General features: G+C 61.8%; 69 protein-coding genes and 1 other RNA gene (1 of these 70 only partly in view). 15 read left to right on the top strand and 55 right to left on the bottom strand.

Annotated elements, in window-relative coordinates:
- The 29 genes from HMPREF1546_RS09035 to HMPREF1546_RS08910 all read right to left on the bottom strand — a co-directional run.
- Window positions 1-150, bottom strand: partial view of a putative phage tail assembly chaperone gene (locus HMPREF1546_RS09035; RefSeq protein WP_021749804.1) — the start only. 222 nt of this gene lie to the left of the window's left edge; only the first 150 of its 372 coding nucleotides appear in the window; the start codon lies at window positions 148-150; the stop codon falls past the left edge of the window.
- A gap of 35 nt (window positions 151-185) precedes the next feature.
- Window positions 186-617 carry a hypothetical protein gene (locus tag HMPREF1546_RS09030; RefSeq protein ID WP_021749803.1) on the bottom strand — a complete coding sequence of 144 codons (432 nt, stop codon included), beginning with the start codon at window positions 615-617 and terminating at the stop codon, window positions 186-188.
- 21 nt (window positions 618-638) lie between these two features.
- Window positions 639-2,072, bottom strand: coding sequence for a DUF2586 domain-containing protein (locus HMPREF1546_RS09025; protein ID WP_021749802.1), 1,434 nt, complete (start codon window positions 2,070-2,072; stop codon window positions 639-641).
- Window positions 2,073-2,075: 3 nt separating this feature from the next.
- Window positions 2,076-2,300, bottom strand: coding sequence for a hypothetical protein (locus tag HMPREF1546_RS09020; protein ID WP_021749801.1), 225 nt, complete (start codon window positions 2,298-2,300; stop codon window positions 2,076-2,078).
- Complete coding sequence (locus HMPREF1546_RS09015) at window positions 2,290-2,811, bottom strand: hypothetical protein (protein ID WP_021749800.1); 522 nt, start codon at window positions 2,809-2,811, stop codon at window positions 2,290-2,292. The genes HMPREF1546_RS09020 and HMPREF1546_RS09015 overlap by 11 nt, the downstream gene beginning before the upstream one ends.
- A 3-nt stretch (window positions 2,812-2,814) precedes the next feature.
- Window positions 2,815-3,309 (bottom strand): phage virion morphogenesis protein, encoded by a 495-nt coding sequence (locus HMPREF1546_RS09010; protein WP_021749799.1) that lies wholly within the window; start codon window positions 3,307-3,309, stop codon window positions 2,815-2,817.
- A gap of 3 nt (window positions 3,310-3,312) precedes the next feature.
- A complete protein-coding gene (locus HMPREF1546_RS09005) occupies window positions 3,313-3,771 on the bottom strand; it encodes a gp436 family protein (RefSeq protein WP_021749798.1) in 459 nt (152 codons plus the stop codon).
- A 5-nt stretch (window positions 3,772-3,776) separates the two neighbouring features.
- Complete coding sequence (locus tag HMPREF1546_RS09000) at window positions 3,777-4,667, bottom strand: Mu-like prophage major head subunit gpT family protein (protein WP_021749797.1); 891 nt, start codon at window positions 4,665-4,667, stop codon at window positions 3,777-3,779.
- Between the two features lie 18 nt (window positions 4,668-4,685).
- The gene (locus HMPREF1546_RS08995; RefSeq protein WP_021749796.1) at window positions 4,686-5,123 is read right to left on the bottom strand and encodes a hypothetical protein; all 438 of its coding nucleotides are present in this window, start codon (window positions 5,121-5,123) and stop codon (window positions 4,686-4,688) included.
- Between the two features lie 4 nt (window positions 5,124-5,127).
- Window positions 5,128-6,168 carry a phage protease gene (locus HMPREF1546_RS08990; protein WP_021749795.1) on the bottom strand — a complete coding sequence of 347 codons (1,041 nt, stop codon included), beginning with the start codon at window positions 6,166-6,168 and terminating at the stop codon, window positions 5,128-5,130.
- 136 nt (window positions 6,169-6,304) lie between these two features.
- Window positions 6,305-7,051 (bottom strand): phage minor head protein, encoded by a 747-nt coding sequence (locus HMPREF1546_RS08985; protein WP_021749794.1) that lies wholly within the window; start codon window positions 7,049-7,051, stop codon window positions 6,305-6,307.
- The gene (locus HMPREF1546_RS08980) at window positions 7,038-8,612 is read right to left on the bottom strand and encodes a DUF935 domain-containing protein (RefSeq protein ID WP_021749793.1); all 1,575 of its coding nucleotides are present in this window, start codon (window positions 8,610-8,612) and stop codon (window positions 7,038-7,040) included. Before HMPREF1546_RS08980 ends, HMPREF1546_RS08985 begins: the two co-directional genes overlap by 14 nt.
- A complete protein-coding gene (locus HMPREF1546_RS08975) occupies window positions 8,609-9,205 on the bottom strand; it encodes a DNA methyltransferase (RefSeq protein ID WP_198016072.1) in 597 nt (198 codons plus the stop codon). Before HMPREF1546_RS08975 ends, HMPREF1546_RS08980 begins: the two co-directional genes overlap by 4 nt.
- 81 nt (window positions 9,206-9,286) lie before the next feature.
- Complete coding sequence (terL, locus tag HMPREF1546_RS08970) at window positions 9,287-11,062, bottom strand: phage terminase large subunit (RefSeq protein ID WP_021749791.1); 1,776 nt, start codon at window positions 11,060-11,062, stop codon at window positions 9,287-9,289.
- Window positions 11,049-11,621: a phage protein Gp27 family protein gene (locus tag HMPREF1546_RS08965; protein WP_021749790.1), complete on the bottom strand. Its 573-nt coding sequence runs from the start codon at window positions 11,619-11,621 to the stop codon at window positions 11,049-11,051. Before HMPREF1546_RS08965 ends, terL begins: the two co-directional genes overlap by 14 nt.
- The gene (locus HMPREF1546_RS08960) at window positions 11,614-11,937 is read right to left on the bottom strand and encodes a hypothetical protein (protein ID WP_021749789.1); all 324 of its coding nucleotides are present in this window, start codon (window positions 11,935-11,937) and stop codon (window positions 11,614-11,616) included. Before HMPREF1546_RS08960 ends, HMPREF1546_RS08965 begins: the two co-directional genes overlap by 8 nt.
- A 3-nt stretch (window positions 11,938-11,940) precedes the next feature.
- Window positions 11,941-12,255 (bottom strand): hypothetical protein, encoded by a 315-nt coding sequence (locus HMPREF1546_RS08955; protein WP_021749788.1) that lies wholly within the window; start codon window positions 12,253-12,255, stop codon window positions 11,941-11,943.
- 18 nt (window positions 12,256-12,273) lie between these two features.
- The gene (locus HMPREF1546_RS08950; RefSeq protein WP_021749787.1) at window positions 12,274-12,777 is read right to left on the bottom strand and encodes a hypothetical protein; all 504 of its coding nucleotides are present in this window, start codon (window positions 12,775-12,777) and stop codon (window positions 12,274-12,276) included.
- A gap of 110 nt (window positions 12,778-12,887) precedes the next feature.
- Entirely contained in the window at window positions 12,888-13,208 is a 321-nt protein-coding gene (locus tag HMPREF1546_RS08945; protein WP_021749786.1) for a Mor transcription activator family protein, read from the bottom strand.
- A 28-nt stretch (window positions 13,209-13,236) separates the two neighbouring features.
- Window positions 13,237-14,592 (bottom strand): N-acetylmuramoyl-L-alanine amidase, encoded by a 1,356-nt coding sequence (locus tag HMPREF1546_RS08940; RefSeq protein WP_021749785.1) that lies wholly within the window; start codon window positions 14,590-14,592, stop codon window positions 13,237-13,239.
- Window positions 14,582-14,710 carry a hypothetical protein gene (locus tag HMPREF1546_RS19615; protein ID WP_021749784.1) on the bottom strand — a complete coding sequence of 43 codons (129 nt, stop codon included), beginning with the start codon at window positions 14,708-14,710 and terminating at the stop codon, window positions 14,582-14,584. The genes HMPREF1546_RS08940 and HMPREF1546_RS19615 overlap by 11 nt, the downstream gene beginning before the upstream one ends.
- A 13-nt stretch (window positions 14,711-14,723) precedes the next feature.
- Window positions 14,724-14,873, bottom strand: a complete 150-nt coding sequence (locus HMPREF1546_RS18840) for a hypothetical protein (RefSeq protein WP_021749783.1) — start codon at window positions 14,871-14,873, stop codon at window positions 14,724-14,726.
- A gap of 5 nt (window positions 14,874-14,878) precedes the next feature.
- Window positions 14,879-15,262: a hypothetical protein gene (locus HMPREF1546_RS08935; RefSeq protein ID WP_021749782.1), complete on the bottom strand. Its 384-nt coding sequence runs from the start codon at window positions 15,260-15,262 to the stop codon at window positions 14,879-14,881.
- Window positions 15,263-15,286: 24 nt separating this feature from the next.
- Window positions 15,287-15,730 carry a regulatory protein GemA gene (locus tag HMPREF1546_RS08930; protein WP_021749781.1) on the bottom strand — a complete coding sequence of 148 codons (444 nt, stop codon included), beginning with the start codon at window positions 15,728-15,730 and terminating at the stop codon, window positions 15,287-15,289.
- A gap of 16 nt (window positions 15,731-15,746) precedes the next feature.
- A complete protein-coding gene (locus tag HMPREF1546_RS08925) occupies window positions 15,747-16,268 on the bottom strand; it encodes a host-nuclease inhibitor Gam family protein (RefSeq protein WP_036630596.1) in 522 nt (173 codons plus the stop codon).
- Window positions 16,214-16,513: a hypothetical protein gene (locus HMPREF1546_RS18835; RefSeq protein WP_021749779.1), complete on the bottom strand. Its 300-nt coding sequence runs from the start codon at window positions 16,511-16,513 to the stop codon at window positions 16,214-16,216. Before HMPREF1546_RS18835 ends, HMPREF1546_RS08925 begins: the two co-directional genes overlap by 55 nt.
- A 15-nt stretch (window positions 16,514-16,528) precedes the next feature.
- Window positions 16,529-17,485, bottom strand: coding sequence for an AAA family ATPase (locus HMPREF1546_RS08920; protein WP_021749778.1), 957 nt, complete (start codon window positions 17,483-17,485; stop codon window positions 16,529-16,531).
- Window positions 17,486-17,498: 13 nt separating this feature from the next.
- Window positions 17,499-19,550: a Mu transposase C-terminal domain-containing protein gene (locus HMPREF1546_RS08915; RefSeq protein ID WP_021749777.1), complete on the bottom strand. Its 2,052-nt coding sequence runs from the start codon at window positions 19,548-19,550 to the stop codon at window positions 17,499-17,501.
- Window positions 19,551-19,569: 19 nt separating this feature from the next.
- Entirely contained in the window at window positions 19,570-19,794 is a 225-nt protein-coding gene (locus HMPREF1546_RS08910; RefSeq protein WP_021749776.1) for a helix-turn-helix domain-containing protein, read from the bottom strand.
- 131 nt (window positions 19,795-19,925) lie between these two features.
- On the opposite strand from HMPREF1546_RS08910, the gene HMPREF1546_RS08905 reads away from it, so the two are divergent.
- Window positions 19,926-20,135, top strand: coding sequence for a hypothetical protein (locus HMPREF1546_RS08905; protein ID WP_036630591.1), 210 nt, complete (start codon window positions 19,926-19,928; stop codon window positions 20,133-20,135).
- Between the two features lie 267 nt (window positions 20,136-20,402).
- Here the strand turns inward: HMPREF1546_RS08905 and HMPREF1546_RS08895 are convergent, their stop codons facing one another.
- From HMPREF1546_RS08895 to HMPREF1546_RS08890, 4 genes are all read right to left on the bottom strand, one after another.
- Window positions 20,403-21,242, bottom strand: coding sequence for a hypothetical protein (locus HMPREF1546_RS08895; protein ID WP_021749773.1), 840 nt, complete (start codon window positions 21,240-21,242; stop codon window positions 20,403-20,405).
- Between the two features lie 21 nt (window positions 21,243-21,263).
- Window positions 21,264-21,329, bottom strand: an RNA gene (locus HMPREF1546_RS18335) — hammerhead ribozyme type II.
- A 15-nt stretch (window positions 21,330-21,344) separates the two neighbouring features.
- Complete coding sequence (locus HMPREF1546_RS19185) at window positions 21,345-21,509, bottom strand: hypothetical protein (RefSeq protein WP_198016071.1); 165 nt, start codon at window positions 21,507-21,509, stop codon at window positions 21,345-21,347.
- Between the two features lie 88 nt (window positions 21,510-21,597).
- Window positions 21,598-21,951: a hypothetical protein gene (locus tag HMPREF1546_RS08890; RefSeq protein WP_021749771.1), complete on the bottom strand. Its 354-nt coding sequence runs from the start codon at window positions 21,949-21,951 to the stop codon at window positions 21,598-21,600.
- A 655-nt stretch (window positions 21,952-22,606) separates the two neighbouring features.
- Here HMPREF1546_RS08890 and HMPREF1546_RS08880 point away from each other — a divergent pair.
- The 5 genes from HMPREF1546_RS08880 to HMPREF1546_RS18825 all read left to right on the top strand — a co-directional run bounded on the left by HMPREF1546_RS08880 (window position 22,607) and on the right by HMPREF1546_RS18825 (window position 25,699).
- Window positions 22,607-23,083, top strand: a complete 477-nt coding sequence (locus tag HMPREF1546_RS08880) for a helix-turn-helix transcriptional regulator (protein ID WP_021749768.1) — start codon at window positions 22,607-22,609, stop codon at window positions 23,081-23,083.
- Window positions 23,084-23,192: 109 nt separating this feature from the next.
- Window positions 23,193-23,366, top strand: a complete 174-nt coding sequence (locus tag HMPREF1546_RS18830) for a hypothetical protein (protein ID WP_156909659.1) — start codon at window positions 23,193-23,195, stop codon at window positions 23,364-23,366.
- 445 nt (window positions 23,367-23,811) lie between these two features.
- On the top strand, window positions 23,812-24,324 hold the full coding sequence (locus tag HMPREF1546_RS08875; protein WP_021749765.1) for an RNA polymerase sigma factor: 513 nt from the start codon (window positions 23,812-23,814) through the stop codon (window positions 24,322-24,324).
- Between the two features lie 72 nt (window positions 24,325-24,396).
- Window positions 24,397-25,266: a DUF4367 domain-containing protein gene (locus HMPREF1546_RS08870; RefSeq protein ID WP_036630585.1), complete on the top strand. Its 870-nt coding sequence runs from the start codon at window positions 24,397-24,399 to the stop codon at window positions 25,264-25,266.
- 13 nt (window positions 25,267-25,279) lie between these two features.
- Window positions 25,280-25,699, top strand: a complete 420-nt coding sequence (locus HMPREF1546_RS18825; RefSeq protein WP_021749763.1) for a hypothetical protein — start codon at window positions 25,280-25,282, stop codon at window positions 25,697-25,699.
- A 48-nt stretch (window positions 25,700-25,747) separates the two neighbouring features.
- Here the strand turns inward: HMPREF1546_RS18825 and dpaL are convergent, their stop codons facing one another.
- Window positions 25,748-26,962, bottom strand: a complete 1,215-nt coding sequence (dpaL, locus tag HMPREF1546_RS08865) for a diaminopropionate ammonia-lyase (protein WP_036630583.1) — start codon at window positions 26,960-26,962, stop codon at window positions 25,748-25,750.
- Window positions 26,963-27,180: 218 nt separating this feature from the next.
- On the opposite strand from dpaL, the gene HMPREF1546_RS08860 reads away from it, so the two are divergent.
- From HMPREF1546_RS08860 to HMPREF1546_RS08845, 4 genes are all read left to right on the top strand, one after another.
- Window positions 27,181-29,430: a cation-translocating P-type ATPase gene (locus tag HMPREF1546_RS08860; protein ID WP_021749761.1), complete on the top strand. Its 2,250-nt coding sequence runs from the start codon at window positions 27,181-27,183 to the stop codon at window positions 29,428-29,430.
- A 33-nt stretch (window positions 29,431-29,463) separates the two neighbouring features.
- A complete protein-coding gene (locus tag HMPREF1546_RS08855) occupies window positions 29,464-29,814 on the top strand; it encodes a metal-sensing transcriptional repressor (protein ID WP_021749760.1) in 351 nt (116 codons plus the stop codon).
- Window positions 29,815-29,829: 15 nt separating this feature from the next.
- Entirely contained in the window at window positions 29,830-30,024 is a 195-nt protein-coding gene (locus tag HMPREF1546_RS08850) for a heavy-metal-associated domain-containing protein (protein ID WP_021749759.1), read from the top strand.
- 347 nt (window positions 30,025-30,371) lie between these two features.
- Window positions 30,372-31,397, top strand: coding sequence for a G5 domain-containing protein (locus HMPREF1546_RS08845; protein ID WP_021749757.1), 1,026 nt, complete (start codon window positions 30,372-30,374; stop codon window positions 31,395-31,397).
- A gap of 73 nt (window positions 31,398-31,470) precedes the next feature.
- On the opposite strand, the gene HMPREF1546_RS08840 is transcribed toward HMPREF1546_RS08845, so the two are convergent.
- Window positions 31,471-32,154, bottom strand: a complete 684-nt coding sequence (locus HMPREF1546_RS08840; protein ID WP_051319996.1) for a YjjG family noncanonical pyrimidine nucleotidase — start codon at window positions 32,152-32,154, stop codon at window positions 31,471-31,473.
- A gap of 139 nt (window positions 32,155-32,293) precedes the next feature.
- Here HMPREF1546_RS08840 and rsmA point away from each other — a divergent pair, with 139 nt between their 5' ends.
- Window positions 32,294-33,160: a 16S rRNA (adenine(1518)-N(6)/adenine(1519)-N(6))-dimethyltransferase RsmA gene (rsmA, locus tag HMPREF1546_RS08835; protein WP_021751866.1), complete on the top strand. Its 867-nt coding sequence runs from the start codon at window positions 32,294-32,296 to the stop codon at window positions 33,158-33,160.
- Between the two features lie 90 nt (window positions 33,161-33,250).
- The gene (pckA, locus tag HMPREF1546_RS08830; RefSeq protein WP_021749752.1) at window positions 33,251-34,858 is read left to right on the top strand and encodes a phosphoenolpyruvate carboxykinase (ATP); all 1,608 of its coding nucleotides are present in this window, start codon (window positions 33,251-33,253) and stop codon (window positions 34,856-34,858) included.
- Window positions 34,859-34,997: 139 nt separating this feature from the next.
- Here the strand turns inward: pckA and HMPREF1546_RS08825 are convergent, their stop codons facing one another.
- The 4 genes from HMPREF1546_RS08825 to HMPREF1546_RS08810 are packed head-to-tail and all read right to left on the bottom strand — an operon-like array spanning window position 34,998 to window position 37,005.
- A complete protein-coding gene (locus HMPREF1546_RS08825) occupies window positions 34,998-35,234 on the bottom strand; it encodes a hypothetical protein (protein ID WP_021749750.1) in 237 nt (78 codons plus the stop codon).
- Between the two features lie 13 nt (window positions 35,235-35,247).
- Window positions 35,248-35,481: a hypothetical protein gene (locus tag HMPREF1546_RS08820; RefSeq protein WP_025545071.1), complete on the bottom strand. Its 234-nt coding sequence runs from the start codon at window positions 35,479-35,481 to the stop codon at window positions 35,248-35,250.
- Window positions 35,482-35,520: 39 nt separating this feature from the next.
- Window positions 35,521-35,964, bottom strand: coding sequence for a hypothetical protein (locus HMPREF1546_RS08815; RefSeq protein WP_021749748.1), 444 nt, complete (start codon window positions 35,962-35,964; stop codon window positions 35,521-35,523).
- Window positions 35,965-35,979: 15 nt separating this feature from the next.
- Complete coding sequence (locus HMPREF1546_RS08810) at window positions 35,980-37,005, bottom strand: aldo/keto reductase (RefSeq protein ID WP_021749747.1); 1,026 nt, start codon at window positions 37,003-37,005, stop codon at window positions 35,980-35,982.
- Between the two features lie 253 nt (window positions 37,006-37,258).
- On the opposite strand from HMPREF1546_RS08810, the gene HMPREF1546_RS08805 reads away from it, so the two are divergent.
- Window positions 37,259-37,633 carry a winged helix-turn-helix domain-containing protein gene (locus HMPREF1546_RS08805; protein ID WP_021749746.1) on the top strand — a complete coding sequence of 125 codons (375 nt, stop codon included), beginning with the start codon at window positions 37,259-37,261 and terminating at the stop codon, window positions 37,631-37,633.
- A 105-nt stretch (window positions 37,634-37,738) separates the two neighbouring features.
- Here the strand turns inward: HMPREF1546_RS08805 and HMPREF1546_RS08800 are convergent, their stop codons facing one another.
- The 7 genes from HMPREF1546_RS08800 to xdhA form a co-directional block, all read right to left on the bottom strand.
- Window positions 37,739-38,395 (bottom strand): AAA family ATPase, encoded by a 657-nt coding sequence (locus tag HMPREF1546_RS08800; RefSeq protein WP_021749745.1) that lies wholly within the window; start codon window positions 38,393-38,395, stop codon window positions 37,739-37,741.
- 53 nt (window positions 38,396-38,448) lie between these two features.
- On the bottom strand, window positions 38,449-38,649 hold the full coding sequence (locus tag HMPREF1546_RS08795; protein WP_021749744.1) for a hypothetical protein: 201 nt from the start codon (window positions 38,647-38,649) through the stop codon (window positions 38,449-38,451).
- Window positions 38,650-38,661: 12 nt separating this feature from the next.
- Window positions 38,662-39,150, bottom strand: a complete 489-nt coding sequence (locus HMPREF1546_RS08790; protein WP_021749743.1) for a hypothetical protein — start codon at window positions 39,148-39,150, stop codon at window positions 38,662-38,664.
- Between the two features lie 132 nt (window positions 39,151-39,282).
- On the bottom strand, window positions 39,283-39,906 hold the full coding sequence (locus HMPREF1546_RS08785; RefSeq protein WP_021749742.1) for a TetR/AcrR family transcriptional regulator: 624 nt from the start codon (window positions 39,904-39,906) through the stop codon (window positions 39,283-39,285).
- 127 nt (window positions 39,907-40,033) lie between these two features.
- Entirely contained in the window at window positions 40,034-40,543 is a 510-nt protein-coding gene (gene xdhC / locus HMPREF1546_RS08780) for a xanthine dehydrogenase subunit XdhC (protein WP_021749741.1), read from the bottom strand.
- A complete protein-coding gene (gene xdhB, locus HMPREF1546_RS08775; RefSeq protein ID WP_021749740.1) occupies window positions 40,543-41,424 on the bottom strand; it encodes a xanthine dehydrogenase subunit XdhB in 882 nt (293 codons plus the stop codon). Before xdhB ends, xdhC begins: the two co-directional genes overlap by 1 nt.
- Before the next feature lie 15 nt (window positions 41,425-41,439).
- The gene (gene xdhA, locus HMPREF1546_RS08770) at window positions 41,440-43,734 is read right to left on the bottom strand and encodes a xanthine dehydrogenase subunit XdhA (protein ID WP_021749739.1); all 2,295 of its coding nucleotides are present in this window, start codon (window positions 43,732-43,734) and stop codon (window positions 41,440-41,442) included.
- A gap of 92 nt (window positions 43,735-43,826) precedes the next feature.
- On the opposite strand from xdhA, the gene HMPREF1546_RS08765 reads away from it, so the two are divergent.
- Window positions 43,827-44,420, top strand: coding sequence for an NTP transferase domain-containing protein (locus HMPREF1546_RS08765; RefSeq protein ID WP_273482261.1), 594 nt, complete (start codon window positions 43,827-43,829; stop codon window positions 44,418-44,420).
- Window positions 44,417-44,686 carry a DUF1905 domain-containing protein gene (locus HMPREF1546_RS08760; RefSeq protein WP_021749737.1) on the top strand — a complete coding sequence of 90 codons (270 nt, stop codon included), beginning with the start codon at window positions 44,417-44,419 and terminating at the stop codon, window positions 44,684-44,686. Before HMPREF1546_RS08765 ends, HMPREF1546_RS08760 begins: the two co-directional genes overlap by 4 nt.
- A gap of 45 nt (window positions 44,687-44,731) precedes the next feature.
- On the opposite strand, the gene xdh is transcribed toward HMPREF1546_RS08760, so the two are convergent.
- The 9 genes from xdh to HMPREF1546_RS08710 form a co-directional block, all read right to left on the bottom strand.
- Window positions 44,732-47,284 carry a selenium-dependent xanthine dehydrogenase gene (xdh, locus tag HMPREF1546_RS08755; RefSeq protein WP_036630579.1) on the bottom strand — a complete coding sequence of 851 codons (2,553 nt, stop codon included), beginning with the start codon at window positions 47,282-47,284 and terminating at the stop codon, window positions 44,732-44,734.
- A 135-nt stretch (window positions 47,285-47,419) separates the two neighbouring features.
- On the bottom strand, window positions 47,420-48,067 hold the full coding sequence (locus HMPREF1546_RS08750) for a thiamine diphosphokinase (RefSeq protein ID WP_036630574.1): 648 nt from the start codon (window positions 48,065-48,067) through the stop codon (window positions 47,420-47,422).
- 165 nt (window positions 48,068-48,232) lie between these two features.
- The gene (locus tag HMPREF1546_RS08745; RefSeq protein ID WP_021749734.1) at window positions 48,233-48,415 is read right to left on the bottom strand and encodes a hypothetical protein; all 183 of its coding nucleotides are present in this window, start codon (window positions 48,413-48,415) and stop codon (window positions 48,233-48,235) included.
- Window positions 48,416-48,526: 111 nt separating this feature from the next.
- Window positions 48,527-49,147 carry a D-Ala-D-Ala carboxypeptidase family metallohydrolase gene (locus HMPREF1546_RS18330; protein WP_021749733.1) on the bottom strand — a complete coding sequence of 207 codons (621 nt, stop codon included), beginning with the start codon at window positions 49,145-49,147 and terminating at the stop codon, window positions 48,527-48,529.
- A complete protein-coding gene (locus tag HMPREF1546_RS08735) occupies window positions 49,144-49,332 on the bottom strand; it encodes a hypothetical protein (RefSeq protein WP_021749732.1) in 189 nt (62 codons plus the stop codon). Before HMPREF1546_RS08735 ends, HMPREF1546_RS18330 begins: the two co-directional genes overlap by 4 nt.
- A 1-nt stretch (window position 49,333) precedes the next feature.
- Window positions 49,334-49,669, bottom strand: coding sequence for a hypothetical protein (locus tag HMPREF1546_RS08730; RefSeq protein WP_025544507.1), 336 nt, complete (start codon window positions 49,667-49,669; stop codon window positions 49,334-49,336).
- A gap of 35 nt (window positions 49,670-49,704) precedes the next feature.
- A complete protein-coding gene (locus HMPREF1546_RS08725; protein ID WP_021749730.1) occupies window positions 49,705-50,001 on the bottom strand; it encodes a hypothetical protein in 297 nt (98 codons plus the stop codon).
- Between the two features lie 27 nt (window positions 50,002-50,028).
- A complete protein-coding gene (locus HMPREF1546_RS08720; RefSeq protein ID WP_025544504.1) occupies window positions 50,029-50,445 on the bottom strand; it encodes a hypothetical protein in 417 nt (138 codons plus the stop codon).
- A gap of 300 nt (window positions 50,446-50,745) precedes the next feature.
- The coding region (locus HMPREF1546_RS08710; protein WP_021751865.1) for a thiamine pyrophosphate-dependent enzyme at window positions 50,746-52,031 on the bottom strand (1,286 nt) is incomplete at its 5' end.

Genomic DNA, 52,031 nt, shown 5'->3' with positions numbered 1-52,031 from the left:
GAAGTAATAGCTGAATTCCAGCGCATCGCTGTCCTCATCCTCCCGGACAAAGCAGGAGACACGGAACACCTTCCCATATTTGGCCTTGAGCTTGTCCTGTTCACTCTGGGATGCTGCGGCCGCAGCGTCCGTTTTCTTGATGTCTTCCATGTATATTCCTCCGTATTTCTCAAATAACTTGTCCCTTAAATGGGTTCCACGCCGTCCTGAACGACGCCGCCGTAGATGGCGAGGTCCAGGCTCACCTTGACGCTCTTGTCGCCCTGGGTGACGCTGTTGGACCGTTTGGAGATCTGGACCATCTTCAACTCGTCGATCACGGTCTTCTCACCTTCCATGCCGTAGCTGACGACAATAGACGGGAACTGGAGCTTGAAAAAGCTGACGCCCTTGGCCTTGCAGTAGGCCAGCAGCTTGTGGTAGTCGTCGCGAAGCAGGGAGATCTTGCCCGTGCTGGAATAGTTGCCGGTGCCGAAGCCCCGGGGCTTGTTGCCCCTGCCGTAGACGGCCTCCTGATCCAGTTCATCGTCATAGCTGATCTCCTGGACCTCGATGTCCAGGCCCGGGACCTTGAAGTCCACATCAGCCCAGTCGTAGACTTTACCATTGATTGTCATGCCGCATATCCTCCCTTCCGCTTAGTCGCTGACATTGGTGCGTCCGACCTCGATCTCGATCTCCCGGATGTAGCCCCGGGACAGATAGAGGATACGGACGCGGAGGAGCCCGGTCTCCAGGAACGACTCCGCCTGCCCCTCGGGGATCGTGACCTCCGCCCTGCTGATCTCCTTCGCGGCGACCATTCTGTCCAGAGGCGCCGTCAGGAATTTCGCCCGGGCCTGTGCCTCACCGTCAAAGTCGGTCATGTCGATGTCGTCATTGAGCAGGAGCAGGGCTTCCTTCCGGACTTCCCGGATGACTTTGTTCTTCACCCGGACATCCTCCGCATACTGGAAGTCGCTCTTCTCCGGGCTGAGGACCTTGGCATGGTAGACGAAGAAGTCCTCCAGACCGGCGTAGCTCCGGAAGGTAAGGAAGCCCGCCTCGTCCAGCATCTTGATGACGGAGTCATCCAAGCCGGCGGGGAGCAGTTCCTCCAGTGTATCCGGCGAGATGCCGAAGCCGGCCTCGGGCCGGGTCTTGCCGATGCTCTCAGCCACGCCCGCCTTGGCGTACAGGCCGGAAACGATGCCCGCGAGGTTGACGATCTGAACGCTGCCGTCCAGCCGTACCAGACGGCCCCATGCAGTGCAGACCTGAATATCAGTGTTCTTGACCTTATCTCGGGCCTTCTCCAGGCCCAGCGCCCAGTCGGTGAGGTCCCCGGTGGGGTAGGCGGCCTCCATGAGGATGAAGAGGGGCTTGTGGTACTCCGTGGCAAGCTCATTGCGGACCTCGCCCATGGCTTCCCACAGATCCAGATCGCTCCCGCCCACCACATGCAGCCACTCGAACTCCTCCGGGAAGTCTTTAATCTTGCGGGCAGCCGCCAGGGCGTCGCCCTTCGTCATGGCGGGGGCCGTGGTGCTGAAGCTCCACATATCGCCCACCTGGAAGGAGCTGTCTGCCTCTTCCGACGCCGCCGCAAAGGTGATGGTGAGTCCGGTTCCGGGCAGTTCATACTTGCCCGCCACAGGCACGGTGATCTCGTCGCTGAAATTATTGCCGCCGTCGATGGAATAGGCGAAGGCCGCAGTGTTGAGAGTGCCCTGGGCGGTGATCTTCACCACCACCGCAAAGGCGTTATAGGGGCTGCCGGACGCCGTGAGCGTGCCGCCGCCCTTGCCCTCTTTCTCCACCTCCCCGACAGTGCCCGCCGTAGAGGCGGCCACAGGGAGGCAGTACACCCGGGCGGCGCCAAACTGGACGGAGTCCATGACGGAGTCGGCCAGAGGGGAGCGCCCCAGGCGTTCCTTGATGGTATCGGCAGTCATGTCGCCGGTGATGATAATGAGCTTGTCGCTGACGACAGGGGAGGGTCCGATGCGGACGCTGATCCCGGAGCCGGATTTTCCGGAGAAGCCGAGCTGCCCATCCAGGACGGTCTCCCTGACATCTCTGAGCACTGCCATCCCTCACGCCTCCTTCCGGCCCCCGGTCATGGGCGCCTTTTGATATGCCTCGACCGCAGCCAGGAAATCCGCCGCGGTCATCTGCCGCCCTCTGCGCCAGCTGTTGGCGGAGCATACGCCCACAAATACAGGGCGGCTCACGCCATAGCGGGTCCGGAGCGCCTCGATATCCTCCAGAGACGCCGCGTCGGGCGCGGCGTCCTGGAGCCTGTTGTTCTTAATTGCCATTTGCAGGCTCCTTTCCATTGTTTTTTCCGATGTCCTCCAGCCGGTAGTCCCGGGCTCTGTGGAGACCGATGTCCCTGTAGACGCCGCCCCGGAAGGTGATGTTCACCGTCACGGCGACCTCCGCCTTCAGCGGATGATCTTCCTCGGTGGACCACTCCACGCTCTCCGCAGCCAGGGGGACGAAGTTTCCATCCACTTCGATCCCCTGGTCCAGAGCAGCCAGGAATTTTTCCAGCATAGCCTCCACCTTGTCGTCCGTATACTCTCCCAGCACCACCTGAAACGTCACGTTCCGGTCGAAGAGCTTTCGGCGCTTGTGCTGCGCTCCCTCTTGGTCTTGATAGATGGTTTTGGAGCCGTTTCGCGCGATCATCTCCGTACCGGGCAGGACCGCTCCCACATGGCTTTCCATGGACCGGGAGAGGGACTTCATGGTCGTGTATGGCTTTGTTTTGAGTCCGGCCTCCTTGAGCTTTCCTACAAGGTATGCTTTCGCCTGTGTGTACAACATACGCTATTCCCCCTGCCGGCGGATGAAGTCCTCCACCGTCTCCTGCAGCTCGGTCTGGTCCTCGGCAGAAAGGCCGAGGAAGGGGCGGGCGGGGATCGTCACCTTGACCTTCTTCCGTGTGACCCAGCGGCCATCAACTTTGAAGCGGAGGTATTTCTTGTTTTTGGCCTTGATGACTCGGTTTTTGACTCCGTACTGGTGGGTGGAGGCGTGCTTGACGTTGGTGCCCACCGCGAAGCCGGTGGCGTCGGATCTGACCTGGATGCTGTTGCGCAGCTGTCCGGAGTCCACCAGCGTCCTGCCGCCTTCGGCAAGGGCCCGCTTGGATGTGGGCCAGCGTCTGCCGTCCGGCCCCTTGCCCGTCCGGAAACGCTCCAGGGTGGACGCGCGCACGCCCTGGCCCAGGGCCGCGTTAAGGCTCTTCCGGTCCATCTCCGCGAGGCCCCGGATCTTGTTCAGGGCCGCCCGAGTATCGCCCTCCAGCCGGATATTTACCATGGATCACATCCCCTTCATCGTATCCCGGCTGAAGAGCCGGCGGTTGGAGTGCATGGAGAAGCCGGCGGCCGCCGCTGCCTGGGGGTCGCTGGCTTCAGTTCCGAGGCTGACTTTGCCCTCCGCGACCAGCGTGAGGAACTTGATGGCGGCGTTGTAGCGGGTGAGATAGTTGCCCTCCCGTCCCGCTTCGTCCAATCCGGCGCGGGACATAAGGTTATAGAGGGCGATGTCCTTGGAGAACTTGTTGATGACCTTTGGAACTGGGGCGAGGGGGACGGCGTACCTCTTGGCAAGGTAGCCGTCGATCTCCCCGTCCGCGTCCGCAATGGCCTCGTCGATGAGCGGGCCGATCCCAGCCTCCCGCTCCTCCGGGTCTTCAATGAAGTCTGTATCTGTGAGGATTTGACTCACAGCATCCTCTTTCAGCATGGCCCGGACCTCGCTGCGTGTGCAGTAGCTCATACCGGTCAATCGCCGGCGGTCCCGTCGCTGCCGTAGGCCATCTGCCAGAAGCCGAAGCCCGCGTTCCCCCGGGAGTCCGCTCCGTAAAGGAAGGTCTTGCTCAGGAATACATTGTCGTCGGTCTCGTTGGTCTTGCTCACGAACTTGACCTTCTTGCGCTGCTGGTAGATCAGAGGCTTGATCGGAAGGGTGGTACACAGCAGGAACCAGGCCGTGTCGCTGCCGGCCAGCTGCGGCACCACCAGGGGCTTCGCGGTGCCCTTCATCGTGTTGCGGGTGCCATTGATGAAGTCGGCCTCTGTGATGTCCAACGCGGCTTTCTCCAGGGCGGGCGGGACCACCAGCCTGTTCGGGATCAGAGCCAGAGCCTCGCCCTTGCTGTTGGTCAGGCTCATCATACCGGAACGGGCCGCGATATAGGCGTCCAGGCTCAGCTTCGCGGTCCCCTTGTTGGAGACCTTGCTCTTGCCGATCATGTGCTCGCTGGAGAAAAACGCCTTGCCGTCGAAGCATTTCTCATTGAAGCCATTCTTCAGAAGGCTGAAGACCAGCTTGTCCGGGTGCATGGCAGCGGACTGCCCCAGCATCTCGATAGAGGGGTTAAACAGGCCGATCTTGTCGTCCTCAATGGCGTTGCGGTCGATGCCGATGGTCAGCTCGAAATCCTTGTTCTTGATGGTATAGTCCGACGCGCTGAGGTTCTGGACCTCACGGTCGCCGATCCACTCCCTCATGCCGGGGATGTCGCCGAGCCACGCATAGGTCTCAGCGTCCGTGGTGGAAGGGGTGACGGTAGCCACCTCGGTGTACAGGGGATTTACAGTGGTCAGCGCCCTGTTGAACAGGGTGTTGAAGCCCACATAGATGCCCCGCAGGTTCTGGGGATTCACAATCATGGTTTTTGTCCTCCTTTTTTAGGCTTCGGCGGCGATGGCCTGAATGCCGCGTCCGATCTCCACGGCGACGCCCGCGTCGTCCACCCGGATCACCAGTCCGGCCACGCTGGCGCCGGTGGCGGTGGCGGTGACGGTCTGGTCGTCCGCGATGTAGCAGGGCTTCAGGACATGGGCGGCGGTGAGCTTCCCGGCGTCCGTGGCGTTGTCAAAAACGAACACGCCCCGAGAGACCCGGATCGTGGCCGCGCCGTCCGCTCCGGTGTTCGCCACGGTTTCCTCGGCCCGGCCGGCCGCGATGAGTGTGGCAGCCTTGGAGCCGGGGACGGCGTAGCCGCTGGCGTCCAGGGCCACGAGTGCGCCCTGATAGATGGTGGTGCTCCCTTTGACAGGGAGGACGAGGTGACGCGCCCCGTTGCTGATCTCGGTGGTGTCCCTCGCTGCTGTGAGTGCTGCCATGGTCTTACGCCTCCTCTTTCATGCCGTACTTCTTGACGTCTTCTTCGTTGATGCCCAGCTGCTTGCACACGAGACGGGTCGCCTCGTCGATGCCGCCCGCGGGCGTATCCGGGCCATCCGGGATGATCTGGTCCATGGGGACCACCTGCGGGGCCTTCTCCACAAAATCCGAGAAGCCCCTGGGATTGCTCAGGGCGTAGCTGGTGGCCCACTCCTTCTGCGCCGGGGTGATCTTGCCCGCCTTCAGGGCCTGGGTGACCGCCTCGTCCGCGTCCCGCTGGGCGGCGGCCTTCTCCAGCTTCTCCACCTTCTCCCGCAGGTTCACGCCGTCGACGATCCCGCCCTTCAGCTCCATGATCTTCGCGGTGACGTCGCTGGTGGCCGCGCCGGACTTCAGGCCCAGCAGCTCACAGACGGCCTTGTTCGCCACGGTCTCCTCGCTGCCGGGAGGCGGTTCCTTGCCGTCCTCCTTCAGCTTCTTCAGCTCCGCCAGTGCGGCGGTCAGCGCCTGGGTGATCTGTTCCTCCGTGGCATCCTCGGGCAGGCCCAGCAGCTTTGCCAGTTCTTTCGGGTCCATAGTGTTTTGTCCTCCTTCGTGATTATTGTAAGTGCTGGAATTGACAATGGGGTCCATGTGGTCGATTGCGGGGGTGTTGGTGAGGGCCAGCGAGTGCAGGCCCGTCGCCTTGTTGTCCGCCTTGCGGACGGTGATGACCGGGGAGAGGTAGCGGTACTCCCGGTTCTTCAGGTACGCTGCCGCCCGGTCCGTCCACTCCACCTTTGCGACGATATGGCCGTCCTGAATGGAGAGGTCTTTGACCCAGCCGGCAGCCGGGGCCTGGACGCCATCCAGCGTCTGGTGCTCGTAGTCCACCACCACATCCACGCCATGCCGGGCGATCTCCGCCTTCATGAGCCGCAGGCTCTCCTCATCCACATCGAATTCGCCCTTCTGGCTGGTGACATGTCCCAGGGGCAGGATCCGGATGACCTCCGGGACCCCCTGGACCTCCACCTCGCCCCCTTTCAGGGTGATGATCTCCATTTTTTGCGTGTCTCCTTTCCGAGGCAGAGCCCCAAGACCGCCGTTAACGCCGTGCGCACGGCGTTAGAAGCCGTTTTGCGGGGGGCCCCCGTGAAATGACCCTCCCCCCTCCGCCGGAGGGGCGTCAGCGGCCTTTTTACGTCTTTTTCCCAGGCCCGCTTTTTTCCCGCTCCCGGAACGCCTTCGCCAGGGGCTCGGGATACCCCTTCAGGTCCGGCTTCCACGGGGTCTTTGCCGGGTTGCTGGCAAACTGGGGGTCCGGCATGATATTTACAAAGCGCCCGTCTCGCAGCATACTGGAGGCGGGAGCCCTGGTCTCCACGCGAAGGCCCAGCCGCTCCACCTGCCGCCGGCTCAGGCTCCGCACCGTACAGCGGCACTTGAAGCCGTTGGGCGGGAACCATGTATCCCAGACCGGGGAATCCGCCGGGAAGACCCGGCCATCCATGGCGAGGTGAGAGGGGCGCGTCCGGGAGTCGTTGACCGCGTCATACTGCCAGTATGGGCGCAGCTTCATGACCTCCGGATCTGTCATTTGCTTGTAGTGGCCCACATTGTAGGCCGTCTGGATATTGGTGCGGAAGATGTTCTCCGCCTGATACGGAGTGACGCCCTCGTAGCCCTCCCGCTCCAGGAAGCTGTTCATGTTGGCGCGGAACTCCGCCAGGGTGTTTCCCTGCTCCAGAGCCGCCAGCAGCTCCTCGTAGAACCTGCGGAGGATCTGCAGCTTGGAGTAGCCGCTCACGGTGAAGGCCAGGACGCGGTAGTCGTAGGCGATGGAGTAGAACACCTTCGCTGTTACGGGGATGCGCCGGCGGAAATACTCCACCGCTTCCTCAAACGTCATGTCGCCGCCGTTCAGGACGGCTTCAATCTCGTTCATGCTCCAGTGACCTCCCCTCCAGGTCCGCCAGGGTCATGACCTTCTGCAGCAGGTCCTCCACCTCAGACACGTCCATGGAGGCGTACAGCTCCGCCACGGCGTCCTCGTCCTCCAGGGTGTCCCGGAGCTGCTCCAGGCTCTCCGCCTGTTCCAGCAGCGCCAGCACCGGAGCGAACGCCTTGCGCCAGCTTTTGGCCCCGCGCCTGAGTGCCGCGGCCGTCACCCGGTCGATGTGTTCCTGGGTACCCGGCCCGCCGCCTTTCAGCGCCACATAGCGCCGGGGCTGCGCCTTGAAGGGGAGTGCCGGACCTGCTGCCTGCTGGGCGTAGCTGGGGGTGGCGATGGCCTCGCCGTCCTCCGGCTCCGGGATGCTGAACTTCTTGTAAAGGTAGGAGAGGGGGACCGGCAGGCCGGTCTTCTCCACCAATGTCCCCACCACGTTCGCCGTCTGCATGAGGTCTTCGTCCTCCTCACAGTCAAAGCGGATCCGAGGGATTCGCTTCTCCTCTCCGAAATTGAAGAGGACCAGGGGCCGGATGAGATCCCGCCGGAGCGTGGCTGCCAGGGCCTTGCAGTCCGCCACGGTCAGATCGTGCCGGACCTCGTTGTGGGTCTTGCTCTGGGCGTAGCTGCCGCCGCCCGAGTCCGAGGTCAGGGTCTGTCCCAGGATGGCCTTGCTGATCTGCTCGTCGCAGTAGCGGGCCAGCCGTTCGTACAGGTCCGTACTGGAGGTCTTCTCCGTGGTCACAAACTCGATGGAGGCGCCTTCCGGGATGATGCCCGCGGCGTCCGCGCCCAGCTGGATCAGCGCCTGCATGAGCGCGCGCTTCTCCTCGTCGCTGCTGCCGGGCGCGTACTTGCCCAGCCGGAAGGGGAGGCCGTACACCTCCGCGAAGCTGATCCAGTCCTTGATGTCGTAGTTCTTAAACAAGTACATCCAAGCCACGACCCGGAGGATTCCGGCGCGGGCCGGATGTCCTGATCTCGCCTTGTACTTGTGGATAATGAACTTGTTTTTCGGGAGCAGGATGCCGGAGGGCGTCTCGTCCGTCCTGCAGCGGAAGGAGTCGTCCACGCCGTCCCAGAAGAAACGCTTCTGGTGGCGGTTTTTGATCTCCCGGACCACGACCCGGCCGCCGTCATATCCCCACAGGATCTCCGAGACGGCGATCCCTTTTCCGATGGCGTCCAGCAGGTCCGTCTCGATGTCCTCCATGCCTTCGATCCCGTTGAGCTGCGCCTCCACAAACTCCGCGATCTCCTTGTCCCGCGGCTCGTCGCCGAAGGCGGTGATCTCGAAGTCCAGGCCCGTGACCGCGTTCTTCCGGGTTTGGAGCTGGCTGAACAGGTGGGGGTCGTGCTCCTCCATCTCCTCGAACAGCTCCATCTGCCGCATGACGTCGCCCGTGTCGGCCTCCCGGAAGATCTCCGCCAGACGGACCGGGGTCAGCCCGTTGGATGGGTATTCGCTGTATTTGTCCTGGACCCGGGCGACTGTCAGCTCCCGCGTCTCCGGCCTGGGGAGCGGCGGGGCCTGCGCCCGGCGCTTGCTTCTGCTCATGTGACTGCCTCCTCAATGCGCCTCTGCGCGGTCTGGTAGTAGTCATCATCCAGTTCGATCCCGATAAACCGCCGCCCGGTTTTCTTGGCAGCGACCAGAGTGGAGCCGGACCCGGCGAAGGGGTCGAGAATAAGATCGCCGGGCTTGGTGACGGCGGTGATGAGGTTTGCCAGAAGTCCCACGGGTTTCTCGGTTGGATGGCATTTCTGGCCGCCGCCGAGCTTCTGAAAGGTGATGAGGTCTTTCGGCCTGTAACCTGGGAAACTGTATTTTCCCTTTACTGCGAAAATGATGTTCTCATGAGATGGAGCAAACTGACTTTTGCAGTCTCCGACCCCGGTGTAGATTTTGTCCCAGATGACCTCACTTTTGACTTGAAAACCAGCCAGCCTCATGGCGTCGATAAAGGTCTGTTCAACATCCCAGCGAGTAAAGCAAACCAGGGAGCCACGACCGGACTCTCCCGGCTTCAGAACGCGGAAGGCATCATAGAGAAACCAAATAAAGGGAGCCTTATCATTCTTGATCGTCTTTCGCGTCCTCCATGCTTCAAAATTGATCCCGTAGGGCGGATCCGTGATAATGGCATCCACACTTTCGGGCTCCATCTGGCGGAGAACTGTGAGACTGTCACCGTGGATAAGTTTGTTTTCGTACTGAATCAAAAGTCCTCCTTAATAGGCTCCCGCCTTGAAGTCCGCTTCCCGGTGGAGCACGGTGGTGTATTCCACCTCGCCGCCGCCCTGAATATCGAGGGCAAGCTGGAGGGCCATCTGCAGGCCGTCCGGCGCGTCATCATTCCGGGCCATGGGATATTCCTTCATCTGCTGAAGGAGAGCCTTGTGCTTCTTGCTGAATTTGATATAGCCGTTTTTGACAAACGGCTGGAGGGAGCGGATGCGGGCGTCCTTGTTCTGTGTGGAGTTGATCTCCACGATGGGGAGGTATTCCCCGGACTTGGCCGCTTTCTGCCGCATGACCTCCGCGAAGTAAGCCTGAAACTGCACCGTCTCCACGCCGAAGCGGTAGTAGGGGCGGTGGAACTCTCGCTTGAGCCTCCGGTTGGCTTCCAGCACGTCCTCGATGATCTGGTCCGGATGGCGCTGGGCCACGTCCGCGATGACCACATAGACGACGCCGGTGATCCGGTCTTTTGCCAGAGCGAAGATGCTGCTGGTGTCCGCCCGCTTGTTCTTGCCCAAACTGGGATCGTTGGCCCCCACGAACAGGAAGCGCGGGTCCGCAAAGTTGGGCGGGGTCTTTCCCTCATCGTCCCAGTAGTCGAACCACTCCTCCTGAAACGTGCAGGTGGATGGGTCGATGGGGTTGTTCTGGATCTCTGAGTTGAATGCCGCGGGGCCGATATTGACCCGTTTGCACATAAGGGCGTAGTAGTCGTTCTTCGCCTCCCACAGCACCGCCGTCCCCTCCAGCATGTCCGCCCGGTTGGCCTCAAAGAAGGCCCGGGCGGTCTGCTCATGTTCCGGATCGGCGAGGTTGGTGTACAGCTGTTCCCAGGCGTCCCACAAGTCTGTGTTCACGGCCCAGGAGAGCACGCCCTGGTACTTCACGCTCTTGTATTCCGCTTTGCGGCACACATTCGCCAGCAGGGAGTCAAAGTGCAGCAGCGTCCCGATGTAGACGATATCCGTGTAGGTGTCGCCGCACTCGCTCACAGCCTTGTCGTACCAGTTGAGGAGCTTTGTCCGCTGCTCCTTGGTGGCGACGTTCTCGTCGTTCTCAAGGTCATCGCAGACGATGAGGTCCGGCCTCCACTGCTTATGCCGCCGGCCGCGGATCTTTTTTCCTGAGCCGATGGCCTCGATCTTGGTCCCATTGGCAAGCAGCGCAACAGAGGATTTCCAGACGTTGCCGATCAGCTCGCCGAAGTCCTCCCGCAGGGCCGCGTTTTCCTCCAATTCGTCCTTGATGTCTGTGAGGAAGCCTTCCGCCTGCTCTGAGGAGTCCGACAGAATGATGATGTAATGCTTGTAGCCGTACAGAGCCGCGTGCAGGTCATCCTTGAAGGTGAAGGTCGTGGATTTTGCGTGCCCGCGCGGGGCCTCGATTGCACGCCTGCACCCTTTGGCCCGGCTGATCTCTTTGGCGTGCTCCGTGGGGTTCATTCCCTTCATGACGCCCTGAAGCCAGATATCGTCCAGATCCGCGTGAAAGGCCGGAGCCGGTGTTGTGAAGTAATGGCCCAGGTAGGCCCGGCCGAAGTATTCCAGATCAAACGCCCCCAGCATCCGCCGGAGGCCCTTGGGTCCCGTCAGGGATGCCCCTGCCTCGTACTCCTTCAGGAGCTGTGCGCGTTTGTCCGGGAAATTGCCGGTCCGGACAACGTATTTGAGAAAAAGGGTCCGCTGCTGCTCCCGGTCTGCCAGCGCCGCGCGGTCGCTCTCATCATCCAGCTTGTCGATGAGACTGCCGAAGTCAATCGCCGCCATCCGCCACCACCCTCTCTCTGGCCTTTGCCAGCACGTCCCGGAGCTGGGCGGCGAGGTCCGGATACTGCTTCACCTTCTCCAGAAGCTCTGTCTCCATCTGGTCGAAGGCCAGCTCCGCCTTCCGCTTCATCTCCTGCCGGACCCGCTGCTCGTATGTGGCGTTCCGGGCCAGGGAGGCGATGAGCCGCCCGGCCTTGTCCAGCGGCATCTCCTGGAAGTCGTCCTCCGCCGTGCTCACGCGCTGCATGAGGCCGTCCATCAGGACCATGCTCGCCGCCTTCGTATAGTCGAGATCGGGGTGCGTCGCCACCGCCTGGGCGATGACCTGGGTCCGCTGCAGGGTCTCCGCCACCCGCTGCGCCGCCTGGGTGCTACGGATCGCGTAGCGCCCGATGGCGCTCTTGCTGATCTCATAGCCCTCCTCCTTCAGCCACGTGGAGAGCTCTTCGTAGGTGTTGGCCGTGTCGGTGAGCTTCAGGTCGAGCCGCCCCTTGATATCATCCGGGAGGCGGTCGATGGTGGAGTTCACCCGTGTCCGGCGCCGTTCTGTCTTAGACATCGACGCCCGGATCCTCGATGGTGCCCTCCACCAGATCCACGCCCTTTTTCGTCAGTTGGACGACGCCGTCCTTCCGGTAGACGTTATAGGCGTTGACGCGCTTGCCGCTGAATTCGATGTAACCGCCGTCCGCCAGATAGTCCAGATACTTGGAAATATCCGGCGAAAAGATCATCCCGTCCGCGACGAGCGCGTTGGTGAGCTGCCGTACCAGGAGCGCGTTCTGGTTGCCTCGCGCCAGGGCCCGGATGATGTAGCCCCGGATCGCCTTGTTTTTGGCGACCTCCTGCTCGGTGATGTCGTCCAGGATTGCCATGTATTATCCTCCCTTCTTCTCGGCCAGACTGCCGATGATTTTGTCCAGCTTCCCGTCCACGTTGTTCATGCTCCGGATGAAGTCCTCCCGCAGCACGTACACCAGGGGCAGGTCGCTCTTGAGGTCGCTGATCTGCTGGGTCAGCTCCTTGTAGTTGGCGGCGTGCCGCTTGTCCACCTCCGCCAGCTTTTGGGCGTTCCGCTCATCCGCCTTGCGGAAGTCGTTGAGCGTCTGCTTCACAAAGTAGGTCAGCGCCCCCACCACCAGCGTACACAGCAGGGAGGCCGCCGCGCCGATCAGCGCGGTGATCTGAGCCATTTCCACGACGGCCCCTCCTTACTGCGTTCCGCCCGCGGCCGGCAGCTCCACACCCTCCGCCAGCTCTCCGGAGAGGGTGATATACGGGTCCGCCTGCTTCACCTTCAGCACCGCGTTCTCAATGCACTTCGTCAAGTAGGCGTCAAAGCTGCCCAGGTTGTCGGTGATGACCTGCTGCGCCTGCGGGCTGATTGCCGCCTTCACCTCGTCAAAGACCTGCTTGCCCAGCGCCGCCAGCTCCTCCGGCTTCGCCTTCCCGCTTTTGACCGCGTCCCGCAGCGCCTTTGCCGTGGTCTGCTCCACCGCGCCCACCGAAACCGTCGCAAGGTTCACAACGTCGTCCAGCGCGTCCTCCAGCACCTTCCGGCCCGCCTCGTCCTTGATCTGCGCCGTCTGCTCCTTCAGCTTCGCGGCGCCCAGGCGGATGAAATACACCCCGTAAGCGCCGGCCAGCGCGATCACGGCCAGCACCACGTTCAGCAGGGCGTCGCTCGCCGCGTTGATGATGAGATCCATGTCCATGTGTCTCTGCCTCCTCTGTGCAAAAAAATAAGACTACAAGCGGAGCTTGTAGTCTTAGGATAATGGATGTTTTGTGAAATGTCCTTATGAAGCATTTCAGAGATTTATTTCTAAGAAAAGGTGTCTTCGTCCTCGTCAAAGAGATTGATCTGTCCCTCTGGATACCCGGGACCGCAGATTACGCGGACGATCCGGTCCGTCACATTGTACTTCTTTGCCAGCTCCAAATAGTTGCACCCGTTGAACTCTTCCCGGATGTGCCGGTTCCGGACGGGCCGGATCAGAGTCTCCGCCTTTGGAATGTAAGTGGTCCCGCCCCCGACGATCCGCAGCACCGTGTAAAGGTTTTCCACCCCGATCTGTTCAGCTACTTGTTTCCAGGGTCCGTCCGGGATCTCCTCCAGCTTCAGCTCCTTGATAAATGTGTCCATGCCTCCGGCCTCCTTTCCGCCCTGTCTCTCAGCCGGCGGGATTCTCGCCGGCCGTCCGCATCCAGGCGAGCAGCTTTCCCATGATCCCGACAGCCTCGCCCACGGTCATGTCCCGGCCGAACCGCCCGGCCCAGGTCTCCGGAGAGTCCAGGATGCCCGCCTCCGCCAGCGCCTCCAGGCCGTCCTTCTGGTACTGCGGATAGCCTGCCACGAGTTTCGCCCAGGCCGGCTCAGGCGTCCCGGCAGCGGGGGAGGACGGGTCCTCAGTACGGAGGATCTGCTCCAGCAGCGCCGTGACCTTTTCGCCGTACCCCTTGCCGGGGACCGCCCAGCCCTTCCCGTTGGGGTTGTCCGCCGCGCCCAGCCATTCCACGTATGGAGCCGAGCCGCGGGACACCAGGGAGAAGCGTGGGTCTACACACGCCTTTGTCAGCGCCTCCGTGGATGCGTATGCCTTGAGGTGCTGGATCTGCGCCCGGACGCCCGTGCGCGGGTCCGGGAAACTGGCCGCCTGTCCCGTGGCGTTGCCGTTGAGGGCCCCGATGCCCGCGAAGTTGTTCATCTCCGGCGTCACGATGCCGCCGTATTTGAAATAGCCCGTCTCGTGCAGGCTCTGGGCGAAGGCCACGTCGCCCCGGACGCCCTCGGACCTGCCCTCCTCCAGGAACATCTCCGCCAGCTCCTCCAGGCTGCACGCCGTCAGCTTCGGCGCCGGGTTTTTACTCCGGCAGAAGAGGGCCATTTGTCCGACCGTGGCCTGGGCCTCGCCCATGATCGCGGTCCTGCCCTCCGTGCCGGACGTGACGCCGTAGTGCTCTGCCAGCAGCTCCGCCTCCGCGTCCGCCAGCTTCTCCAGGTTCCCGTCCTGGGAGAGCCACTTCGCCGCGGCGGTGTTGGTGTGGAAGCTGTGCTCGATCAGCAGGTACAGCGGTGTGCCCACCGCCCGGGCGCCCCGCAGGACGCCGTAATATTCGCCGCCGGAGCTGTTCTTCCGGGTGGCCGTCCGCCCGGCCTGGGTAGTTCCCATCAGCTCCCCAATCTTCTTGGCGATCTTCAGGGCGATGGCGTCCGCGTTGTTCAGGTTGTCGTGGGCCCGGTAGACCACCGGATAGTCCACGCTCTCCGTCCCGCAGGCGTTGGAGTGCAGGCTCAGGAACACGTCGCACCCCTTGGACGCCGTGCCCCGGTCATACACGTCCATCTTTGTGTCGATGGTCTTCCGGGTCGTCACGACCTCGAAGCCCCGCGCCTCCAGCGCCGCCTTCAGCTTCAGGTGCAGCGACCAGACCATCGCGCTTTCATAGTAGGTCTTCACGACCGGGCTCTGGTTGTACTTGCTGCCCACGTGCCCCGCGTCCAGGCACACCTTGACCTTATTGCTCATGATCTGCTCCTTCCTCTTCGTCGGCGTGGAAGATAGGCTCCCCGTCGGCCTCGTTGATCTCCTGTCCCGGCTCCAGCGCCGGGTTGGCCGCCTGCGCGGTCTCCTTCAATTCTTTCATGCTGCTGTTCCTCCTAGATATCAAATTTGAACTGCTCCGGCGCCTCCGCCGTCACAGATACCACCCGAAAATCTCCCAGCCCCTCCAGCGCCATGGCCGCGGCCTCTTTGAGGCCCTGGAGGTCCGTGTCCGGGATATCCGCTTTCAAAATGATCGTCACCATATTGCTTACAATTTCCACACAGGAAGGATGACCTCGTCGGCCAGCTCCCCGATGGAGTAGTCGCTCCGGTCCTCCGCTTCCAGCTTCTGCAGGAACTTCTCATACTCCACCGCGATCTTCATCGCCTTCAGGATGCCCACCTGCTCCGGCGTCACCTCCAGAAGCTCCGGGGCCGTGGTGAAGCTCACTGCCCGGCACAGAGCCATCGCTGCTCCGAGACGGTTCTCCGCCAGCAGGGCCGTCCACTCCGCCCAGGTTTCCTGGGCGAACTTCTTGCGGTTGAGCCTGGGCTTGTCCGGCGGGAGGACGCCCCGCGCCTGCAGCCGTTTCTTGGCTGCCGCCCGCTCAGCCCTCTCGCGCTGTGTGAGGCGCTTCTTCTTTGTTGCCATATTCCGCCCTCCGTGCTCCTTCCCTCATGTCTCCGCCTCCTTCCGCCGGCCCCGGGCGTGGATCGCTTTCAGGGCCTCGATCAGCTTTCCGCATTGTGCCGGCCCCAGCCATTCGATCCGCTCCACCTGGAACATCCTCCGGGCCAGCCCGTTCACCTGCGCTTCGCTCCAACCCAGATCCCGCATCTCCTTATACAGCTTCCGCCGCTGCTCCACCGTCCGGGGGTCTCCGCCCTCGTCCGTCCGCTTCCGGCCCGCATTCTGCCGGGCGCTGTCCTTCATCTCCTGCAGCGCCCGGATCACACGGGAGAGCTCTCCTGCCGTCAGCTTCCGCAGGCTCTCTTTGCCTGTCTCCCGGTAGACCACCGCGTACAGGTCCTCGTCCTCCAGCCGCAGCTCCGGGGACTTGGCGATCCCCCAGACCGTGCGGATGGAGGGGGGCTTCCGCTCCGCGCTCATTCCCGCCATACTGCCGCTCCCTTCCTCATTGTCCCGCCTTGATCTGCTCCAGCTTCTCCAGGTTGACCTCGTAGCCGAACTCGTCCTTCTGCTTCCACACGGCGCCCACCGCGTTCACCGTGTCCTCGCCGTACTTCTTCAGCGCGTCTTTGCTGATCTTCTCCTCCACCACGATGCAGTCCGTCATCTGCCGCGCCTTCAGCCGCCGGATGATCTCCGCCAGCTTCTCCTTCGCCTTGGGCAGGGAGACCGACGTGGAGAGCCGGAAGCCCACCTCCCCGAAGGTGAGGGTCATGGTCTTCGTCTTGCCCATGTCCGTGCGATGCTCGGACACGAACTCCTTCAGCTCATGCTCCAGCCGCGCGATGGCGTCCTTGTACGGCTTGCTCTGGTCCTCCGCCACCTTCTTCGCCCCCACGATCTGCTTCTGCATGTCGCTTTCGATGTCGCCCAGGGCGATCTGTGCCTCCGCGATCTGCCGCAGGGCGTCGTTTACATCCTCCCAGCTTTTGAGGCTCTGCGCTTCAATAACCCGTTTCCTTGCCATGTGATCCATGCTCCTTTCTTGCGTTTGCTTCTGCGTCCACGATAGCGGGCGGCGTCCGGCGCCGTCCCGCTGTCATAGAGGACATACTCTTTTGTTACCAGCAGCCACACCCCCAGCGGGGCCAGCAGCACGGCCGCCGTGATGTCCCGTTCCTCCGGGGTGCTTCCCATCCAGGCCAGGGCCGCCATGGCCGCTGAGATCGCCAGCAGTCCCGCGCCCATGAGCCTCTGCTTTCTCATGTTCATTGTCCCGGCCTCCCGTCACAGCATCATCATCGCCGACGCCTGCTGGATGATCTTCGGCGTGATCGTCGCCGTCTGTGTCTCTGCCAGGATGCGCTGCGCGTTGGATAGCGTCCGGTCCAGCAGGCGGAAGCATCCTGTCTGCGGATTGCAGGCCCGGGATTTCAGCTCCACCATCGCCTCCGGCGTCACATCCAGGTCGGACACATATCCCTCCACCTCGGACGGCGACAGGCCGCCCAGCTGCGTGTAGAAGTCCACCCGGTTCGCCATCCGTGTGAGGTAGGTCTTGATCGCCGCCTCCAGCTTCGGCTCCCCGGCGATCACCAGACCCACGTCGCTCTGATCGAAGATCCCCCGCAGCACCTCCATCTTCTTCTGCGTGTACTTGCTCACCAGCTTGTCCGCCTCGTCGATAATGAGCAGATACCCGCGGTTCGCGTTGAAAAATTCCCGAATCCCGTTCACCCGCTTCCAGATGGTCCCGTACCCGCTGGGGATTCCCACTCTCCGCTCGATGGCCTCCACCAGATCCCGGCTGCTCATGGTGTCGTCGCATTCGATGTACGCCACACGCCCCAGCTTCGCGTACTGCCGCAGGGCGTAGGTCTTGCCGAACCCGCTCTTCGCCACCACGATCCCCAGCCCTGTGTACTCCTGGCAGCTCTGGCACACGCCCAGAATGGACCGGGCGTCCTTGCTCTCATAGAAGCTGGGCCGCTTCCCGCTCCGGGCCGGGGCGGCCGGGGCCTCCACTGTCTCGCCGGTGTGCGCCGCCAGGAACTCCGCCAGCTTCTCCTCCATCGTACTCGCGCAGGAATCATATTTCCCGCTCAAATACCGGCTGACCGATGTGCGGCTGTAGCCGATCTCCTTGGAGATCGCCGCGATGCTGCTCTTCTGCTCCAGAATGTACTGATTGATCCGCTCCGCCAGTGCGTGGTTCACACGCCCGGTCTGCTCTCTGCCTTCCATATTGCTCCTCCTGTCATTCGTTCATGGCTTTCAGCCGCTTCAGCGCCGCCCCGGCCTTCGTGTCCAGGAACGCGCCGCCGCTGCCGCCCGCCTTCTGCTTCTTCGGGGCCATTGTCCCGCGGAACTCCTTGTCCACCGGCAGGCTCACCACCTTCGGCCGCGCCGTGTGGCCGATGGTCAGGTCCAGCTTGCCGGCCGTGGCCTGCGGCCCGCACAGCCCCCGCGCCTCCGGTGGGGTCTGCATCTGGTCCAGAAACTCCCGGGTCCCGCGCAGCTGCCGCTTTTTCCGCTTGTGCAGCGCCTCCAGCGCCTCCTCGGATACACGGTCTCCAAATTCCAGCAGCTCCGCCGTCCGTGCCTCGCAGATCCGGCGGCCGTCCTTGTCGTACACGTACAGCCGCGTCACGTCCTCCGGATCCCAGCGGATGTTCACCCACTTGTCTACATAGTGGCACAGCTCGTCCGCCGTGTAGAGCAGGTTGTTCCGCCGGATGCCCTGGCTATTCACCTTCGCACGCCCCGGCTTCATCAGCAGCATCAGGGCGTACTCCCGGGGCGGCACGGCCTTTTCATAGTGCGGCGCGTGCTCCCACAGCTCCGCCGGCTTGGTCCACCGCTCTCCCGCCGCCTTCAGCCCCTGGTGCTCGTGCCTGTCGTACCATGTCTCCAGGAACTCCACCAGAAGCCCGTAGAACTCCTCCAGCGTCAGCAGCTCGCCCCGCTCCAGCATCCCGTCGATGTCCTTCTTCCGCTTCGCGTCCGTCCGGCTCCCCGTCAGGGTCCCCGTGTACGCCTTGAATTTCCGGGAATACCGCTTGCAGAATGTTCCGAACGCCCGCTCGATCAGCTTGTCCCAGGGCTGGAAGGGGAGGGAGCGGGACCAGTCCTTCGCCCCCATTGCCAGATAGAAGCCCTTCATCTCCGCATCCATAGCCGCCCGGTCCATGGCCCGGATGCTCCGGTCCTGTCCCAGCGTCTCCAGGTTGGCGAAGTCCTTGCCGTTGTCCGTGTGTACATGCTTGGGGACTGCGCCCCCGTCGTAACACGCCTTGATGAACGACTCCTTCACGATCTGCGTGTTGGAGTGCTCGCACAGGATCGGGCCCAGCAGCCGCCGCGTCTTCATGTCCTCCCAGGCTACCAGCACCGGCCGGATGGCCTTCTGCTTCCCGTTGGGCGTCGTGTACGACACCCATACGTCGAACGTGTGCGCGTCCGCCACCAGATACTCCATCACCTCCAGCGTGCTGCTGTTCCGCTTGCCCTTGATCTCCTTCTTGTTCTTCCACTCCCGCAGCCCGTTCGCCGCCAGATACCGGGCGCTCTCCGCCGCGGGCAGCTCCATCAGGTGCCGCACATACCGCCCCACTGTCTTGCAGCTCGGCACGCTTTCCCAGCCGCGGGCCGCGCCCTGCTGCTGGAACGCCTCGTACAGCATCTCCACCGTGCAGCCGTTGTCCGCGAAGTCCCGGTCGAACCAGATGTTCTGGATGATGGCCTTCTGCTCCTCCGTCAGGCTGGGGAACGTGGCCTTCTCCCGGGGCTTCCGGCACAGCGCCAGCGCCCGGAAGTAGTCCCGGCCGTGCCCGTCCGCTTCCTCCAGCTTCCGCGCCCAGACGCCGGCCTCCTGCACGCTCTGCGTGTAGCGGTACAGGGTTTGCGGGCTCACGCCCAGACTCACCGCCAGCCGCTCCGCGTGGGCCGTCCGCTCCGGGCCGGTGTAGTCGATGAACTCCTGCACCCGCCGCGCCAGCTCCACCGCCTCGTAGTACGCCCGCTTGTGCTGCTCGATGAAGCTCCCCAGGTCCGCTTCCACGTACCAGGGCGCCGCCTCTCCCGCCTCCTCCGGCTCCGCCATGGCCCGGATCTGCGCCCGGTAGGCCCGCCGCCCCTTCTGGCTCAGGCTCGCCGTGGACAGGAGCACAAGCTCCTTCCCGCCGCCCTCCCGGGCCTCCGTCCGCGTCTTGTACCGCGCCGGATTGCGCTTCATCCTTTGAATAAGTGTATTGTATTTAATTCCCTCAAAGCGGGCGGCTTCTTCCAACGTGATATATGTCTCCTGCACCTGTCTCCCCCCTTTGCCGTCAGGCCGCCGTGGTCTTCCCGACCTGCTTCTGGTCCAGCTCCAGCACCTGCGCGATGGCTTCGATGTACCGCTTCCCGGACCGCGTTCCGTTCAAAATATAGCTTAGATATTGCGGGCTGATCCCCACTGCCGCCGCCAGCGCCCTCCGCGTCATGTCCCGGTCGATCAGCGCCTTGCTTACCAGCCGCCCGAAGGGGGTGAGCCGCTTGTTCTGTTGTCTCATGTCTCTCCTCCTGCCCGGGCGCCCGGGCCGCTCTTTCTCATTTTCCTTGTCCCTGCTGCGCTCTTTTCATCCCCGCTCCCGTCCTGTATAATGGAGCTAGGGCCTGCCGGCCCGGAGAGGGGGTGACTGTGATGGATGATTTCAAGCTGAGATCCGGCAACGACTTTGCCGATGCTGTGCTTGAGAAGCGGCTCACAAACTCCCCGGAATTTTGGGCGCTCGTTGATTTTCTCGCTGAGAATGGCGTTCTCGACCGTGAGAAATTCAAGGAGTTCCTGCTTCGCCGTCTTGAGGAGTATGTGGACATTGTGACCCAGGTTCATGTCGAGCAAGCCGATTGAGGATTTGCTTGGTTTCGCGCTGGGTCCGCCTCTCCATTCGCAGGTACTCGGTGAGGTTGGGATGCAGCCCTTCCTCGCCCGGGGCCGTCCGTTTGTCGGACGGTCCCTTTTCTTTTGGTGGCTCTCCTGCGGTCAGCCACGCCAGCCAGCAGGCCCGGCAGGAGAGCTGGTCGCAGCTGCCGGGGGTGACGGGAGGGCAGTGCTCGGAGATGATGTCCGCGATCTCTTCCACCGTGGTGTCAGTGGTCCTCAGCAGCTCTAGTCCAGTCATAATGCGCCCCCTCCAGCACACGCTCCGCGATATTTGCGGACCGCATGGTTCTCCGTGTACATCTCCTTCAGCTCGGACACCCGCTCCCGCAGGGCCTTCCGCAGGTACAGCGCCGGGGCGCCGTCCTCGTCCAGCCCGTCCAGCGCCGTGTCCAGCTCCCGGGCTGTGCGGAAGATGTTGCGGTAGACCCGGCAGTCATTGTCCGGGCAGTCTCGCTCCAGTGCCAGCCCCAGACGGTAGGCGGCCCGCACGGGCGGGGCGCCCCGCAGGGCCGGGTCCAGGTGCCGGAAGGTGTCCCTCGGCGGCTCGAACCGCTCGCAGCTCTCACAGATGCGGTCCAGCTCCTCCTGATCCCGGGCCTCCTGGGGCGCCGGGCACACGTGGTCGCAGATGTGCGCCCGCACCTCCTCCGGTTCCAGCAGGCCCAGGTCCCGAAGTGCGGCCTTGTAGCCGTACAGCTCGTGCGCCGCCGTCCGTGCGTCCACATCCCTGCAGCCGTGCGCCGCCTGCTCCTGCAGGCTGTTCTCAAAGCCGGCGATCATCAGCTGCGGATCCACTTCCTCCTCCGTTGTCTCGTCTGCGGCCTCCACAATGAGCGTGCAGACCGGCGGATCGCCGCTGTAATCCTGCTCCGACTCCAGGCCCCGGGCCTGCTCTACGGCAACCTCCAGCGTGTCGGCGTCCTCGTATTCCATTGCCCCCAGGTCTGTGTCGATGCATCCCGTGTACATCTCTGCGTCAATGACGCCGAAGCTGCCCAGCTGAGGGTATCCCTGCTTCTCCCGCTCGTTGAACCGGACCACCAGATACCCGTTGATCTTCTTGACCTTTCTCATGCTCCTGTGCCTTCCTTTCTTCGTGCCCTGCCATCTTCAGACCGGGGGAGGGCTCCCCCCGATGACGCCCCGGAGGGCGTTTCGGCTTATGTGAACTCTCTTTCAGCCCACCCCGGACGGAATCACCCGGATCCGGTCCGTGTGCTTGTGCAGGATCACCAGCTCCCCGCTGGGCTTCTCCCGCACGATCAGCCAGTTCTCCGGCGAGAGGCCCACCCGGCCCAGCCGGATCTTCTGCTTCCTGGTCGGCTTCTTTCCGTGTCTCATGCCTGCCTCCTCTTCCCGCGTCATGGGACGTGAGCCAGCGGCGGAGCTGTGTATGGTTTCTAAGCTCTGCCGCCGCTGGCGGCTGGGGTCAGCACGCGGTCAGGGCGGCGCCCTTCACCTCGTACCTCTGCCCGCCGATCAGCACGTAGGCGGTCATGTTCGTCCCGCCGTCGGGCAGGACCTCGTTGACGGCGCTGTCCAGCACGCCCGCCGTCACATGGACCTTTTCCATGCTCCCGGTTCCGGTGTCCAGCAGGCCGTAGCCTTCCGCCTCCTCCGGCGTCTCGCCGGTGTGCGTTGCCAGAAGCTCCTCCGGTGTGAACAGGTTCTTTGCCGGGTTCAGCTGGATATCGGAGCCGGCGTCCTCCAGCGCGTGATTGGTCTCTTCCAGGGGGGTCTTCCCGCTGGTGTAGTCCAGCAGGATCTTAGTTGTCTTATCCATTGGCGCGTCTCCTTTTCTGAAAACGCCCCGCCGCTGGCTCACGCCCCATGACGCTTGTATGTACTTGTTCCCGCGCTTCTGCGCTTGATCTGCTGCTTTTCATCCGGCGGAAGGTGTGGTAGAGTAAAAGCGGGCGGCGAGGGCTGCCTGAAATGAAAAAAGTAAAATCTTTGAAGACTCTCATTCGCTTTTGCCAGCGTAATGGGATATGGTCGTTTTCTCCGTTGCCTCACCTGGAGGGCCATGTCATGAGATGGACGCTCATGTATGGCCTGATAGACGGCGATGCGTGTCGTGCGGAGTTTGTCTCTCGCCCGGCCGGAGGAAATCCCGTGTATCGTCTCTCATGGGCTGGGAGCCCGGGAGGGGTGCGGGAGCACATCGAAATGATGTATGGTGCCAAAAGAGCACCGGGTACTAAAATTGAAATGCTTCAAACTAAATAATTGAAAGGGGGTGAAAGCCCTCGCCGCTCGCTTTTACTCTACCGCAGCTTCCTTCTATACCTATCCCCCTTCTGCTCTTTCCTTTTTGCCTGCGGTGTGGTATATTTTTTTTGATTTATGGTTAAATCGTAATTGTAGTATAACTCGCATTTAAGAGTAAGTCAATAGTTTTGCGGTTGAAATAATCGCAAAATCGAGTGGAGGAGTCTATGTTCAATGTTCTGTTGAAAGAATTGCGTGCAAAAAAGGGCATGACCCAGGCGCAACTTGCTAAAGCAATAGGTGTATCTCCTGGAAACGTTGGAGATTGGGAGACTGGAAAAAGCAAGCCAGGGTATACCGCTCTCGCTACACTTTCCCGCATTTTCGAGGTATCAGCTGATTACCTCCTGGAGTTAAAGAGTCCACACGTTGATGCGAGCGGCGATAAACTTACTTCTTACAAAAAGGAACAGGGGCTTATCTGTGATGAATCGCCGTTGACCGACGAGGAGGCCGATGTGGTTGCGATGTATCGGCTGCTCCCGCCTATGCACCGTCATGAAGTCTATGACTATGTCTTTTTCAAATACCAGCGGCATGTAGAAGGGGAAAGGGGCTTTTTCTCCTCCGCTTATACCGAGGAGGGAGCGGCAATACAAAGCGGCCCCGGTGAGGGCCGGAATGCCCACACCGAAACCGCCTAATTTTTTTCGCCGTTTCTGTTTAGTTCTAAATCATTTTTTGTCACTTTGTTTGTGAGTCATTTTCGCTTGTCACCGATCTCGGAAACTATTGCGGGAGTAGCAATGTGACATGAAAATTAAGTTTATTCAAAAATGTCACATTGCTTTTAGACTATTTTCCACCGTTCTAGTCCGCGCCTTGCACGCTCTGCGCGCGCTGGGAAAAACGGCCGTGCATGGCCGCGATCCCTTGGCGTGTCGGCGTTTCCCGCTGGTGGCCGCCGCGCGTTTTTGCACGCTGTAACGCTCCGTTAGCACGCTCCGCCCTCTTGCTTTTCTGCCGGACTGCTGTTATACTGTTCTCACGGGGCGGCTTTGCCTTCCATAGCAATTCCTTCTTCAATTGTTCAGCTTCGCCCGCCCCGCCTACTGTCAAAGGAGCAGGTCTGCGATCCCTACCGCCACAGGGGATCCGGGCCTGTTCCTTTTTTTCGCTCCGCCGCCTGCCGCCGCATCCTGGGCACGAAAAAAGCGCCGGATCCCCGACGCTGAAAAAGTGGTCTCGTTTTTCTCATGTTTTTTGAGAAATTCGCCGCTGGCATCCCGCCTCGTACCGCCTGAATCCCTTGCAAATCCTCGCTTTTCCCGTTTCCTCCCGTCACATCCCGCCCTTTCCCGCGTTTCTCAGTTATCTTGTCTGTTTACAGCGGCGCGGCACCCCGATAGATAGAAAGAGAAGGGGGACGCCTATGGCGCATAACGATTCTTTTGATGAACCGCGATTTGAAGCCCTCTACCGGAAGCTGTATCCGGACCTGCTCCGCTGTGCGGAGATCGCCCTGCGGACTGGCGGAAGCTGGTACGTCTCCGTCGCCGGGCGTGCGGAAGAGGTGGTGCAGGAGCTGTTCGCCTTCGCTTGGGAGCATCAGGCAGATCTTTGGAGCAGCGCCTCGCCCACGGGATGGCTGTACCGGGTCCTGCGCTATAAGGTCCTAGAGCTCCTGAAAGAGGACCGCTTCTGGCGGAAGCACCTGATCCGGGCCGCCGGTGAGATGCCCGCTTCTCCAGAGGATGATTTCCAGCAGCGGGCGGAGATCACCAGCATCCTCACGCCGGAGGAGTACGAGATCCTGCGGAAGCTCTATCTGGAGAAGTACACCTACGAGGAGCTGGCGCGGGAGATGGGGTTGAAGAAGTCCGCCCTGGCCATGCGGGTCAAGCGTTCAAAGGAGCGGTTCGTCAAACAGTGGAACCGGCACTAAAAGTTTTTTCGCCGCCCCTGTGAACAAGCGGGGCCGAAACGGTCATTATAGATACAGAGGAGGTTCCCGGAGATGCCATCAGATCGAAATACGGCGTATCCTTTCCTGGAACAAATGCGCACCGAAGAGCTGGAGGCTCTGCTCCAGCAGGAATTCACGGCTGCGGACGGCGGTGAGCCGGACGTGGACTACATCATGGCGATTATGGAGGTGATGAAGCAGCGGGATGCGAATCCCCCGGCGGCGGAGGTCGACGTGGACGCCGCATGGCGGGATTTCAAGGAAAATTATCAAGGACAGGCTTCTGCCTATGAGACTGAGGTCCTCCCGGAACGTGACTCATCCCATCTTGACCAAATCACCTCCCCTTCCCCCAAAAAGAAAAGCCGCCGGATTCTGCGGGCAGCCGTCATCACGGCCGCGTGCATTGTGATTCTGTGCGGCGCTGCCTCCGCCTTTGGGTTCGACCTCCTCCAGGCGTTCGCGGACTGGACCGCGGAGACCTTTGGATTTGTGACGCCGGGGCAGGAGGAAGCGGAAGCGCCGCAGGATGATCCGTATCAAAGGCTGAGGTTTGCTGTTTCATTAGAGACTGATTTACCTTTAATCCCTAACTGGGCCCCTGAAGGTACAGTATCAGATGGCGAAATTAGTGTTATTGAACGCTCAAATGGGATTCGGCTTCAAGGGACATACAAAACTGATAATGCCTCGTTTTCAATACGAGTTGTTTTATATAATGTTCTCCCTGAAGAATATGCTAGTATATATCAAAAAAGTGATGAAACTATGATAGAATACTCGGCAGGTAATATCATGCACTATCTAATGAATAACAACGAAATTTATAGTGTTACTTGGGTGAATGAAAATGCCGAAGTTCTAATCCAAGGAAATCTTTCAATAGCGGACTTGGAAAAGATGGTTGATTCTATTTATTAAGGAGTCAGTATCTGTGAAACGGACAATAACTCGCATTTTTTCTCTTTTTTTATCGACTCTTCTTCTCTTTAGTATAGTTTCAGTCGCACATGCCTCTACACGAGCCAGTGACTTTTTCGCGGTTACTGAAGTCTGGGCAACTCCTCAAGGAAACGGAAAATTTATTGTCGAATTTGATATTGGGGCTACTCATAAAATGAGCGAACTCGGCGCCAAGGCAATCTATATTTGGGAAGAGCAGTCGAATGGAGATTATGAAATTGTCAGGACTTACAGTAGCGGGCTAATTGATACAAACACAGACGCTGCTTATCGTAAGATAACTTATTATGGGGATTCTGGTACAAAATATTATGCCACTGTCGCCTTGTATGCAAAAGATAGTAGTGGAAGCGAAACACTTTACAGTGATACTCGAGTAATTACTGCTTAAAATAAATCGGGGGAAGCAATGCTTCCCCCGATTCTTTTTTATTCTTTTTTACACCGTCGGATATTCGCCGTCCCACAGCACCTTGCGGAACTTCATGGGATCCGTGTTGCCCTCCGTGGAGAACAGCAGCACCTGGCTGAACCGGTCCAGGCCGATGGCCTCCCGCAGGTCCTGGTACTCGTCCGTCTCCATCAGGGCCGCGATCAGGCCCATGCCCACCGCGCCGGATTCGCCGGAGATCACCGTGGGGTCGCCCTTCACCGGCACGCCCAGCATCCGCATGCCCCGGGCGCTGACCCAGTCCGGGCAGGAGACGAAGGCGGAGACATGGTTGCGCAGAATGTCCCAGGAGAGGATGTTGGGCTCTCCGCAGGCCAGGCCCGCCATGATGGTCTTGAGATCGCCTTCCACGATCCTCGGCTGTCCATCCCCTGCCAGGGCGCCCTGGTACAGGCAGTCTGCCGCCCGGGCCTCCATCACCACGAAGGTGGGAGGATCGTTGGGAAACAGATTGGTGAAATATCCGATCACTGCTCCGGCCAAACTACCCACACCGGCCTGCACGAACACGTGAGTGGGGCGGTTGATCCCCACCTGCCGCAGCTGCTCCGCCGCCTCGTTGGCCATGGTGCCGTAGCCCTGCATAATCCAGGCGGGGATCTCCTCGTACCCCTCCCAGGCGGTGTCCTGCACCACCACGCCGTGCTTGGTCTCGGCGGCCTCCGCCGCGGCCATGCGGACGCAGTCGTCGTAGTTGACTTCCTCGATGGTGACCTGGGCGCCCTCCTTGGCGATATTCTCATACCGGGCCTGGCTGGAGCCCTTGGGCATGTGGACCACTGCCTTCTGGCCCAGCTTGTGAGCCGCCCAGGCCACGCCCCGGCCGTGGTTGCCGTCCGTGGCGGTGAAGAAGGTGGCGTGGCCGAACTCCTGGCGGAATGCCTCGCTGGTCAGGTAGTCGTAGGTCATCTCGCTGACGTCCCTGCCCATCTCCTTGGCGATGTACCGGGCCATGGCGAAGGAGCCGCCCAGCACCTTGAAGGCGTTGAGGCCGAAGCGGAAAGACTCATCCTTCACGAACAGGTCGCCCAGGCCCAGGTACTTGGCCATGCCGTCCAGCCGGGCCAGAGGCGTGATGGAATACTGGGGAAAGCTGCTGTGGAAGAATCGAGCCTTGGCCACGTTCCCCAGGGACATGATGGAAAGCTGCCGGTCGTCGCTCTTGGGCATCCGATTGGCGACCCATTTGATCGAATCTCTCATAATCCTCACCATACAAAATTTTTTAGTTTCACAAATTTTTTGTTAGATTTCATATTCATCATACCATAGTTCCCCCGGTTGTCAAGGGGTTTTCCGGATTCCACGGCATTTTTTCACAGCCGAAAATTCCCCCCTTGACAAATACCCCCTAGGGGTATATAGTAGATCTCAGAAAGAATACCCCCGGAGGGTATCTCTCCGGCAGATTGGAGGTTCCTATGCGAGAAGAAAAATACGACATCTCCGGGATGCACTGCGCCGCGTGCAGCGCGTCCGTGGAGCGGGTCACCCGGAAGCTGCCCGGCGTGGAGCGCAGCGAGGTGAATCTCACCACCGGTATCATGACCATTGCATACGATGAAAGTCAATGCACCCAGGAGCAGATCGTGGCCAAGGTGGAGAAGGCAGGCTTCGGCGCCGCCCTGCACCTGGAGCACCCGGCCCCCGCCACGGTCCAGAATGCTGAGGATGCAGAGACCGCCGCCCTGAAGCGGCGGAAGATCGAGCTGATCGCGGCGGCGGTGTTCTCCGCGGTGCTGCTGTATGTGTCCATGGGGCAGATGCTGCCCTTCGGGCTGCCAGCTCTGCCCCTGCCGGACCTCTTCTCCATGCACACCCATCCCATGAATTTTGCGGTGCTGCAGCTGATCCTGGCCGTGCCGGTGCTGTACTGCGGCCGGAACTTCTTCCAAGGGGGCCTCAAGTCCCTCTTCCACGGCAACCCCAACATGGACTCCCTGGTGGCCATCGGCTCCGGCTGCTCCTTTGCGTACAGCCTGGTGATGACCTTTCTGATCTCCGACGATCCCAGCTACGTCCACAATCTCTATTATGAGTCCGCCGCCGTGGTGCTGACTCTGGTGTCCCTGGGCAAGTTTCTGGAGAGCCGGAATATGCAGAAGACCAAAGGCGCCATCACCGCCCTGATGCAGCTGTCCCCGGACACCGCCATCCTGGCGGACACGGGCCGGGAGGTGCCCACCAGCCAACTGAAGGTGGGCGACGTGGTGCTGGTGAAGCCCGGCGCCCGGGTCCCGGCGGACGGCACCGTCACCCAGGGCGAGAGCAGCGTCAATGAGGCCATGCTCACCGGCGAGAGCCTGCCGGTGGAGAAGGCCGTGGGCAGCGAAGTCATCGGCGGCAGCGTCAATGAGAACGGCGTGCTGTACGTCCAGGTGACCCGTACCGGCGACGACTCCACCCTCTCCCGCATCATCCGGTTCGTGGAGGACGCCCAGGGCCGGAAAGCCCCGATCTCCAAGACCGCCGACAAAGTGGCCGGTGTGTTCGTGCCGGTGGTCATGGGCATCGCGCTGCTGGCCGCCGTCATCTGGGCCATCGCCGGGCAGCCCTTCTCCTTTGTGCTGCGGGTGTTCACATCGGTGCTGGTCATCGCCTGCCCCTGTGCCCTGGGGTTGGCAACTCCCACCGCCATCATGGTAGGCACGGGCCTGGGGGCCAAGCATGGTATCCTGATCCGCTCCGGCGAGATTCTGGAGATCACCCACAGCGTGGACACGGTGGTGCTGGACAAGACCGGCACCGTCACCGAGGGCACCCCCGCCGTGACGGAGGTCCTACCCCATCGGTGTGAGGCATCCGACCTGCTGTCCGCCGCGGCGGCGGTGGAGGCGGTGTCCGCCCATCCCCTGGCAACCGCCATCACCGCCTACGCCCAAGAGCATGGCTACGGCGGCACCGCCCGGCCGGAGAGCTTTGAGAACCTGTCTGGCCGGGGCCTGAAGGCCGTGCTGGGCGGCGAGACCGTCCTGGCCGGCAACCGCCGATTGCTGGAGGAGCACGGCGTGGACGTCTCCTCTCTGGCATCTGATGCGGAGCGCCTCTCCGCCCAGGGCCAGACCCCCATGTACTTCGCCAGGGGCGGCACCCTGCTGGGCCTGATCTCTGTGGCCGATCCGGTGAAAGAGACCAGCGCCGCCGCCATCCAGAAAATGCGCGGGCAGGGCATCCGGACCGTGCTGCTGACCGGCGACAACCGGGCGGCGGCGGAGCACATCGGTTCCCTGGTGGGTGTGGACGAAGTCATCGCCGAGGTGCTGCCAGAGGAGAAGGCCGGCGTGGTGGAGCGGCTCCAGTCTCAGGGCCGCAAGGTGATGATGGTGGGCGACGGCATCAACGACGCCCCGGCCCTCACCGCCGCCACCGTGGGCTGCGCCATCGGCAGCGGCAGCGACATCGCCATCGAGTCCGCGGACATTGTGCTGATGCGCTCGGACCTGCAGGATGTGCCCCGGGCCATCCGGCTCTCCCGGCTGACCCTGCGGGACATCAAGCAGAATCTCTTCTGGGCCTTCTGCTACAACACCATCGGTATCCCCATCGCGGCGGGCCTGCTGTTCGCCTTCGGCGGCCCTCTGCTGTCCCCCATGTTCGCGGGGGCGGCCATGAGCCTCAGCTCCGTCTGCGTGGTAGGCAACGCATTGCGGCTGGGCCGGGCCAAACTGTGATTTGACGGGAAACGGGAAAAAGGAGTATTCTATATGGAAGATCAGACTTTGCAGGCAGTCCCCGCCGCCGAGGCACCGGCGGAGGAGACAGCGGCAGGCTGTCCCTGCCGCCACAAGCACCGGGAGGCCCCGGAGTACGACTCCCTGATCCGGCGGCTGAACCGGATCGAAGGCCAGGTCCGAGGCGTCCGGGGCATGGTGGAAAAAGAGTGCTACTGCACGGACATCCTCACCCAGGTCTCCGCCATCCAGTCGGCGCTGAACGCCTTTTCCCGGGAGCTGCTCAGCAACCATATTCACTCCTGCGTGGTGCAGGACATCCAAAACGGACATCTGGAGGTCGTGGACGACCTTCTGGTCACCATTCAAAAACTGATGAAATGAAAAGGAGCACTCAATATGACTACGATTTCTGTCCCTGATATGATGTGTGAGAACTGCGTCAAGCGCATCACCAACGCCCTCACCGCCGCGGAGCTGAAGTTCTCTGTCTCTCTGGACACCAAGACTGTCACCGTCGACGGCTGTGACAACTGCGTCAAGACAGCCGTCAGCGAGCTGGAGGATCTGGGCTTCACGCCGGAGGTCCGCTGAATCCCTTGAAAACAGAGGGGGTTCCCCAACAGGTCCCGCGTCTGAACAGACAGGCGCGGGGTCTGTCTTTTTGCGTCGGTTTTATGTCACCAATTTGTTACTTTTTTTATTTTTTCTCCAGACTTTTGCACAGCTCGGCCGCGTTGTTTTTCTGCAAAGTGGGAGACATAACACCGTAACCCCCACAAAAACTTGACAAAAGTGGGAAGCCGGTGTATACTAACCCCAGTTTTCCAATCGGTAACAAAAGTTACAAGTTGTTTTCATTCAGGAAAACACCGAGGTATAGACCTTCCAAAACCAGGGAAGACTGGCATGGAAGACCTTTTCTGAGGAGGTATCTGATTTTGAACACACATGCTTTTGAGAAAAAGCTGCACAGCCTCAAGGCCCGGTTCGGTCTGCAGCTCTTTGTGCTGGCCGCCGTTGTCTGCACCAGCTGGATCGTCACCGATCACGCAAACGCCGTGTATATTCTCACCGGTCCGGAGGACGCCGCCATCGTGCTGAACGAGGAGGAAGTCCGGGAGGGCGAGATGTCCTCTCAGCTGGTGTACCTCTCCAGCGGCCAGAGCGGCTATGACATGTCCCTGACCGCCGGACAGGAGGTCACGGTCACGCACGACGGCAGCACCGTCACCGCCAAGGCCCGCAGCGAGACTGTGGCAGAGCTGCTGGAACGGCTCCACATCACCCCCAGTCCCCTGGAGATGGTAGCCGTGGATCTGGACGAGGACAGCGCCGAGCTGACCATTGCCTCCGAGCTGACCTATTACGACCAAGTGGAGGAGCCCGCCACCTACGAGACAGTGCGGGTGGCCAATCCCTCCCTGCCCAAGGGCACGGAGAAGGTGGTCCAGGAGGGCGCCGACGGCGTCCGCACCTCCATCTACGAGGTGGTCTGGTCCGGCGGCGAGGAGATCTCCCGCCAGTTCGTGGAGGAGCTGGAGAGCACCGCCGTGAATGAAGTCGTGGAGTACGGCACCGCCGTCGCCTCCACCAGGGCGGGCGTCGCCAGCGTCTCTAAAAACGCCGACGGCAGCGGCATCCTGACCCTGACAGACGGCACCACTCTGAACTTCTCCGGCGTGAAGTCCATGACCGCCACCGCTTACACCGCGGGCCACGGCGGCGCTGACTACACCACCGCCACCGGCACTCTGGTCAAGGTGGGCACCGTGGCTGTGGACAAGAACGTTATCCCCCTGGGCACTAAGATGTATATCGTGGCGGCCGACGGCTCCGTGGTCTACGGCACCGCCGTGGCGGCGGATACCGGCGTGCGGGGAAATATCGTGGACCTGTACTACGACACCTATCAGCAGTGCATCAACTTCGGACGGCGGACGTGCAATGTCTATATCCTGGAGTGATGAAACTGCCCGCAGAGGCACATTCTGAAAAGAGGTCCCCCGCTTTTGGCGGGGGACCTCTTTTCAATCGCGCTCACAGCCGCTCCAGCAGGGGCGGAAGCTCCGGCAGGGCCCCGATGGTATAATCCGCCGGGATGTCCGGCCGGGGCGGCAGGTACTGGGGATTGTACCAGCAAGACCGCAGGCCGACGTTCCGGGCGCCCCGGATGTCGGAGGTCAGGCTGTCCCCCACCATCATGGCCTCCGCCGCATCAAAGTCCGGGATCGCCGCAAAGCAGGCGTGGAAGAAGGCCGGGCTGGGCTTATAGGCCCCCATCTGTTCGGAGATGAAGATGTTTTGGAAATAGCGGGCGATGCCTGCGCTCTCGATCCGGCTGTTCTGGACCTCGGGAGTGCCGTTGGTGGCCAGATACAGCTCATATCTTGTGTGCAGGGCCTCCAGCAGTTCCTGGGCGCCGGGCACGAAGAAGTGGCCCTGGGCCAGTTGTTCCTCATAAAGCTGGCAGACCTCCTGCGGAGCAGCACGGACCCCCAGCTCATCAAACAGCAGCTGGAACCGCCGGACCAACACCTGGGGCCGGGTCAGCTTCCCCTCTTCCAGCAACTCCCACTGTCGGCGGTTCAGGACGTGATAACGGTCCAGAACGGCGTCCGTGGGGTCTACATGAAAGTGCCGCAGGGTCTGGGAGAGCGCCTGCCGCTCCGCCCGGTGGAAGTCCAGAATGGTGTCGTCCAGGTCCAGAAAAATGAATCGCATCTGCATCCCTCCTGGGGATTTTTTGATGCCACCAGTTTACCGGATCAGGCGGTATTTTGCAAGGACCATTCCCTCGCCGGGATGGGGTTGGCAGCCCCGCAAAAATTTGATATACTGCTGAAGAAAGGCGGGATCAGGTATGAATCTCTGTGACTACAACACCATCCGGGACCTGCTGGCCCGGCATGGGTTCCATTTCTCCAAATCCATGGGACAGAACTTTTTGATTGATCCGGAGGTGCCCCGCCGGATCGCAGAGGCTTCCGGCGCGGACGCAGGCTGCGGCGTGCTGGAGATCGGCCCGGGCATCGGCCCCCTGACGGCGGAGTTGGCCCAGCGGGCCGGGAAGGTGGTGGCCGTGGAGCTGGACCGGGCCCTGCTGCCGGTGCTGGCGGAGACCATGGCCCCCTATCCGAATGTGGAGGTCGTGCCGGGGGACGTGCTGAAACTGGACCTCACGGCCATCGCGGCAGAGAAGTTCCAGGGCCTCACGCCTATAGTCTGCGCCAACCTGCCCTACAACGTCACCTCTCCCATTCTGGAAAAGCTGGTGGAGTCCCCCTGCTTTACTGCCTTCACGGTGATGATCCAGCGGGAGGTAGCCCGGCGGCTGTGCGCCCCACAGGGCTCCTCTGAGGGCGGCTCCTTCTCCCTGTTCCTCCAGTACTACATGAAGCCGGAGCTGCTGTTCGACGTGCCGCCGGAGAAGTTTCTCCCCGCTCCCAAGGTGACCTCCGCCGTGATCCGCTGCGTCCGACGGGAGCGGCCCGCCGTGGATGTAGCGGACGAGGGCTTTTTCTTCAAAGTGATGCGGGGCGGCTTCCTGCTGCGGCGCAAGACCCTGGCCAACAGCCTCTCCGCCGCCCTGCCGGGGATTCCCAAGGAATCCATCCAACAGGCCATCGCCGATATGGGCCTGCCTGCCGCCGTCCGGGGGGAACAGCTGACGCTTGAGGACTTCGCGGCCCTCTCCGCCGCGCTGGGGCGGGAGGCGGATGGAGATTGACTTTATCTCCCGCACCGTGTATGATATTGATACGAAAAATGCCCCTCCGCCGCGCCGGCTGGAAGATTATTCAGAAACGAGGTCATTCAAATGGCAACCATTGATCTGAGTAAATATGGTATTACTGGTACCACGGAAATTATCCGCAACCCCTCCTATGAGTTCCTGTTTGAGGAGGAGACCAAGGCCGGCCTGGAGGGCTATGACAGGGGACAGGTCACCGACCTGGGGGCCGTCAACGTCATGACCGGCATCTACACCGGCCGCTCCCCCAAGGACAAGTTCATTGTGATGGACGACACCTCCAGGGATACCGTGTGGTGGACCTCCGACGAGTTCAAAAACGACAACAAGCCCGCCTCTCAGGAGGCTTGGGATGCCTGCAAGAAGCTGGCGCAGGAGCAGCTGTCCAACAAGCGCCTGTTTGTGATGGATGTGTTCTGCGGCGCCAACCACGACTCCCGCATGGCCATCCGCTTCATCATGGAGGTGGCATGGCAGGCCCACTTCGTCAAGAATATGTTCATCCAGCCCTCTGCTGAGGAACTGGAGAACTTCGAGCCTGACTTCATCTCCTACAACGCCGCCAAGGCCAAGGTGGAGAACTATCAGGAGCTGGGCCTGAATTCCGAGACCGCCGCCATCTTCAACCTCACCTCCCGGGAGCAGGTCATCCTGAACACCTGGTACGGCGGCGAGATGAAGAAGGGCATGTTCTCCATGATGAACTACTACCTGCCCCTGAAGGGTATGGCCTCCATGCACTGCTCCGCCAACACTGATATGAACGGCGAGAACACCGCCCTGTTCTTCGGCCTGTCCGGCACCGGCAAGACCACCCTGTCCACCGACCCCAAACGCCTGCTCATCGGCGACGACGAGCACGGCTGGGATGACAACGGCGTATTCAACTTTGAGGGCGGCTGCTACGCCAAGGTCATCAACCTGGACAAGGACGCCGAGCCCGACATCTACAACGCCATCAAGCGCAACGCCCTGCTGGAGAACGTGACTGTGGACGAGAACGGCCACTGCGACTTCGCCGACGACTCCGTCACTGAGAACACCCGCGTTTCCTATCCCATCGACCACATTGAGAAGATCGTGCGACCCGTGTCCGCCGGACCCGACGCCAAGAATGTGATCTTCCTGTCCGCCGACGCCTTTGGCGTGCTGCCCCCTGTTTCCATCCTGACCCCGGAGCAGACCCAGTACTACTTCCTGTCCGGCTTCACCTCCAAGCTGGCCGGCACCGAGCGGGGCATCACCGAGCCCACTCCCACCTTCTCCGCCTGCTTCGGCCAGGCCTTCCTGGAGCTGCATCCCACCAAGTATGGCGAGGAGCTGGTAAAGAAGATGCAGAAGTCCGGTGCCAAGGCCTACTTGGTGAACACCGGCTGGAACGGCACCGGCAGGCGCATCTCCATCAAGGATACCCGCGGCATTATCGACGCCATTCTGGACGGCTCTATTCTGACTGCTCCCACCAAGACCATCCCCTACTTCAACTTTGAGGTGCCCACCGCTCTTCCCGGTGTGGACCCCGCCATCCTGGACCCCCGGGACACCTACGCGGACGCCGGCGAGTGGGATACCAAAGCCAAGGATCTGGCCTCTCGCTTTGTGAAGAACTTCTCCAAGTATGCCGCCAACGAGGCGGGCAAGGCCCTGGTAGCCGCCGGCCCCAAGGCGGAGTAAGTAAAAAACGAAAAGCCGGATCAGGGTGCCGCGGAAGCGGCGCCCTGATCTTGTCGAACGAGCTGCCGCTTGTTCGACACAACCGCAAGGCCACTCTGCAAACGCAGAGCGGCCTTGTTTTGCCAGTATGACAGGATTTTTACCGAATGTACTCCCCACACTCCGGGCAGTAGTGGGGAATGCCGCCCCGGGGATCCCAGTGTCCGCCGCAGTACGGACACCGGAAGAACAGCAGCGTCTGGAGAACATCCGCCATAACAACCACCGCTCCCGGCCACAGCAGCCATCCAATCTCCAGAAACACGCCGATGAGCATCAGGACGAATCCGGCAATCAGCCCCACCCACAGCAGCGTATAACTCTTCTTGTAGTCCATGGCCGCCCTCCGTTCAGTCCAGGGGCTTCTTGCAATAGGGGCAGGTTTTGGGCAGGGTCCGCTTGGGCAGATCCCGCTTGCAGTGGGGGCAGTGGTAGAAGAAATTCATCTGAAGCGTCCCAACCAGCACACAGATGATGCCCAGCACGCCGATGACGGTTCTGCCGGTGATCCCGCCGATCAGCATCACCAGAATGCCGCCGATGCCCAATATCCGCATCAGCCAATAGCTCGTCTTATAGTTCAAGCCTGTTCACCTTCTTTCCAACCGGGGCTCCGGGGTTTTTCAGGTCCGATCCGGGAATTTTTCGCAGAGCCGGTCCAGTTCGCCGATCAGCGCCTCCATCTCCTTCTGGTCCATGGTGCAGGTGATCTCAGCGGTGTCGTCCCCGTCCATGGTGTTGGGCAGATAGAAGGACACCACCACTTCAAAGGTCCCGTCTCCCAATGCCCGGGCGCCGACGGAGAAATAAAAGTTCTCCTGAAAGTCACTGACGTACACATCCCGGATTCCAGCCTTCAGCACTTTCAGCCCGGCGCTCATGCTCTGGAGCTCGTGGGTCAGCAGGCAGCTGTTGGAATCCTTCACCACGTCTCCGTCCTCCTTGTTCCAGGTGGCCCGGAGCACCAGCCAGTTCCGGTCGTCACTGGTGGGGTCGCCGCCGTCCGGCGGAAATTCATAGTTCACGATATCCAGCCTCAGGCTGGACTCCTCATTGCGGAAGAGCATCTGGGGTTCTCCTTTTCAGTCGTTGTGATGGGCGGCGTAAAACGCGTCGTAGTCCGCCAGCTGCTTCTGCAGCAGGGCCGGGGTGTCCAGCCCATAGGGACAGCGGGACTTGCAGGCGTTGCAGTGGATGCAGTTTTTGATCTGGTGCATCTTCTCCCGCCACTCGTCGCTCAGATAGGGCTTGTAGGGTGCCCGCCGCAGCAGCTGGGCCATCCGGGCCGCCTGGGGGATGTCGATGCCGGCGGCGCAGGGCAGGCAGTAGCCGCAGGAGCGGCAGAAGTCCCCCGACAGCTCCGTCCGGTCGTGGTCGATCACCGCCTGGAGCTCCGGCGTCATGCGGGGATTCCGCTCCGTCAGCTCCAGCCACTGGTCCAGCTCCCACTCATGCTGGATGCCCCAGATGGGCACCACGTCTGGATGCTCCTGCATAAAGGCGTAGCAGGCCTCCGCATTGTTCAGCAGGCCGCCGGAGAGGCCCTTCATGGCGATGAAGCCCATGTCGTGCTCCCGGCACAGCTTCACCAGCTCCAGGTCCTTCTCCGTGGCCAGATAGCAGAAGGGGAACTGCAGCGTCTCAAAATTGCCGGACTCAATGGCCTCGTGGGCCACCTTCAGCCGGTGGTTGGTGATGCCGATGTGGCGGATGTAGCCCTTCTGCTTGGCCTCCAGTGCGGCGGCAAAGGGCCCGTCCGGGTCATGGATATCCGGCAGCACCGCCGGATTGTGGAACTGGAACAGGTCGATGTAATCCGTCCGCAGGCTGCGGAGGCTCTGCTCAATGTGGGCCTGGACCGTCTTTTTGTCTCCTCCACCGCTCTTGGTGGAAATCACCACGTTCTGCCGCACGTCGTGGAGGGCCTCTCCCAGTTTTTCCTCGCTGTCAGTGTACATATTCGCGGTGTCGAAATAGTTGATTCCCGCCTCACAGGCCCGGCGGACCAGCTTCACTGCATCCGCCTTGGAAATCCGCTGGATGGGCAGGGCACCGAACGCCGTCTTGGTCACCAGCAGGCCGGTACGGCCCAGTCTGATTTTCTCCATAATAGTTCCTCCTTCCCGCGCAGAGCGGGTCACTCCCCTGCATTGGATTGTATCACATTTTTCCAGGTTTGCAAACCGCAAATCCTGTGATATGATAGAAGCAGAATATCGCTTCGGAGGGACATGATCTCCCGTCCGGGACCCCGGCACCCCTGTCCTCAGCCTATTGGGGTCTCGCCCGGCAGGTCGGGCCCCGGATGGGTGTCCGGACGGTCCCGGCGGGGGATTGGGACAGAAACAGAGGAGGCGCCCTATGGCACAGAATGAGCTCCATTTGAAAGTGACGCTGCGGATTTACAGCGACGATGACCAGCGCTGCTTCGGCCCCGGCATCGCCACCCTGCTGCAGCGGGTGCGGGAGCACCACTCCCTCCGGGCCGGAGCCGCCTCTATGGAAATGGCCTACTCCAAGGCGTGGCGTATCATCCGCACAGCTGAGACAGTGTTTGGGTGCAAGCTGCTCTCCTCCACCATCGGAGGTGCCCACGGCGGCGGCGCGGTGCTGACGCCGGAGGCGGAGCGCCTTCTGGCGGCCTATGAGGCCTACTGCGCCGATGTGGGCACCTACGCCCAGGGGAAATTCGAGGATGCCTTCCGCTTCTACCGGGATCTGGACCATCGGCCATGACCCGGTGCGGCGTGAGCCGCCGTGCCTGCCCAGGAGTTATCCTCTCTGAACAGGAAAACGGGACCGGAGCCTATGCGGCTCCGGTCCCTCCGTGTTTTGCGGCGCTTACGTCCGGGGACGGGTGGGATCCTCCTCCGTGGGGCTGGGGATCGGATGCTCCTTGTGGGCCACCATGGCCTGGATCAGCTCCACGGTCCGGCCCAGGCCCAGATAGCTGGAATCGATGCAGAAGTGGTAGCTGTCCACACTGCCCCACTTCTTGGAGGAATAGTACTCGTAATAGGACGCCCGGCGCTTGTCGGTCTTGAGGATCAGCTGGCGGGCCTTCTCCGGCGTGAGGTTCTGCCGCTGGGCCACGCGCTGGATACGGACCTCCAGGGGTGCGCTGATAAACAGGCTCAGGTGGTTGGGATAGTCCGCCAGGGCGTAGTCCGCGCACCGGCCGATGATAACGCAGGGCCCTTGGTCCGCGATGTGCCGGATGGTGTTGAAAGTCGCCAGATACACCTGTTGTTCCAGAGAGTCACCCACACCGCTGCCGGGCAGGGCAAACATATAGGAATCCATGGCGATGGAGTACAGGAGGCTCTTGGGCCGCTCGTCGAAGTTTTCAAAAATCTTCTCGCACAGGCCGCTCTTCTTGGCGGCCTCCTGCAGCAGCTCCTTGTCATAGAAGGGAATGCCCAGCTCCTTGGCCACGCGGATGCCGATCTCCTTGCCGCCGCTGCCAAACTGCCGGCCGATGGTGATGATGGTTTTCATAGAGAACCCTCCTCTCCTTGTTGGTTTTATTATACCGCAAGAAGAGGCCGCCGTCAAACAGTACCGGGCGGACCGTCGCCGGAATCGCCCTCATCCGGCGGAAGGGGATGCCAGGGCTCCCGTTTTCCGGAAAAAAAGCGGCGGGCACCAGCGTCCTTCGCCGTCTCCACCAGTGCATACCAGAGGCGTCCCGCCGCGAAGAGAATCACCAGGGCCAGCAGGACGGCACCGACCTGCTCCAGGGAAAGCGACATGGCACGCGCTCCTCACTTCGTGGCGTAACAGGTCTTGAAGAAAGTCTCAAAGGCCTGCTCTTCCGGTCCCTGGTCCACGTAGATGAACAGCTTCTCATCCTCCAGCCACTCGAAGGTGTTGATGGCCAGATAGTGACGCCCATCCGGGTAGATGATGAAGGCGTCCGTGGGGTACTTATTCTGATAGGCCTTTTTGACTGCGGAACGGGGGCAGATTTCCGGATCGCCGCAGCCGGAGAGGTCCGGAACTGTGGGCACGACCACCACCGTGGGGTCCGCCCCCTCCTTCCAGCCCACGATCAGGCTGCCGTAGGTAGTCTTGCTGCCGTGGACCAAGCCGTAGTTGAACCGCTTCGCATCCTCCGTATAGGCGGCCACCAGCTGGTACTGCCCGCCGTCGGGCACCACGCTGTCAAACAGGCGGCGCATCTTCTGTTTGCTGTCCGCGCTTTTGGCCTGGTCAATTTCAGGTCCCTTGAAGAGTTTTCCGAAAATTCCCATGACAATCCCTCTTTAATATCTCAATTTTATATTGACCATTTTATTTTATCTGGTCAATATATGAGATATCATACCAAAAGAAACCGGATTGCGCAACTGGGTAATTATCAGCGCACAAAAAAAGACCGCCCATCAGCGGTCTTTTTTTGCGTTGCGCAGGGAGCCCAGATAGTTCACCAAAAATTTCACGTGCAGCGCCGCCGTCTCCTCCAGGTGCGAAGGAAACAGAAATGGCATGGATTCCGGCGCGGAGTTATAGATCAGGAGGCAGGAGAACACCAGGTTCGCCAGCACCTCAGGGGCGCAGTCCTCCTGCCGGATGTCCAGCAGCGCCATCAGGCGCAGAAAGAAATCCCGCTGCCCGGGCCGGAAATCCTGGAATCGCTCCGGCGTCAGGCGGCTGTGCAGATCCGCCTCCTCCCCCTGGGTCATCACCAGGATGCCGTTTTCCCGGTGGCGGAGGATCGTCCGGAAAAAAGACTCCACGTGCTCCTCCCAGGTCCCCTCCGGCCGGGCCAGCTCCTGTTCCAGCAGCCGGAGCAGACGGCAGCGCTGCTCCTCCATCATCTGGAGGGAAAAATCCTCCAGCGAGTCAAAAAACGTGTAGAAATAGGGCTTGGAAATCCCCACCGCCGCGGCGAGCTCCGCCAAGTGCAGCCCCTTCAGACCCTTGCTTACGGCCATATTCAGCCCCGTGTCCAGCAGAGCCTGCCGCACCCGGGCCCGGTCCTCCTCCGTATAGGTCTTGCGGGCCATGGCATTCCCTCCCCTTTTTCATCTGGTGCCAGTATAACACAATTCCCGGGAAAAGAAAACCGTTCTGCCGCGCATCCCCCAAAAAGCAACCCGGCCGCTGTGCGCGGCCGGGTTGCTTTTGAAGATCTCACGCCTCCGGCATGGGCTTGCCCAGGCGCTTGTACATGGTCTTTTTCACCGCCCGGAGGATATTCTCATACCCGGTGCAGCGGCACAGGTGGCCGGAGAGGAGTTTTCTCAATTCATCGTCCGTGTACTCCTTGCCGCTCTCCAGGATCTCCACTGCCGTCAGGATAAAGCCCGGCGTGCAGAAGCCGCACTGGATGGCCGCCTCGTCCACAAAGGCCTGCTGGATGTCGCTGAGCTCGCCGTTAGGGCCCAGCAGCCCTTCCAGGGTGCGGATGTGCTTGCCCTCCGCCCACACGGCCAGATAAATGCAGGAGTTGTATGCCTCCCCGTCGATCAGGACGTTGCAGGCGCCGCACTCCCCCACCTCGCAGCCCTTCTTCACGGAGGTCATCCGGAAGTCGTTGCGGAGCATGTCCGTCAGGCTGGCCCGCACGTCCACCGTGCGTTCCACGTCCTTGCCGTTCAGATTGAAGTGAACAGTCTGATACTGCATCACATGCTTTTCCATCACAGGTCACCTCCCGCCAGCTTCACCGCTTCGATGAACGCCCGCCGGGCGCTCTCCACCGCGATGTGCATCCGGAAATCCTTGGCCGCCCGCCAGGAGTCCCGGGGATTGATGTCCTCCTTCACCGCCTGGGCAAAGCGATCCGCCAGCTCCAGGCTCACCGGCTGTCCGGCGGCCAGTTCCTCCGCAGCCGCCGCCCGCAGGGGCACCGGCCCCGCCACGCCGAAGGCCACTCTCGCCCGCTCCACGGTCTTTTTGTCGGCGGAAAGGCGGACGTTCACAGAGGTTCCCAGGGTGGCGATGTCCATGGCATTCCGCATGGCATACTTTATATAGTGGCCAAATGTGTCAGTATAACTGTCTTTTTCGATCAGGATGGCCGTTTGGATCTCGCCGGGACGGATATCCACCTTGCCTGCCCTGATGTAGAACTCCCGGATGGGCTGGCGGCGGATACCGTCCGGTCCCGTCAGCTCCACAATGGCGTCGTAGGCGTGGAGAGTGGAGGCGGAGTCCGCGGAGGTGACACCGTTACAGGTGTTACCGCCGATGGTGCCGATGTTGCGGATCTGGGGACCGCCCACCTGGTCCACGGCCTCTCCCAAAACATGGAGGTATTTCTGGATCAGGGGATCCCGGGTAATGTGGGAAAAGCTGGTGAGGGAGCCGATCCGCAGGGTGCCGTCTGCCTCCAGGGTCACGCCCCGGAGTTCATCCAGCCCGTAGATGGAGATCAGCTCCACCCCGGCCCGCTTGCCCTCCCGCATCTGCACCAGCACGTCGGATCCGCCGGCGATGATCTGGGCATCCGGATGGGCCACCCGGAGGGCCACCGCGTCCTGAACGCTCTCCGCCTGATACAGGGCTTTCATATCATACATGAGTGGTTCCCTCCTTTAGTCTTCGATCAGCCCAGCCTCTTTGAACCCGCGGTAGAGGACATGGGGCGTGATAGGGCATGCGTCAAAGGCCACACCTGTGGCGTTCAGGATGGCGTTGCGGATGGCCGGCGCCGGCGAACAGGCCGGGGGCTCGCCCAGGGCCTTGGTGCCGTAGGGAGAGGTGGGCTCCGGGTTTTCCACGAACGCCGCCTGGAGCGTGGGATGGTCCATAAAGGTGGACAGCTTGTAGTCCAGCAGATTGTTGTTCAGGGGCTTTCCGGTCTTCTCGTCGAACTTCAGCTCTTCACTGAGGCCGTAACCGATGGCCATGGACATGCCGCCGTGGACCTGGGCCTCTGCCAGCGCCGGGTTGATGAGGGTGCCGCAGTCGTGGACGTTGACCAGATTCAGCAGCTTCACCTTGCACAGAGGGACGTCCACCTCCACCTCTGCGAAGGAGCAGCCGAAGGAGTAGGCGTTGGACTTGATCTGGGCCGTGGTCTCGGCGGTGATGTGCTGGCTGTGCTCCAGGGAGTAGAGGCTCTCTGTGGCCAGCTCGCCCAGAGTCTTGAGGACCCGGCCGTCCTCCTTGCGGATGATCTTGCCATCCACCAGATCCAGAACAGATACCGGCATCCGGGTTTGCTCATGGGCGATCTGCAAAATCCGCTCTCGCAGGGCCAGGGCTGTCTGCATGATGCTGAAGCCGCCGATGTACGTCTGCCGGGAGGCGTAGGCACCGGTGCCGAAGGGCGTCACGTCCGTGTCCTGGGTGGACACCACATGGACGTCCTCCACCGGAATACCCACCGCGTCCGCCACCATCTGGGAATAGGCGGTGTCGCAGCCCTGTCCGATCTCCGTCTCACCGGTCTGGAACTGGAGGGAGCCGTCCTGATTCAGCACCATCCGGCAGGAGGAGGACTCCAGCGAGATGGGCCACACAGCCGTGTTGTACCAGAACACCGCAAGGCCCACGCCCCGACGGACAGGGCCAGTCTGGTTCTGGTATTCCCGATATTTCCGCTGGTAATCCAGCATCGCCATTCCCTTGTCCATGCACTGGTTGAAGGTGTCGGCGTACAACTCGTTTCTGGAGAAGCCGTCGGTATACCCCACCGGCATCAGATTCTTCCGGCGGAATTCCATAGGCTCCATCCCGATAGCCTGACAGATATCGTCGATGTGGCACTCCCCGGCCCACATGGCCTGGGGGATCCCATAACCACGCATGGCGCCGGCGGCGGGGCGGTTGGTGTAGACCGTCCAGCAGTCGCACTCCAAATTGTCGCAGGGGTAGAGCTGGGGGAAGGCGCCCATGCCCTTGGCCACGATGCTGTGGCCGTGGGAGGCGTAGGCCCCCTGGTTGGACCAGGCCTCAAACTTCCGGGCCACCAGGGTGCCGTCCGGCCGGACGTAGGAGATGATGTGGGTGCGGATGGCGTGGCGGACCCGGTTAGAGACAAAGGTCTCCTCCCGGCTGCACTCCAGATGCACCAGCCGTCCCCCCACCTGGGTGGAGAGCCAGGCGCACAAAGGCTCGTACAGAGCGTCCTGCTTGTTGCCAAAGCCGCCGCCGATGTAGGGCTTGATGATCCGCACCTTGCCCCAGGGCAGACCCAGTGCCTGCCCCACCACCCGGCGGATGATGTGGGGGATCTGGGTGGAGGTGACCACCACCACCCGGCCCGCCTCCTCATAGGCGAAGCAGCCGTGGTTTTCAATGTGGCAGTGCTGGACAGTGGGGGTGTCGTACCAGCCCTCCACCCGGATCAGGCCCGGCTCCTGGATGGCGGTCTGATAGTCGCCTCTGCGGATATCTGTGTGCTTCAGAACATTGCCGGGGCAGTCCTCGTGGATCTGTGGGGCATCCGGCTCCATGGCCTTCTGCACGTCCAGAACGAAGGGCAGCTCCTCATACTCCACCTTCAGCGCCCGGACGGCCTGAGCGGCAGCTATCTCGTTCTCCGCGATGACGGCGGCGATGTCGTCGCCGTAATACCGCACGTGATGGTTCAGCAGCAGCCGGTCCGCCACGTCCTGGTGGGCGGGATCTGTGGACCAGGGGTGTCCCGCTGTGGGGAAGCGGTAATCGGGCACGTTGAAGCAAGTCAGGACCTTCACCACACCGGGAACGGCCTCAGCCTCCGTAGTGTCGATGGACTTCACGTAGCCGTGGGCGATAGTGGCGTGCAGGATCCTGGCCACCAGGGCGCTTTGATCGCACAGGTCCGCCACATACTTGGCGCGGCCCGTGGCTTTTTCATAGGCGTCCACACGGGTGACGCTTTTGCCGACGCTTTTACTCATCAGGCAAGCCTCCTTTTTTGATCAAAGTTCCGCCGTCCATTGACTGGACACGGCGAAAGCGGATATACTACTGATAAAATGAGGTGATGGATGTGGAAAACAAGCCGAAAATCGGTTGTGTGGTCATGGCCGCCGGCAACGCCCGGCGGTTTGGGGAAAATAAGCTGGCCGCCCAGCTGCGGGGCAGGAGTCTCATCCTCCGGGCGCTGGAAGCCGTCCCGGCCGAGAAGTTTGACAAAGTCGTGGTGGTGACTCAATACCCGGAGGTCATGCGGCTGGCCGGGGAGTTCCACTTCGCCGCCATCCACAATCCCCACCCGGATTACGGCATCAGCCACACCATCGAACTGGGCCTGACGGCTCTGCGGGACTGTGACGGGGTGCTGTTCCAGGTCAGTGACCAGCCGCTGCTGCGGCGTGAGAGCGTGGCAGAGCTGGTGGACCGCTGGCGCACCCGGCCGGAGAAGATCGTGGCTCTGGGCCACGGCGGCGTGCGGGGTAATCCCTGCCTCTTCCCTGCCCGGTTCTTTCCGGAGCTGCTGGAGCTGCGGGAGGACCACGGCGGCAACACCGTTATCCGGCGGCACGAGGCGGATCTCCTTCTTCTGGAAGTCCCGGCGGAGGAGCTCCACGACGTGGATACCGCCCAAGCCCTGGAGGAATTGAAAGCGGAGGAGCAGGTATGAATCCAACCGTCTATGAATTCGATGCGGTGATCCGGAAAGTTCCGGACATCGACGGAGCCTATGTAGAATTCCCCCATGACGTACAGGCGCTATTCGGTAAGGGCCGAGTCAAGGTGGCTGCCACCTTTGACGGCGTCCCCTACGCGGGGAGCCTGGTGCGGATGGGCACTCCCGGCCACATCCTGGGGATGCGCAAGGACATCCGGGCCCAAATCGGGAAGCAGCCCGGAGACACCGTCCATGTGACAGTGCGAGAGCGGGGGTAACGCAGATTCGGACAGGCCGCGGCGGAAGTACCGCCGCGGCGCTTGTTATTTACGGCTGTAAGGCGTGCCCTCCAGGGGCAGACTGGTACGGAACTTGCCGTCGTAGCGGTAGTAGGCGTCCGCAATGGCTGGGGCTGTGGGGATGGAGGTGATCTCGCCGATGCCGATGGCGCCGCAGGCCACGTTCAGTCCCGCTTTTTCCACGATGATGGGGGTGATCTCCGGGATCTGGTTGGCCCGGAACAGGCCCAGCGTGCCGTATTTGGCGGTGGGCCTGCAGTCCGTGAGGGGATACCGCTCCGTCAGGGCAAAGCCCATGCTCATCACCACGCCGCCCTCGATCTGCCCCTCGATGGACAGGGGATTCACGGCCTTGCCCACATCGTGGGCAGCCACCATCTGGCGGATTTTCCCCTCGTCGTCCAGGATGCACACCTGGGTGGCGTAGCCGTAGGCCACGTGGCTGACGGGGTTGGGCACCGGGGCCCCCAGAGGGTCCGTCTTTCCCAGGTATTCGCCATAGAACTCCTGACCGTTCAGGGCGTCCAGACCGCCGGAGGCCCCCATGGCCTCCTTCAGATCCTGGCAGGCCCGGCGGACCGCCTCGCCGGTGAACAGCGTCTGGCGGGAGCCGGAGGTGGTGCCGGAGTCCGGCGCGCAGTAGGTGTTGGACCGCTCGTAGACGATCCTGTCCCGGGGAATGCCCGTCTGCTCGTAGACCATCTGTGTCAGCACCGTGCCCAGGCCCTGGCCGATGCAGGAGGCACCGGCAAAGATGTGGAGCCTGCCGTCCTCCACCACCAGGCGGCACCGGCCGGTGTCCGGGATGCCCACGCCCACGCCGGCGTTCTTCATGGCGCAAGCCAGGCCCACGTACTGGTTATTCTCCACATAGGGCTTCACCGCCTCCAGCGTCTCCACCAGGCCGGTGGAGTTGTCTACGATCTGGCCGTTGGGCAGCTCCTGTCCCGGGCGAATGGCGTTGCGGTAGCGGATCTCCCAGGGGGTAATGCCCACGATGTCCGCCATCTGGTTTAAGAGGCTCTCGATGCAGAAGCAGGTCTGGGTGACACCGAAGCCCCGGAAGGCCCCGGCGGGGGGGGTGTTGGTATAATAGGCCCAGCCGTCGATCTCAAAATTCTGGTAGTTGTAGGGACCGGCGGCGTGGGTGCAGGCCCGCTCCAACACCGGCCCGCCCAGAGAGGCGTAGGCCCCGGTGTCGGCGATGACCTCGGCGGCCACGCCCTGGATGATGCCGTTCTCGTCGCAGCCGATGGAGAACTCCATCTCCATGGGGTGGCGCTTGGGGTGGATCAGAATGCTCTCCGCCCGGGTGAGCTTCACCTTCACCGGGCGCTTGGTCAGGTACGCGATCAGGGCGGCGTGGTGCTGGACCGTCACGTCCTCCTTGCCGCCGAAGCCGCCGCCCACCAGGCAGTTGCGGACCTTCACTTTTTCCGCCGGCAATCCCAGCATCCCCATGGTCTCGTGCTGGGTGTCGTAGGCGCCCTGGTCTGTGGAGAGGATCATGACCCCGTCCCCGTCGGGATAGGCTACGGCGCACTCCGGCTCCAGGAAGGCGTGTTCCGTCCAGGGTGTGGAGAAGTGCTGGGTCAGCACATGCTTCGATTTGGCGATGGCCTCTGCCGGGTTGCCCCGCTGGATGTGCTTGTGGGTCAGCAGGTTCCCGGTCCGGTGGACCAGGGGAGCGTCTGGCAGCATGGCCTCCCGGGGACTGCGGACCATGGGCAGCTCCTCATAGTCCACTTTCACCAGGGCCTTGGCCTGGGCCAGGATCTCCGGTGTCTCCGCCGCCACCAGGCAGATGGCGTCACCCAAGTAATGGGTGATATCCCCCACGGCGATCATGGTGTCCCAGTCTTTCACCAAATGGCCCACCTTGTTCTGCCCGGGGATGTCCTCCGCCGTAAAGACCCCCACCACACCGGGCAGGGCCCTGGCCTCCTCCGTGTGGATGGCCAGCACCCGGGCCCGGGGGTATTGGGACCGGACGGCGCTGCCGTAGATCATGCCGTCCAGATAGATGTCGTCGGGATAGATGCCGGTGCCGGTGACCTTCTCCTCCACGTCCACCCGGGGCACCCGCTGCCCCAGGGACCAATCAGCGGGAGCCGGCGGCACCTCGCCCTTGCGGAACAGCTCGGCGGCCAGCAGAATCGCATCAATGATCTTCACATAGCCGGTGCAGCGGCAGATATTGTTTCGGATGGCGTAGGCCGCCTCCTCCCGGGTAGGATTGGGATTCATATCCAGCAATCCCTTGGCGCTCATCACCATACCGGGGATGCAGAAGCCGCACTGAACCGCCCCCGCCATGCCGAAGGCGTAGGTATAGACCTGCTTTTCAAAATCGGTCAGCCCCTCCACCGTGACGATGGACTTGCCCTCCAGCTTATCGGTCTGGGGGATGCATGCCTTGGTGGGCTTACCGTCGATCAGCACTGTGCAGGTGCCGCAGGCGCCCTCGCTGCAGCCGTCCTTTACACTGGTGAGATGCAGGGTATCCCGCAGGTAGCGGAGCAGCTTCTGGTTGTTTTCCACTGTCACGGCCCGGCCGTTCACGGTAAATTTTGCCATGGCAAGTTCCTCCTTGACTGCCGTGCCCAACCCTGGTCCCACGGTCATCGGTGTTCTTTCGGAAAGGTCGACCTTTCCGCTGTCTCTATTATACAATAACTTTCTTGCCGCCGCAACTGAACTTTGTCCGGCACGCTATTTTATCTCGGAAACAACGCCACTAAGCGGCAGCTCCCACCCCACGATCAGGGCGCCCTTCCGGACGGTGATCCGGGCCTTGGGCTCGATGATGTGGTTGCTGACGCCCAGGGGGAACTCCGCCGAAAGGGAGGCGTGGGAGAGGGGATACTGCACACCCTTCTCGTCAATGCCGGAGGCCGGTGCACCCAGGCAGAAGACGGAGAGCAGGCCCCACTCCACCGTCTGCTCCACAGTGATGGTCTCATTCTCCACAGCCGTCCACACAAAATCATTGTCATAGAGGTATCCCCTGGCCCCATGGCGGCGCAGATACAGCAGTGTCTGCAGATTGGCCAGGGTGTGGTCCAGCCGCCTGCCGCCGGTGCCGCCGTAAATGTAAAACTCGCCGCAGCCCTGCTCCAGCCCCGTCTTCACAGCCAGCATGGTGTCCGTGTCATCCTTCTCCACCGGCACCCGGCGGACATGGTCAAAGTCCGCAGGCTGATCCATGGAGTCAAAGTCTCCCAGCAGCAGATCCGGGGTGATCCCCGCCTGGCGGCAGGCCAGATACCCGGCATCCGCCGCCAGCACCAGGTCCCCTGTCTGGGGCCGCTCCCGCAGGCCGTAATAGGTGCCTGCGGCAAAAATGAAGCATCGTTTCAATGGGTCCACTCCCCGTCTTGTTCATTGAGATGTCACGCGGCCGCCGTGCCGTGAAATCCAGCGGCTGTCCTTACAGCCATTGTACCATGATTCCGCGCCCATGACAAACAGAACTTCCTGACAGAAGAGCCGCATCCAGGCAGCGCCCGGACACGGCTCCTCCGTTTACTGGATATGCTCCTCACAGAAGTTGTCCAGCACCCGATAGCCCATCTCTTCCGGCTCCGCCACCGGGAAGGTGGCGATGCTGACCGGGTCAAAGGCCGGACAGAGCCGCTTTTCCGGCTCGATCCGCAGGGCGGGCGTTCGGCTGGGGGACTTCTTCTGCGGAGCTTGTGCCTGCCGCATACAATCACCCCGGCTCTAGCATTTGTGAAATCTGCGGAATCATGCGGCGGCGTTCCCGGAAAAGCCCGGAAACGCCGCCGCATTCTGGAAACTCTACATTTTAATAATGTATCAGGTCTCCCCCTCCAGCTTTGCAAAGCGGTACAACACCGCTGCCAGCTGCTGCCGGGTGACGGGCTGGGAGAGCATCAGGTTCCCCGCCTCGTTGCCCTGCAAAAGGCCGTTTTCCACGGCCCAGGCCACTGCTTCCTCCGCATACGCGCTGGGGATGTTGTCCATGATTGTTTCCTCCTTGGGCCGCCAGCCGGGCCAGCCGGAGACGGCCACCTCCCGTCCGCTCCGCTGGTCCCATCTGGCTCGTGCGGTCCGGGTGTCCACATGGGTGAAGGTCTGATAGACGCCGATCCCACCGTGTCCGCCCAGATAGTATTCCGCTATCTGCCCCACCAGCAGGGGCGAGGCACCGCTCACCTGAATATCCGCCGCCCTGCCCAGCAGGTGCTGGCTGGCTCTGGCGCCGCCCACCTTCTGATTGTAAGAAGCGGTGCGGTACCCGCTGTTGACGGTCACCGCCCCGCAGGCGGCAGTGCGGATCCGCTCCAGCAGCTCCACCAGATCCGTGTCGATCTTCACCAGGTCTGCCCCGTCCCGGCAGGCGAACTCCCGCACCCGGAAGTGGGGGGACAGCAGCTTGTCCCCCTCCCGGGCAAGGCTGTATGTCCCCACGCTCATTCCCTGGCCCGCTTTTCCGCCTGCGTGCCAAAGTAAAAAGCGATCACCACGGTGAACACGGTCAAGAACTGCTCCGCGGTCACCCGGCCCGTTCCGGCCATGGCAGCAAATACCGCCGTCAGAATCACCGTCACCAGACTCTTCACCGTCAGCAGGCTGGCCAGGCGCTGTGTCAGCAGCTCCATCTCAGTCCTCCTCCGTCAGCACATCGCCCCGCAGGCGGTATCGCTTTCCGGCCATATAGACATAGGCGGTCTCCTGCCCCATGTCCACGTCCACCGTGCGGCCGTTCACCACATGGACCTTTTCCAGGCTGCCCACACCGTGGTCCAGAATGCCCCAGCCGTTGGCCTCGTCCGGCGTCTCTCCCGCCCGGGTCTCCAGCAGCTCCCGGGCGGAGAAGAGATTGCGGGTGGGGTCCAGGGTGAGCCCGCACCCCAGCTCCTTCAGGGCCTTGTTGGCCTCCTCCAGAGTCTTCTCTCCTCTGGTGTAATCGTACAGCACTTCCTCCAGGGTTTTCATCTTATGTACCATCCTCTCTCCGGGTTCTGCCCGGCTCAAATTTTACTGACGCTGTGGGCCGCCTCGCTGCGGACGAAGCCGATATACGCCGTGCGGGCCGTTTCCGCTGCACGCATGGCCTCCTCCACGTCGCCGTTGGTATGTTGACCCGCCAACTTTTTGGCCGTGGTCAGGGACAACGAACAGGTGGCGTACATCAGATCCATAGCCAGCCTGCTCTCCGTAGCCCGGCGCGCCGCCCGGGCATCTGCCCGCCTGGCACTCTTCCGGGAGCGGTATTCCGCCCCAGCCGCCAGTACGGTAGCCGCCCCGGCGATCAGCGCGCAGAGCACCTCCGTTCCGATCCTGCATCCCTCCTCTCAGATCCAGCGGTAGTGGGGCCGCTCCTCTTGAAACAGCCAGTGCCGCATCCAGTCGAACAGCACGATGGCGGTCCCCGCCAGCACCACCCACAGCAAGGCGTACTTCAGGCACACCTGCCCCCACAGGTTGCCCGGCAGGCGGGAGTAGTCCCAGATGTCCAGCTTCAGCCAGACGTTCAGGATCAGCCCGGCTCCCAGCTCTGCCAAGGTAATGACGCTGCCCCCGATCAGCGCCTGGAGCCACAGGGGCCGCTCCCAGGCCATGTGCTCGTTGGCCAAATCTAGCGGCAGACTCAGCATCGCCGCCAGCAGAAACATGCTCCAGTGGGTGTGCCCCCGCCAGATCAGCTCCACCATGCAGTAGAGATCCCCGCCCATCAGCGACAGGATCAAGGCCTTGTGCCATCTCTTCACGTTCGTGTCCTCCCTGCTCTGAAATTCGCTTGGCTTCAACCGCTATCGTGCCTTTCCGGCGGCTCCGCTATGCATAGCCGGAGCCGTCAACCATATCCTTTATTTCCCGGCCGGCGCGCACGGCGGCGTGCAACGCGGCGGAAATTTCTTTTCCCGCCTTCCTCTCTTCCAGGTTATATGCATCTCTCCCTCCGCTCACCACAAAAAGCGCCGCGGGCAGGAATGCCCGCAGCGCAGAGAAAACGCCCCGGCGCCGTAACCGGTGCCGGGGCATCTGTATTTGATCTGTTCCTTCGGAAATCAGTCCTCCGCCATCTTGCGGTACTTCTGGTACCGGGCCTTGACGTCGGCGATCTCCTTCTGGTACAGGGCGTCCGCCCGCTCGGGGAAGTTGTTCTTCAGAGAGGCGAAGCGGTTCTCGCCCATGAGGAAGTCCATGAGCTTGTCAGTATCGGGCGCGGGAGAGTCCAGCTGGAAGGGGTTCTTGCCCTCGGCGATGCGCCGGGGATCATACCGGTACAGGTGCCAGTAGCCGCACTCCACCGCCTTCTTCATCTCGTCCTGGGTACAGCTCATGCCGGCTTTGATATGCTGCTCCAGACAGGGGCAGTAGCAGATGACGATGGCGGGGCCGGGATAGGACTCCGCCTCCCGCAGGGCCTTCAGGGTCTGGGCCTGGTCATAACCCATGGCCACCTGGGCCACATACACATAGCCGTAGGTCATCAGGATGGCGCCCAGGTCCTTCTTGGCCACCTGCTTGCCGCCGGCGGCGAACTTGGCCACGGCGGAGGTGGGGGTGGACTTGGAGGACTGGCCGCCGGTGTTGGAGTACACCTCGGTGTCCAGCACCAGCAGGTTCACATCCCGGTTCTGGGCCATGACGTGATCGATGCCGCCGAAGCCGATGTCGTAGGCCCAGCCGTCGCCGCCGATGGCCCAGATGGACTTCTTGGAGAGATACTCACGGTTCTCCAGGATATAGGACACATCTTCGGTCTGCTCGCACTTCTCCAGGGCGGCGATCAGGGCGTCGGACACGGCGCGGGACTTCTCTCCGTCGTTCCAGTTGTTGATGTAGTCCTCGATCTCCGCAGGGGCGATGTCGGCGTCCTTCATGCTCTCCAGCCGGATCAGCAGCTCCTTGCGGATGGCATCCTGAGCGTGGAAGAAGCCATAAGCGAACTCGGCGTTGTCCTCAAACAGGGAGTGCTCCCAGGCGGGGCCGCGGCCCTGGCTGTCCTTGCAGTAGGGCAGGATGGGCGCGCCGCCGGAAATGGCGGAGGAGCAGCCTGCGGCGTTGCCCGCGTACATCCGGTCGCCCACCATCTGGCTCAGCAGCTTAATGTAGGTGGTCTCGGCGCAGCCGGCGCAGGCGGCGGAGAACTGGAAGTACGGCTTGGCGAACTGCATGTTCTTGACGGTCTTGCTGTTGATCACATCCTTCTTCAGGTACTTGTCGTTCATGGCGACCTCGTCGAAGTTCGCCTGTTCGGACTTCATCTCCTCGAAGGGGGTCATCACCAGGGCGTCCGCCGTCTTGTCGCTCTGATTGGCCGGGCAGGCGGTCAGGCACACGCCGCAGC

Source organism: Oscillibacter sp. KLE 1745 (assembly GCF_000469445.2).
Classification (GTDB): domain Bacteria; phylum Bacillota; class Clostridia; order Oscillospirales; family Oscillospiraceae; genus Oscillibacter; species Oscillibacter welbionis.
The sequence above is the reverse complement of the archived record's forward strand: the minus strand, read 5'-3'. Positions and strand labels throughout refer to the sequence as shown.

Bases quoted from the DNA above. Each gene is read 5' to 3' on its own strand.
- HMPREF1546_RS09030 (WP_021749803.1), bottom strand. From the start codon at position 617: ATGACAATCAATGGTAAAGTCTACGACTGGGCTGATGTGGACTTCAAG.
- HMPREF1546_RS09025 (WP_021749802.1), bottom strand. From the start codon at position 2,072: ATGGCAGTGCTCAGAGATGTCAGGGAGACCGTCCTGGATGGGCAGCTC.
- HMPREF1546_RS09020 (WP_021749801.1), bottom strand. From the start codon at position 2,300: ATGGCAATTAAGAACAACAGGCTCCAGGACGCCGCGCCCGACGCGGCG.
- HMPREF1546_RS09015 (WP_021749800.1), bottom strand. From the start codon at position 2,811: ATGTTGTACACACAGGCGAAAGCATACCTTGTAGGAAAGCTCAAGGAG.
- HMPREF1546_RS09010 (WP_021749799.1), bottom strand. From the start codon at position 3,309: ATGGTAAATATCCGGCTGGAGGGCGATACTCGGGCGGCCCTGAACAAG.
- HMPREF1546_RS09005 (WP_021749798.1), bottom strand. From the start codon at position 3,771: ATGAGCTACTGCACACGCAGCGAGGTCCGGGCCATGCTGAAAGAGGAT.
- HMPREF1546_RS09000 (WP_021749797.1), bottom strand. From the start codon at position 4,667: ATGATTGTGAATCCCCAGAACCTGCGGGGCATCTATGTGGGCTTCAAC.
- HMPREF1546_RS08995 (WP_021749796.1), bottom strand. From the start codon at position 5,123: ATGGCAGCACTCACAGCAGCGAGGGACACCACCGAGATCAGCAACGGG.
- HMPREF1546_RS08990 (WP_021749795.1), bottom strand. From the start codon at position 6,168: ATGGAGATCATCACCCTGAAAGGGGGCGAGGTGGAGGTCCAGGGGGTC.
- HMPREF1546_RS08985 (WP_021749794.1), bottom strand. From the start codon at position 7,051: ATGAACGAGATTGAAGCCGTCCTGAACGGCGGCGACATGACGTTTGAG.
- HMPREF1546_RS08980 (WP_021749793.1), bottom strand. From the start codon at position 8,612: ATGAGCAGAAGCAAGCGCCGGGCGCAGGCCCCGCCGCTCCCCAGGCCG.
- terL (WP_021749791.1), bottom strand. From the start codon at position 11,062: ATGGCGGCGATTGACTTCGGCAGTCTCATCGACAAGCTGGATGATGAG.
- HMPREF1546_RS08965 (WP_021749790.1), bottom strand. From the start codon at position 11,621: ATGTCTAAGACAGAACGGCGCCGGACACGGGTGAACTCCACCATCGAC.
- HMPREF1546_RS08960 (WP_021749789.1), bottom strand. From the start codon at position 11,937: ATGGCAATCCTGGACGACATCACCGAGCAGGAGGTCGCCAAAAACAAG.
- HMPREF1546_RS08955 (WP_021749788.1), bottom strand. From the start codon at position 12,255: ATGGCTCAGATCACCGCGCTGATCGGCGCGGCGGCCTCCCTGCTGTGT.
- HMPREF1546_RS08950 (WP_021749787.1), bottom strand. From the start codon at position 12,777: ATGGACATGGATCTCATCATCAACGCGGCGAGCGACGCCCTGCTGAAC.
- HMPREF1546_RS08945 (WP_021749786.1), bottom strand. From the start codon at position 13,208: ATGGACACATTTATCAAGGAGCTGAAGCTGGAGGAGATCCCGGACGGA.
- HMPREF1546_RS08940 (WP_021749785.1), bottom strand. From the start codon at position 14,592: ATGAGCAATAAGGTCAAGGTGTGCCTGGACGCGGGGCACGTGGGCAGC.
- HMPREF1546_RS19615 (WP_021749784.1), bottom strand. From the start codon at position 14,710: ATGAAAGAATTGAAGGAGACCGCGCAGGCGGCCAACCCGGCGCTGGAG.
- HMPREF1546_RS18840 (WP_021749783.1), bottom strand. From the start codon at position 14,873: ATGGTGACGATCATTTTGAAAGCGGATATCCCGGACACGGACCTCCAG.
- HMPREF1546_RS08935 (WP_021749782.1), bottom strand. From the start codon at position 15,262: ATGGCAACAAAGAAGAAGCGCCTCACACAGCGCGAGAGGGCTGAGCGG.
- HMPREF1546_RS08930 (WP_021749781.1), bottom strand. From the start codon at position 15,730: ATGGCGGGAATGAGCGCGGAGCGGAAGCCCCCCTCCATCCGCACGGTC.
- HMPREF1546_RS08925 (WP_036630596.1), bottom strand. From the start codon at position 16,268: ATGGCAAGGAAACGGGTTATTGAAGCGCAGAGCCTCAAAAGCTGGGAG.
- HMPREF1546_RS18835 (WP_021749779.1), bottom strand. From the start codon at position 16,513: ATGAACATGAGAAAGCAGAGGCTCATGGGCGCGGGACTGCTGGCGATC.
- HMPREF1546_RS08920 (WP_021749778.1), bottom strand. From the start codon at position 17,485: ATGGAAGGCAGAGAGCAGACCGGGCGTGTGAACCACGCACTGGCGGAG.
- HMPREF1546_RS08910 (WP_021749776.1), bottom strand. From the start codon at position 19,794: ATGAGACAACAGAACAAGCGGCTCACCCCCTTCGGGCGGCTGGTAAGC.
- HMPREF1546_RS08905 (WP_036630591.1), top strand. From the start codon at position 19,926: ATGGATGATTTCAAGCTGAGATCCGGCAACGACTTTGCCGATGCTGTG.
- HMPREF1546_RS08895 (WP_021749773.1), bottom strand. From the start codon at position 21,242: ATGAGAAAGGTCAAGAAGATCAACGGGTATCTGGTGGTCCGGTTCAAC.
- HMPREF1546_RS19185 (WP_198016071.1), bottom strand. From the start codon at position 21,509: ATGAGACACGGAAAGAAGCCGACCAGGAAGCAGAAGATCCGGCTGGGC.
- HMPREF1546_RS08890 (WP_021749771.1), bottom strand. From the start codon at position 21,951: ATGGATAAGACAACTAAGATCCTGCTGGACTACACCAGCGGGAAGACC.
- HMPREF1546_RS08880 (WP_021749768.1), top strand. From the start codon at position 22,607: ATGTTCAATGTTCTGTTGAAAGAATTGCGTGCAAAAAAGGGCATGACC.
- HMPREF1546_RS18830 (WP_156909659.1), top strand. From the start codon at position 23,193: ATGAAAATTAAGTTTATTCAAAAATGTCACATTGCTTTTAGACTATTT.
- HMPREF1546_RS08875 (WP_021749765.1), top strand. From the start codon at position 23,812: ATGGCGCATAACGATTCTTTTGATGAACCGCGATTTGAAGCCCTCTAC.
- HMPREF1546_RS08870 (WP_036630585.1), top strand. From the start codon at position 24,397: ATGCCATCAGATCGAAATACGGCGTATCCTTTCCTGGAACAAATGCGC.
- dpaL (WP_036630583.1), bottom strand. From the start codon at position 26,962: ATGAGAGATTCGATCAAATGGGTCGCCAATCGGATGCCCAAGAGCGAC.
- HMPREF1546_RS08860 (WP_021749761.1), top strand. From the start codon at position 27,181: ATGCGAGAAGAAAAATACGACATCTCCGGGATGCACTGCGCCGCGTGC.
- HMPREF1546_RS08855 (WP_021749760.1), top strand. From the start codon at position 29,464: ATGGAAGATCAGACTTTGCAGGCAGTCCCCGCCGCCGAGGCACCGGCG.
- HMPREF1546_RS08850 (WP_021749759.1), top strand. From the start codon at position 29,830: ATGACTACGATTTCTGTCCCTGATATGATGTGTGAGAACTGCGTCAAG.
- HMPREF1546_RS08840 (WP_051319996.1), bottom strand. From the start codon at position 32,154: ATGCGATTCATTTTTCTGGACCTGGACGACACCATTCTGGACTTCCAC.
- rsmA (WP_021751866.1), top strand. From the start codon at position 32,294: ATGAATCTCTGTGACTACAACACCATCCGGGACCTGCTGGCCCGGCAT.
- pckA (WP_021749752.1), top strand. From the start codon at position 33,251: ATGGCAACCATTGATCTGAGTAAATATGGTATTACTGGTACCACGGAA.
- HMPREF1546_RS08825 (WP_021749750.1), bottom strand. From the start codon at position 35,234: ATGGACTACAAGAAGAGTTATACGCTGCTGTGGGTGGGGCTGATTGCC.
- HMPREF1546_RS08815 (WP_021749748.1), bottom strand. From the start codon at position 35,964: ATGCTCTTCCGCAATGAGGAGTCCAGCCTGAGGCTGGATATCGTGAAC.
- HMPREF1546_RS08810 (WP_021749747.1), bottom strand. From the start codon at position 37,005: ATGGAGAAAATCAGACTGGGCCGTACCGGCCTGCTGGTGACCAAGACG.
- HMPREF1546_RS08805 (WP_021749746.1), top strand. From the start codon at position 37,259: ATGGCACAGAATGAGCTCCATTTGAAAGTGACGCTGCGGATTTACAGC.
- HMPREF1546_RS08800 (WP_021749745.1), bottom strand. From the start codon at position 38,395: ATGAAAACCATCATCACCATCGGCCGGCAGTTTGGCAGCGGCGGCAAG.
- HMPREF1546_RS08795 (WP_021749744.1), bottom strand. From the start codon at position 38,649: ATGTCGCTTTCCCTGGAGCAGGTCGGTGCCGTCCTGCTGGCCCTGGTG.
- HMPREF1546_RS08790 (WP_021749743.1), bottom strand. From the start codon at position 39,150: ATGGGAATTTTCGGAAAACTCTTCAAGGGACCTGAAATTGACCAGGCC.
- HMPREF1546_RS08785 (WP_021749742.1), bottom strand. From the start codon at position 39,906: ATGGCCCGCAAGACCTATACGGAGGAGGACCGGGCCCGGGTGCGGCAG.
- xdhC (WP_021749741.1), bottom strand. From the start codon at position 40,543: ATGGAAAAGCATGTGATGCAGTATCAGACTGTTCACTTCAATCTGAAC.
- xdhB (WP_021749740.1), bottom strand. From the start codon at position 41,424: ATGTATGATATGAAAGCCCTGTATCAGGCGGAGAGCGTTCAGGACGCG.
- xdhA (WP_021749739.1), bottom strand. From the start codon at position 43,734: ATGAGTAAAAGCGTCGGCAAAAGCGTCACCCGTGTGGACGCCTATGAA.
- HMPREF1546_RS08760 (WP_021749737.1), top strand. From the start codon at position 44,417: ATGAATCCAACCGTCTATGAATTCGATGCGGTGATCCGGAAAGTTCCG.
- xdh (WP_036630579.1), bottom strand. From the start codon at position 47,284: ATGGCAAAATTTACCGTGAACGGCCGGGCCGTGACAGTGGAAAACAAC.
- HMPREF1546_RS08745 (WP_021749734.1), bottom strand. From the start codon at position 48,415: ATGCGGCAGGCACAAGCTCCGCAGAAGAAGTCCCCCAGCCGAACGCCC.
- HMPREF1546_RS18330 (WP_021749733.1), bottom strand. From the start codon at position 49,147: ATGAGCGTGGGGACATACAGCCTTGCCCGGGAGGGGGACAAGCTGCTG.
- HMPREF1546_RS08735 (WP_021749732.1), bottom strand. From the start codon at position 49,332: ATGGAGCTGCTGACACAGCGCCTGGCCAGCCTGCTGACGGTGAAGAGT.
- HMPREF1546_RS08730 (WP_025544507.1), bottom strand. From the start codon at position 49,669: ATGAAAACCCTGGAGGAAGTGCTGTACGATTACACCAGAGGAGAGAAG.